Source organism: Spiroplasma endosymbiont of Nomada rufipes, from assembly GCF_964277355.1.
Taxonomy (GTDB): domain Bacteria; phylum Bacillota_I; class Bacilli_A; order Mycoplasmatales; family VBWQ01; genus Spiroplasma_E.
This window is the reverse complement of the sequence record NZ_OZ195517.1, coordinates 288,356-346,026: the sequence shown is the minus strand read 5'-3', so window position 1 is coordinate 346,026 and position 57,671 is coordinate 288,356. Positions and strand designations below refer to the sequence as shown.

At 23.8% G+C, this 57,671-nt stretch carries 64 protein-coding genes, 2 rRNA genes, 1 other RNA gene and 1 pseudogene (2 of these 68 running past the window's edge); 23 read left to right on the top strand and 45 right to left on the bottom strand.

Going from position 1 to position 57,671, the window contains the following annotated elements:
* A protein-coding gene (locus tag ACICQF_RS01885; RefSeq protein ID WP_395473483.1) for an IS30 family transposase crosses the window boundary here: on the top strand, window positions 1-695 show its 3' portion. Its footprint begins 256 nt before the window's first position; the window shows 695 of its 951 coding nt (coding positions 257-951); the start codon falls outside the window, past its left edge; its stop codon occupies window positions 693-695.
* A gap of 82 nt (window positions 696-777) precedes the next feature.
* Here the strand turns inward: ACICQF_RS01885 and thiI are convergent, their stop codons facing one another.
* The 7 genes from thiI to ACICQF_RS01850 all read right to left on the bottom strand — a co-directional run bounded on the left by thiI (window position 778) and on the right by ACICQF_RS01850 (window position 7,238).
* Window positions 778-1,950 carry a tRNA uracil 4-sulfurtransferase ThiI gene (gene thiI, locus ACICQF_RS01880; RefSeq protein WP_395473482.1) on the bottom strand — a complete coding sequence of 391 codons (1,173 nt, stop codon included), beginning with the start codon at window positions 1,948-1,950 and terminating at the stop codon, window positions 778-780.
* Between the two features lie 23 nt (window positions 1,951-1,973).
* Complete coding sequence (locus ACICQF_RS01875) at window positions 1,974-3,668, bottom strand: hypothetical protein (RefSeq protein WP_395473481.1); 1,695 nt, start codon at window positions 3,666-3,668, stop codon at window positions 1,974-1,976.
* A gap of 44 nt (window positions 3,669-3,712) precedes the next feature.
* Window positions 3,713-4,486 carry a type III pantothenate kinase gene (locus ACICQF_RS01870; RefSeq protein ID WP_395473480.1) on the bottom strand — a complete coding sequence of 258 codons (774 nt, stop codon included), beginning with the start codon at window positions 4,484-4,486 and terminating at the stop codon, window positions 3,713-3,715.
* Window positions 4,487-4,488: 2 nt separating this feature from the next.
* Window positions 4,489-5,163 (bottom strand): diadenylate cyclase, encoded by a 675-nt coding sequence (locus tag ACICQF_RS01865; protein WP_252320291.1) that lies wholly within the window; start codon window positions 5,161-5,163, stop codon window positions 4,489-4,491.
* Between the two features lie 285 nt (window positions 5,164-5,448).
* Window positions 5,449-5,898 carry a hypothetical protein gene (locus ACICQF_RS01860; RefSeq protein ID WP_395473479.1) on the bottom strand — a complete coding sequence of 150 codons (450 nt, stop codon included), beginning with the start codon at window positions 5,896-5,898 and terminating at the stop codon, window positions 5,449-5,451.
* A gap of 189 nt (window positions 5,899-6,087) precedes the next feature.
* On the bottom strand, window positions 6,088-6,666 hold the full coding sequence (gmk, locus tag ACICQF_RS01855; RefSeq protein ID WP_395473478.1) for a guanylate kinase: 579 nt from the start codon (window positions 6,664-6,666) through the stop codon (window positions 6,088-6,090).
* 14 nt (window positions 6,667-6,680) lie between these two features.
* Window positions 6,681-7,238 (bottom strand): RsmD family RNA methyltransferase, encoded by a 558-nt coding sequence (locus tag ACICQF_RS01850; protein ID WP_338957664.1) that lies wholly within the window; start codon window positions 7,236-7,238, stop codon window positions 6,681-6,683.
* A 101-nt stretch (window positions 7,239-7,339) separates the two neighbouring features.
* Here ACICQF_RS01850 and def point away from each other — a divergent pair, with 101 nt between their 5' ends.
* On the top strand, window positions 7,340-7,930 hold the full coding sequence (gene def / locus ACICQF_RS01845; protein ID WP_338980486.1) for a peptide deformylase: 591 nt from the start codon (window positions 7,340-7,342) through the stop codon (window positions 7,928-7,930).
* A 160-nt stretch (window positions 7,931-8,090) separates the two neighbouring features.
* Complete coding sequence (locus ACICQF_RS01840) at window positions 8,091-9,803, top strand: ribonuclease J (protein ID WP_395473477.1); 1,713 nt, start codon at window positions 8,091-8,093, stop codon at window positions 9,801-9,803.
* Window positions 9,804-9,875: 72 nt separating this feature from the next.
* Here ACICQF_RS01840 and ACICQF_RS01835 read toward each other — a convergent pair whose 3' ends face one another.
* The 3 genes from ACICQF_RS01835 to ACICQF_RS01825 form a co-directional block, all read right to left on the bottom strand.
* Window positions 9,876-10,724, bottom strand: a complete 849-nt coding sequence (locus ACICQF_RS01835) for a hypothetical protein (RefSeq protein WP_395473476.1) — start codon at window positions 10,722-10,724, stop codon at window positions 9,876-9,878.
* 148 nt (window positions 10,725-10,872) lie between these two features.
* On the bottom strand, window positions 10,873-11,172 hold the full coding sequence (locus ACICQF_RS01830) for a hypothetical protein (protein ID WP_338957670.1): 300 nt from the start codon (window positions 11,170-11,172) through the stop codon (window positions 10,873-10,875).
* A gap of 191 nt (window positions 11,173-11,363) precedes the next feature.
* The gene (locus tag ACICQF_RS01825) at window positions 11,364-12,314 is read right to left on the bottom strand and encodes an IS30 family transposase (RefSeq protein ID WP_395473475.1); all 951 of its coding nucleotides are present in this window, start codon (window positions 12,312-12,314) and stop codon (window positions 11,364-11,366) included.
* Between the two features lie 40 nt (window positions 12,315-12,354).
* Here ACICQF_RS01825 and ACICQF_RS01820 point away from each other — a divergent pair, with 40 nt between their 5' ends.
* The 10 genes from ACICQF_RS01820 to ACICQF_RS01775 all read left to right on the top strand — a co-directional run bounded on the left by ACICQF_RS01820 (window position 12,355) and on the right by ACICQF_RS01775 (window position 19,363).
* On the top strand, window positions 12,355-12,504 hold the full coding sequence (locus ACICQF_RS01820; protein WP_395473474.1) for a hypothetical protein: 150 nt from the start codon (window positions 12,355-12,357) through the stop codon (window positions 12,502-12,504).
* A 266-nt stretch (window positions 12,505-12,770) separates the two neighbouring features.
* Window positions 12,771-13,367, top strand: coding sequence for a hypothetical protein (locus tag ACICQF_RS01815; RefSeq protein WP_395473473.1), 597 nt, complete (start codon window positions 12,771-12,773; stop codon window positions 13,365-13,367).
* A 72-nt stretch (window positions 13,368-13,439) separates the two neighbouring features.
* Complete coding sequence (locus ACICQF_RS01810; RefSeq protein WP_395473472.1) at window positions 13,440-13,976, top strand: hypothetical protein; 537 nt, start codon at window positions 13,440-13,442, stop codon at window positions 13,974-13,976.
* A gap of 244 nt (window positions 13,977-14,220) precedes the next feature.
* On the top strand, window positions 14,221-15,474 hold the full coding sequence (locus tag ACICQF_RS01805; RefSeq protein WP_395473471.1) for a hypothetical protein: 1,254 nt from the start codon (window positions 14,221-14,223) through the stop codon (window positions 15,472-15,474).
* 596 nt (window positions 15,475-16,070) lie between these two features.
* On the top strand, window positions 16,071-16,193 hold the full coding sequence (locus tag ACICQF_RS01800; RefSeq protein WP_338973864.1) for a hypothetical protein: 123 nt from the start codon (window positions 16,071-16,073) through the stop codon (window positions 16,191-16,193).
* Between the two features lie 18 nt (window positions 16,194-16,211).
* Window positions 16,212-16,454: a hypothetical protein gene (locus ACICQF_RS01795; RefSeq protein WP_395473470.1), complete on the top strand. Its 243-nt coding sequence runs from the start codon at window positions 16,212-16,214 to the stop codon at window positions 16,452-16,454.
* Window positions 16,455-16,640: 186 nt separating this feature from the next.
* The gene (locus ACICQF_RS01790; protein ID WP_395473469.1) at window positions 16,641-17,453 is read left to right on the top strand and encodes a hypothetical protein; all 813 of its coding nucleotides are present in this window, start codon (window positions 16,641-16,643) and stop codon (window positions 17,451-17,453) included.
* Window positions 17,404-17,910: a hypothetical protein gene (locus ACICQF_RS01785; protein ID WP_395473468.1), complete on the top strand. Its 507-nt coding sequence runs from the start codon at window positions 17,404-17,406 to the stop codon at window positions 17,908-17,910. Before ACICQF_RS01790 ends, ACICQF_RS01785 begins: the two co-directional genes overlap by 50 nt.
* Window positions 17,911-18,170: 260 nt before the next feature.
* Window positions 18,171-18,557 (top strand): hypothetical protein, encoded by a 387-nt coding sequence (locus ACICQF_RS01780; protein ID WP_395473467.1) that lies wholly within the window; start codon window positions 18,171-18,173, stop codon window positions 18,555-18,557.
* A gap of 209 nt (window positions 18,558-18,766) precedes the next feature.
* Complete coding sequence (locus tag ACICQF_RS01775) at window positions 18,767-19,363, top strand: hypothetical protein (protein WP_395473466.1); 597 nt, start codon at window positions 18,767-18,769, stop codon at window positions 19,361-19,363.
* 139 nt (window positions 19,364-19,502) lie between these two features.
* Here the strand turns inward: ACICQF_RS01775 and ACICQF_RS01770 are convergent, their stop codons facing one another.
* The 3 genes from ACICQF_RS01770 to ACICQF_RS01760 form a co-directional block, all read right to left on the bottom strand.
* Window positions 19,503-19,664 carry a hypothetical protein gene (locus ACICQF_RS01770; protein WP_395473465.1) on the bottom strand — a complete coding sequence of 54 codons (162 nt, stop codon included), beginning with the start codon at window positions 19,662-19,664 and terminating at the stop codon, window positions 19,503-19,505.
* Between the two features lie 201 nt (window positions 19,665-19,865).
* Entirely contained in the window at window positions 19,866-20,123 is a 258-nt protein-coding gene (locus ACICQF_RS01765; RefSeq protein ID WP_395473464.1) for a hypothetical protein, read from the bottom strand.
* A gap of 146 nt (window positions 20,124-20,269) precedes the next feature.
* A complete protein-coding gene (locus ACICQF_RS01760; RefSeq protein ID WP_395473463.1) occupies window positions 20,270-21,976 on the bottom strand; it encodes a hypothetical protein in 1,707 nt (568 codons plus the stop codon).
* 66 nt (window positions 21,977-22,042) lie between these two features.
* On the opposite strand from ACICQF_RS01760, the gene ACICQF_RS01755 reads away from it, so the two are divergent.
* Window positions 22,043-22,495, top strand: a complete 453-nt coding sequence (locus tag ACICQF_RS01755) for a UPF0236 family transposase-like protein (RefSeq protein WP_395473462.1) — start codon at window positions 22,043-22,045, stop codon at window positions 22,493-22,495.
* A 101-nt stretch (window positions 22,496-22,596) separates the two neighbouring features.
* A complete protein-coding gene (locus tag ACICQF_RS01750; protein ID WP_395473461.1) occupies window positions 22,597-22,851 on the top strand; it encodes a hypothetical protein in 255 nt (84 codons plus the stop codon).
* On the opposite strand, the gene ACICQF_RS01745 is transcribed toward ACICQF_RS01750, so the two are convergent.
* Window positions 22,824-23,354 (bottom strand): hypothetical protein, encoded by a 531-nt coding sequence (locus ACICQF_RS01745; protein WP_395473460.1) that lies wholly within the window; start codon window positions 23,352-23,354, stop codon window positions 22,824-22,826. The two genes, ACICQF_RS01750 and ACICQF_RS01745, sit on opposite strands and share 28 nt — an antisense overlap.
* A gap of 483 nt (window positions 23,355-23,837) precedes the next feature.
* Between ACICQF_RS01745 and ACICQF_RS01740 the strand changes: the two genes are divergently transcribed.
* A complete protein-coding gene (locus ACICQF_RS01740) occupies window positions 23,838-25,082 on the top strand; it encodes an ISNCY family transposase (protein ID WP_395473459.1) in 1,245 nt (414 codons plus the stop codon).
* A 668-nt stretch (window positions 25,083-25,750) separates the two neighbouring features.
* Here ACICQF_RS01740 and ACICQF_RS01735 read toward each other — a convergent pair.
* From ACICQF_RS01735 to ACICQF_RS01645, 19 genes and pseudogenes are all read right to left on the bottom strand, one after another.
* Entirely contained in the window at window positions 25,751-26,611 is an 861-nt protein-coding gene (locus ACICQF_RS01735; RefSeq protein WP_395473458.1) for a hypothetical protein, read from the bottom strand.
* A gap of 347 nt (window positions 26,612-26,958) precedes the next feature.
* On the bottom strand, window positions 26,959-27,510 hold the full coding sequence (locus ACICQF_RS01730; RefSeq protein ID WP_395473457.1) for a hypothetical protein: 552 nt from the start codon (window positions 27,508-27,510) through the stop codon (window positions 26,959-26,961).
* A 152-nt stretch (window positions 27,511-27,662) separates the two neighbouring features.
* A complete protein-coding gene (locus tag ACICQF_RS01725) occupies window positions 27,663-28,469 on the bottom strand; it encodes an SDR family NAD(P)-dependent oxidoreductase (protein ID WP_395473456.1) in 807 nt (268 codons plus the stop codon).
* Window positions 28,470-28,492: 23 nt separating this feature from the next.
* Window positions 28,493-29,134 carry a CDP-diacylglycerol--glycerol-3-phosphate 3-phosphatidyltransferase gene (gene pgsA / locus ACICQF_RS01720; RefSeq protein WP_395473455.1) on the bottom strand — a complete coding sequence of 214 codons (642 nt, stop codon included), beginning with the start codon at window positions 29,132-29,134 and terminating at the stop codon, window positions 28,493-28,495.
* 210 nt (window positions 29,135-29,344) lie between these two features.
* A complete protein-coding gene (locus tag ACICQF_RS01715; protein WP_395473454.1) occupies window positions 29,345-31,228 on the bottom strand; it encodes a VirD4-like conjugal transfer protein, CD1115 family in 1,884 nt (627 codons plus the stop codon).
* Window positions 31,229-31,273: 45 nt separating this feature from the next.
* The gene (locus tag ACICQF_RS01710; RefSeq protein ID WP_338959541.1) at window positions 31,274-31,402 is read right to left on the bottom strand and encodes a hypothetical protein; all 129 of its coding nucleotides are present in this window, start codon (window positions 31,400-31,402) and stop codon (window positions 31,274-31,276) included.
* 34 nt (window positions 31,403-31,436) lie between these two features.
* Window positions 31,437-32,795, bottom strand: a complete 1,359-nt coding sequence (locus ACICQF_RS01705; RefSeq protein ID WP_395473453.1) for an Mbov_0396 family ICE element transmembrane protein — start codon at window positions 32,793-32,795, stop codon at window positions 31,437-31,439.
* A 58-nt stretch (window positions 32,796-32,853) separates the two neighbouring features.
* Entirely contained in the window at window positions 32,854-33,153 is a 300-nt protein-coding gene (locus ACICQF_RS01700) for a hypothetical protein (RefSeq protein WP_174480067.1), read from the bottom strand.
* 340 nt (window positions 33,154-33,493) lie between these two features.
* Window positions 33,494-34,444: an IS30 family transposase gene (locus ACICQF_RS01695; protein ID WP_395473452.1), complete on the bottom strand. Its 951-nt coding sequence runs from the start codon at window positions 34,442-34,444 to the stop codon at window positions 33,494-33,496.
* A gap of 158 nt (window positions 34,445-34,602) precedes the next feature.
* Window positions 34,603-37,290 (bottom strand): Mbov_0397 family ICE element conjugal transfer ATPase, encoded by a 2,688-nt coding sequence (locus tag ACICQF_RS01690; RefSeq protein ID WP_395473451.1) that lies wholly within the window; start codon window positions 37,288-37,290, stop codon window positions 34,603-34,605.
* A complete protein-coding gene (locus ACICQF_RS01685; RefSeq protein ID WP_174480064.1) occupies window positions 37,271-37,522 on the bottom strand; it encodes a hypothetical protein in 252 nt (83 codons plus the stop codon). The genes ACICQF_RS01690 and ACICQF_RS01685 overlap by 20 nt, the downstream gene beginning before the upstream one ends.
* A gap of 331 nt (window positions 37,523-37,853) precedes the next feature.
* Window positions 37,854-39,209: a signal recognition particle protein gene (gene ffh, locus ACICQF_RS01680; RefSeq protein WP_395473450.1), complete on the bottom strand. Its 1,356-nt coding sequence runs from the start codon at window positions 39,207-39,209 to the stop codon at window positions 37,854-37,856.
* 165 nt (window positions 39,210-39,374) lie between these two features.
* Window positions 39,375-40,949 carry a ribonuclease Y gene (gene rny / locus ACICQF_RS01675; RefSeq protein ID WP_395473449.1) on the bottom strand — a complete coding sequence of 525 codons (1,575 nt, stop codon included), beginning with the start codon at window positions 40,947-40,949 and terminating at the stop codon, window positions 39,375-39,377.
* A 154-nt stretch (window positions 40,950-41,103) separates the two neighbouring features.
* Complete coding sequence (locus tag ACICQF_RS01670; RefSeq protein WP_395473689.1) at window positions 41,104-41,253, bottom strand: hypothetical protein; 150 nt, start codon at window positions 41,251-41,253, stop codon at window positions 41,104-41,106.
* A gap of 33 nt (window positions 41,254-41,286) precedes the next feature.
* A pseudogene (gene recA / locus ACICQF_RS01665) lies at window positions 41,287-42,087 on the bottom strand (recombinase RecA); the annotation flags it as partial.
* Between the two features lie 100 nt (window positions 42,088-42,187).
* Window positions 42,188-42,457 carry a CinA family protein gene (locus ACICQF_RS01660; RefSeq protein WP_395473448.1) on the bottom strand — a complete coding sequence of 90 codons (270 nt, stop codon included), beginning with the start codon at window positions 42,455-42,457 and terminating at the stop codon, window positions 42,188-42,190.
* Window positions 42,450-42,602, bottom strand: a complete 153-nt coding sequence (locus ACICQF_RS01655) for a CinA family protein (protein WP_395473447.1) — start codon at window positions 42,600-42,602, stop codon at window positions 42,450-42,452. Before ACICQF_RS01655 ends, ACICQF_RS01660 begins: the two co-directional genes overlap by 8 nt.
* Window positions 42,603-42,651: 49 nt before the next feature.
* Window positions 42,652-43,000: RNase P RNA component class B (gene rnpB, locus ACICQF_RS01650), an RNA gene on the bottom strand.
* A gap of 30 nt (window positions 43,001-43,030) precedes the next feature.
* Window positions 43,031-43,348: a DivIVA domain-containing protein gene (locus ACICQF_RS01645; RefSeq protein WP_395473446.1), complete on the bottom strand. Its 318-nt coding sequence runs from the start codon at window positions 43,346-43,348 to the stop codon at window positions 43,031-43,033.
* A 76-nt stretch (window positions 43,349-43,424) separates the two neighbouring features.
* On the opposite strand from ACICQF_RS01645, the gene ACICQF_RS01640 reads away from it, so the two are divergent.
* Complete coding sequence (locus ACICQF_RS01640) at window positions 43,425-43,886, top strand: Holliday junction resolvase RecU (protein ID WP_395473445.1); 462 nt, start codon at window positions 43,425-43,427, stop codon at window positions 43,884-43,886.
* Here ACICQF_RS01640 and ACICQF_RS01635 read toward each other — a convergent pair.
* Complete coding sequence (locus tag ACICQF_RS01635; protein WP_252320859.1) at window positions 43,883-44,197, bottom strand: HU family DNA-binding protein; 315 nt, start codon at window positions 44,195-44,197, stop codon at window positions 43,883-43,885. The two genes, ACICQF_RS01640 and ACICQF_RS01635, sit on opposite strands and share 4 nt — an antisense overlap.
* Before the next feature lie 384 nt (window positions 44,198-44,581).
* On the opposite strand from ACICQF_RS01635, the gene ACICQF_RS01630 reads away from it, so the two are divergent.
* The gene (locus tag ACICQF_RS01630) at window positions 44,582-45,532 is read left to right on the top strand and encodes an IS30 family transposase (RefSeq protein ID WP_395473444.1); all 951 of its coding nucleotides are present in this window, start codon (window positions 44,582-44,584) and stop codon (window positions 45,530-45,532) included.
* A gap of 12 nt (window positions 45,533-45,544) precedes the next feature.
* Here the strand turns inward: ACICQF_RS01630 and ACICQF_RS01625 are convergent, their stop codons facing one another.
* A complete protein-coding gene (locus tag ACICQF_RS01625) occupies window positions 45,545-45,679 on the bottom strand; it encodes a hypothetical protein (RefSeq protein WP_395473443.1) in 135 nt (44 codons plus the stop codon).
* On the opposite strand from ACICQF_RS01625, the gene ACICQF_RS01620 reads away from it, so the two are divergent.
* Window positions 45,633-46,064 carry a PLP-dependent transferase gene (locus ACICQF_RS01620; RefSeq protein WP_395473688.1) on the top strand — a complete coding sequence of 144 codons (432 nt, stop codon included), beginning with the start codon at window positions 45,633-45,635 and terminating at the stop codon, window positions 46,062-46,064. The genes ACICQF_RS01625 and ACICQF_RS01620 overlap by 47 nt on opposite strands.
* Window positions 46,065-46,074: 10 nt before the next feature.
* Here the strand turns inward: ACICQF_RS01620 and ACICQF_RS01615 are convergent, their stop codons facing one another.
* Both ACICQF_RS01615 and ACICQF_RS01610 read right to left on the bottom strand, forming a co-directional pair.
* Window positions 46,075-47,022 carry a type I phosphomannose isomerase catalytic subunit gene (locus tag ACICQF_RS01615; protein ID WP_395473442.1) on the bottom strand — a complete coding sequence of 316 codons (948 nt, stop codon included), beginning with the start codon at window positions 47,020-47,022 and terminating at the stop codon, window positions 46,075-46,077.
* 33 nt (window positions 47,023-47,055) lie between these two features.
* Window positions 47,056-49,161, bottom strand: coding sequence for a PTS fructose transporter subunit IIABC (locus ACICQF_RS01610; RefSeq protein WP_395473441.1), 2,106 nt, complete (start codon window positions 49,159-49,161; stop codon window positions 47,056-47,058).
* Between the two features lie 206 nt (window positions 49,162-49,367).
* Here ACICQF_RS01610 and ACICQF_RS01605 point away from each other — a divergent pair, with 206 nt between their 5' ends.
* Window positions 49,368-50,318 (top strand): IS30 family transposase, encoded by a 951-nt coding sequence (locus ACICQF_RS01605; protein WP_395473440.1) that lies wholly within the window; start codon window positions 49,368-49,370, stop codon window positions 50,316-50,318.
* Here the strand turns inward: ACICQF_RS01605 and ACICQF_RS01600 are convergent.
* From ACICQF_RS01600 to tsaB, 3 genes are read right to left on the bottom strand one after another with little or no spacing between them, the layout of a single operon-like run.
* Window positions 50,315-50,803, bottom strand: a complete 489-nt coding sequence (locus tag ACICQF_RS01600) for a MurR/RpiR family transcriptional regulator (RefSeq protein ID WP_395473439.1) — start codon at window positions 50,801-50,803, stop codon at window positions 50,315-50,317. The genes ACICQF_RS01605 and ACICQF_RS01600 overlap by 4 nt on opposite strands.
* Window positions 50,727-51,161 (bottom strand): hypothetical protein, encoded by a 435-nt coding sequence (locus ACICQF_RS01595; protein ID WP_395473438.1) that lies wholly within the window; start codon window positions 51,159-51,161, stop codon window positions 50,727-50,729. The genes ACICQF_RS01600 and ACICQF_RS01595 overlap by 77 nt, the downstream gene beginning before the upstream one ends.
* A gap of 60 nt (window positions 51,162-51,221) precedes the next feature.
* On the bottom strand, window positions 51,222-51,803 hold the full coding sequence (gene tsaB / locus ACICQF_RS01590; RefSeq protein WP_395473437.1) for a tRNA (adenosine(37)-N6)-threonylcarbamoyltransferase complex dimerization subunit type 1 TsaB: 582 nt from the start codon (window positions 51,801-51,803) through the stop codon (window positions 51,222-51,224).
* A gap of 212 nt (window positions 51,804-52,015) precedes the next feature.
* Here tsaB and ACICQF_RS01585 point away from each other — a divergent pair, with 212 nt between their 5' ends.
* Window positions 52,016-52,729: a hypothetical protein gene (locus ACICQF_RS01585; protein WP_395473436.1), complete on the top strand. Its 714-nt coding sequence runs from the start codon at window positions 52,016-52,018 to the stop codon at window positions 52,727-52,729.
* A 429-nt stretch (window positions 52,730-53,158) separates the two neighbouring features.
* Here ACICQF_RS01585 and ACICQF_RS01580 read toward each other — a convergent pair whose 3' ends face one another.
* Both ACICQF_RS01580 and ACICQF_RS01575 read right to left on the bottom strand, forming a co-directional pair.
* The gene (locus ACICQF_RS01580) at window positions 53,159-54,784 is read right to left on the bottom strand and encodes a hypothetical protein (RefSeq protein ID WP_395473435.1); all 1,626 of its coding nucleotides are present in this window, start codon (window positions 54,782-54,784) and stop codon (window positions 53,159-53,161) included.
* A 698-nt stretch (window positions 54,785-55,482) separates the two neighbouring features.
* Window positions 55,483-56,181 carry an IS30 family transposase gene (locus tag ACICQF_RS01575; protein ID WP_395473434.1) on the bottom strand — a complete coding sequence of 233 codons (699 nt, stop codon included), beginning with the start codon at window positions 56,179-56,181 and terminating at the stop codon, window positions 55,483-55,485.
* Window positions 56,182-56,221: 40 nt separating this feature from the next.
* On the opposite strand from ACICQF_RS01575, the gene ACICQF_RS01570 reads away from it, so the two are divergent.
* Together ACICQF_RS01570 and ACICQF_RS01565 are read left to right on the top strand one after the other, a co-directional pair.
* Window positions 56,222-56,350: a hypothetical protein gene (locus ACICQF_RS01570; RefSeq protein WP_395473433.1), complete on the top strand. Its 129-nt coding sequence runs from the start codon at window positions 56,222-56,224 to the stop codon at window positions 56,348-56,350.
* Window positions 56,322-56,795 carry a hypothetical protein gene (locus tag ACICQF_RS01565; protein ID WP_395473432.1) on the top strand — a complete coding sequence of 158 codons (474 nt, stop codon included), beginning with the start codon at window positions 56,322-56,324 and terminating at the stop codon, window positions 56,793-56,795. Before ACICQF_RS01570 ends, ACICQF_RS01565 begins: the two co-directional genes overlap by 29 nt.
* 63 nt (window positions 56,796-56,858) lie before the next feature.
* Here ACICQF_RS01565 and ACICQF_RS01560 read toward each other — a convergent pair whose 3' ends face one another.
* From ACICQF_RS01560 to ACICQF_RS01550, 3 genes are all read right to left on the bottom strand, one after another.
* Window positions 56,859-57,347 (bottom strand): hypothetical protein, encoded by a 489-nt coding sequence (locus tag ACICQF_RS01560; protein ID WP_339039644.1) that lies wholly within the window; start codon window positions 57,345-57,347, stop codon window positions 56,859-56,861.
* A 102-nt stretch (window positions 57,348-57,449) separates the two neighbouring features.
* A 5S ribosomal RNA gene (rrf, locus tag ACICQF_RS01555) occupies window positions 57,450-57,556 on the bottom strand.
* 82 nt (window positions 57,557-57,638) lie between these two features.
* A 23S ribosomal RNA gene (locus ACICQF_RS01550) occupies window positions 57,639-57,671 on the bottom strand (it continues 2,905 nt past the right edge of the window).

The window sequence follows — 57,671 nt, the reverse complement described above, 5'->3', positions numbered from 1 at the left end:
TACTATTAGGTTGATCACCTGAACAAATTTATGGCAGAATTAAAAATTTTCATAAAGAGTGAGTTATTAGTTTTAAAACAATTTATACTTGAATTTATTTTGGAATGCTTGATAAAGTTACTAGTAAAAATTTAAGAAGAAAAGGTAAAAAACGAAAATCTAAAGAAAATCGTGGCAAGTTTAATGGTAAATCAATTAAAGAACGAGATATAAATGTTAATGATCGTATAACACTTGGTCATTGAGAAGGAGATACTATAGTATCATCATGAGGTAAAAGCAAATCATGTTTAATAACTTTAGTTGAAAGAGTATCACGATTTACTTTAGCAATATTAGTTAAAAACAGAACTACTAAAGTTATTAATAAAAATGTCAGTTATTATTTATCAATTCTTCCTAAAAACATTGTTAAAACTATTACTTTTGATCGTGGCAAAGAATTTTCAAATTGACAACAACTTGAAAAAAATTTAGATGTAAAAATTTATTTTGCCAATCCATATTCACCTTGACAAAGAGGTACTAATGAAAATAATAATGGTTTAATTAGAGAAAAATTTCCTAAAAAATTTATTTTTTCAAAAACTAATAAAAATGAAGTTCATAAATTTATATTGTCTTTAAATCAAAGACCGAGAAAAATATTAAATTATCTTTCACCAATCGAATATTTGGATAGAAAAATAATTTAGTTGCACTTACCTTTACAATTTAGCATATTTAAAGTAAATAAACTGTAATTTATTAAAACTATTAAATTATTAATAAATTTATTTATATTTTTTCAATATCTTTAAAACTATTTATTAAAATTTGTTCTCAATCAATTATTTGCTTTAAATCATTTTCTAAAAGTTCACATTCTTTAATCTTTGGTTGTGTAACAGGGTTTTTGGGAACAAATAATGAACAACAATCAGCGAATGGTAAAATTGATGTTTCATAAGTACCAATTTTTTTAGCAAGATTAATAATATCAACTTTATCTTCGGCAATTAAACTACGCAAAATTGGTAAATTGCTAACAATATTAATAGCATTAATACTTGCTAATGTTTGTGAAGCAACCTGACCAATCGCTTCACCGGTTGCTAATGCTTGAATTTTATATTTTTCTGCAAATAAACTAGCAATTCTAATAAACATTCTACGCATTAAAGTAATACGATAACTTTCTTTCTTAATATGACTTAATTCATTTTGCAAGTTAGTAAAATTGCAAATATATAAATTTTTACTACCAGCATTATAAGGTGCTAAAATTTGAACTAAAGTTTCTACTTTTTTTAATGCTGTTGGTAAAGTAAAAGGTGGAGTAGCAAAATGTAAATATTGAACTTGTAATCCTCGTTTCATTAATTTATATGCTGCTACAGGGGAATCGATACCACCGCTCAATAATAATAACACTTTCCCTGAACTACCTACTGGAAATCCACCAGCACCAATAATTTTATTTGCAAATAAATAAATATCATCCTTATTAACTTTGATATTTATTTTTAAATCAGGATTAGTAACATTAACTTTTAAATCTGTTTTTTTTAAAATTATAGAAGCTATAATTTTAACTATTTGTTCTGAATTTAATGAAAAACTCTTATCACTACGACTAACAAAAAGTTTAAATGTTTTAAAATTTGTTAGATCTTGACTTAAAATTAATGATATTACTTTTTCTGATAATATTTCCATATTTTTAGCAATTCTAAAAGCAGGTGATAATGAACTAATACCAAATATTTTCACCAAAATATTAATAACATCATTCATTACGTCAAGAGATAAATTAGTTAGTTCCATCCGATCATGAAAATGAATAATATTTATTTGTTTATAATCACTAAGAGCATACTTAATATTTATTTTTAATTGTTTAATAAAATCAATCCGATTTTTACTTTTAGTTGTTAATTCACCATAACGAATAATAATAATTGGTACCATTTAAATTTCCTCTTTTTTAAAATTTATTCCATTAATTCCAATAATAATGTTAATGCTTTTTGATTATGATTATTAGTGATATTATTTTCAATTTCATTAAATTTACTATTAAGTTGCTGATTAATTGAACGATGACGATTAGCATAAACAAGAGTTAAATGTGATAATTTATGAATAGTAATTTCCATTTTTAATTCAGTATAAAGATGAAAAATTTTATTTTGTAAATCATTAAATTTACTAAAAGAAGAATTATCATAATTTCCATTTTTAAAATTTAAAATAGTATCATTTATTAAATATTGTAAATCACTAAACTTTTCTTTATAAATTTCATTTAAATAATAAAAATTAATATTATTTAAAATATTATCAATTTGTAACATCATTGAATTGATTTTATCAACATAAGTTTTAAATTTAATTTTTGCTTTATTTTGTTCATTCAACAATTTATTATACTCTTTTAAACTATTAAAAACAACAATACTATTTTCAAATAACGCCGCTAATAACATCACTAATGTTTCATAACTAGTATTTTTTATTGATTTTTGATGTTCTATGATTAATAAATTATCAAAATCATTAACAGTAGCAAGTTGTTTATTAATAATAGTTTCTAAGTTAGTTATTTTGCTATTTTCTATCATTTTAGAATTAATTTTATTTGAAAGAGCAATTTCATTTTTAATAGTTTCAAATATTTCATTGAAATTAAAACTCATAACTAAAAATTTTTCATAATTTTGTTTAAAAATATTATAAAATATTTGTTCTTTATCAATTTTATTACTAAAAGTGGCAATTAATTTTAATATTTCTTGAGTTTTAACCTTAGCTTTTTTGTATTGTAAATTATTAATTTGTTTATTAATAAAACTTAACTTTTCATCAACGTTTGCTACTAATTGTTCGTATTGTAAAAGTAAAGTATTATTTATTTTTATCATTTGATATTTATTTTTTAAGGCCGCCATTTTTTGTTTAATTTCATATGTTATAATATAACGAAGTGTTGGTAAATTATCTAAAATTTCTGCCAATGTTACAACAGCAATCGCAATCTCACTTAAAATAGTAATAATTTGACTAACATTAATAGCATTAATATTTGTTTCTAATTCTTTAAACATATCATTAATTATTTTAATAACTTCATCTAATTGTTCTCGATTAAGATCATTTTGTAAATTAATCTTGATCATTTGATCTTGTAAATAATTAAAATTTTGTTTAAAAAATAATTGATATTCTCGTAATAATTGATCAATACTAATAAAATAATCTATTTCAATTGTTAATAACTGCAATTGATTTTTTAAATTATTACTTTTATTATGCATTCTATACATTAATTTATATCTTTTTCATAATTCTTTATTATTTTGTAATTTTAAAATTTGAATATATTTTTTAAAAACATTATTTAAATCTTTTTTTAAAAAAAGATTATAACGACTAATTCAAATCCCTAAAATAGAACTATATTGTTCATTTGCTTGTACCATTTGATTAATACGATTTAATCTTTCTTTAATATTAATATTTTGAATATATTGCAAATTTTTATAAACCATAAATTGTTTATTTTTATATGAACTAAAAATTACTAATAAACTTGTTAAAACGATAATAGTAAAAATTAATAAACTAATAATAGTTATTATAATAATTTGTGCACTAGTTAATTTATAAATTTTTATTAACATCAACATAGTTTTATTCTCCTTTCCTTATATTTTAAATATATTAAAAGATATTAATCTTTTATTTTATTATTAATTCTAAAATATTTAATAATATCAACTAAACCTAAAAATAACATTTGTGGTTCATAAATATAAGAAAAATCAAAATAAGATTTTAAAATTGGTACACTACCTCCTGTTAAAATTACAAGTAAACTAATATTTGTTTCATTTTGAATTCTAGCAACTATACTATTAATCATTGCACTAAAACCATAACCATAACCAATTGATAAAGCATGATTAGTATTTTTACCTAACATTGATTGATAATGTTGCATTTCAAAATCAACAAGTAAAGCAGCATTATCAATCAATGCATCTTTACTTGTACTAAATCCAGGTCCAATAATAACACCAACCAAAACATCATTAACAACAACACTATAAGTAGTAGCAGTTCCCAAACTAACAACTATCGCATTGTGATACTTAGTATAAGCAGCATATGATAATGCTATCAAATCACTACCTAATTGACGATTTTCTAAATTAAGTTTTAAAGGTAAAGAACTTAGTAAATTAAAATCAACAATTAACGGTTTTAAATTATATGTAAAAACAATTAATTTTTCTATTATTATTAAAAAATTTGGAACAACACAACTAATAACAGCTTCTTCAAAATGTAATTTTTTATTTAATTTAAATGCTTTTTTCAATTGAACAATTGCAGTTTTACTTTTGGTTTCTATTACTGCTCATTGTTCAATAATTTCACTATCATTAATCATAGCAATCTTAATTAATGTATTACCAATATCTACTAATAACAAACTTTTCATTATTATACTTGTTGAACCATTTCTTTAGTTGAAGCTAATTCATCATATAGTGTACGAACAAGATTATTTAAGTTTTCAACTTGTAAAAACTTACCACTACGAGCTATTGAAACAGAACCATTAGTTTCACTAACAATAACTGATACTGCATCGGTTTGCTCTGATATTCCAATAGCAGCACGATGACGTGAACCAAATTGACTAGATATTTTTTTATTAGTTAGTGGAAAATAAGTAGAGGCACATTCAATACGACCTAAACGAATAATAACTGCACCATCATGCAATGGTGAACCTTTAATAAAAATAGATTGTAATAGTTGTGAAGTTACTTCACCATCAATTTTTACTCCCAAATCAGTATATTCATTTAATGAAACATTCCTTTCAATAGTAATTAGTGCTCCAATTTTTTCTTCTGCTAATTTAATCACTGCTTCTGCTAAAACACTTGCTAACATTCTTTTTTCTGAAGTTGCTAGTAGTTTCATATGAGATTTATTTCTTGTTGTTCATCAAACTTTTTTACCACGAATAAAGGTATTCATAACTATTAAAATAAGAATTGTCATTAATAAAGAAATGGTTATTCCAAATAAAACCGCTATTTCAGCAATAACTGTTCCAATATCTGCTGAAATTACAGTCGAAATAATATTTAACGGTAATACACTCATATTAAATACCACCATTCCTTTATTTTTTGATTCCACTACTTTAATTATAAAGTAAAAAAATTATTTTTGATATTATTAGTATAACAACTTATCATAATTTACAAAATACTCCTTTTAAATTTATTTTTAAAAGGAGTACTAATATTTTTGATAATTTTAGATTTTATCTTATATAAGTTTATAAAATTATTATTTGTTAATTATCTTTATTAACTATAAATTTGGTACAGTGTTATGAACATAATTTTTATTTACTACGGATAATGTTGATAAATTCTTATTTACTTATGCTTTTATTAAAAAATCATTATCACTATCTTTACTATTTTCTCTTGAAGATAATTTAGTTTGTAATTTTTCAATTAATTTTAGTGAATTTGATAGTTTTTCCTGTAATCATACTGATGCTACTGATATATCTGTGATTGTTACTGTTGCTGGTTCTGTTTTTAATTTTTCTAATTTTTCTGATGCATTTGATAATTGTTCTTCTAATTTTTTTAAAGATTCTACTAATTCTTTTAATGTTTCATCTTCTCATACTTTTTCTTTTAATGTTTGTAATACTTTTAATCCTGTTAATACTTTTGTTTCTAATGTTTTTACTTGATTTTCTATCTTATCTTTTGCTTTATTTTTTCTCTTACTGGTTTTGATTGATTCTTTTCCTCCAGATATTACTTTTCCTAACCCGACTAATGTTTTTAGCGAGATTGCAATTGATTTAGCGTCCATATTTTATTCACCTTTTCTAATTAAATAAAAAAATCTATTACTTTAAAATTAAAGAAATAGGATTTAAAATAAACTTGATATTAAGTTTATAAAATTATTGTATTATAGTTTTCTATACTATTATATTTTTATACAAATTAACATCGTTAAATGTTTTTAATATTTAATTCTAAACTATCAAATCAAAAACTAATTAATATTATTTTTAATAATATCTGTTATTTCTTTAACAGCAATATCTAAGTCATCGTTAATAACAATATAATCATATTCATGTTGAACTTTAAATTCTTCTTTTGCTTTATTTAACCTTTTCTCAATAATTGCTTCTGACTCACTAGCACGCATACGAATTCTTTGTTCTAATTCTTGATAAGAAGGAGGCATAATAAAAATACTCATAATATCATTGCGATGTTCATAATTTTTTAAAACTTGACTAGCACCATCAACCTCAATTTCCAAAATAACGTTATAACCTTGATTTTGCAAATTTAAAACATAACTCTTACTAGTACCATAGTAATTACCAATAAAATTTGTATATTCTAAAAAATCATTACCTTTAACATGATTTAAAAAAGTTGATACATCAACAAAAAAATAATTAATGCCATCTTGTTCTTTATTACGTGGTTTTCTTGTTGTAATCGAAACTGAATATGCTAAATTTAATGATTTATCAGCAAATAATTTAGCAATAATTGCACCCTTACCAACACCACTTGGTCCAGAAAGAATAATTAATTTTCCTTTTTTTTGTGCCATTTACATTCTACTTTCTACTTTTCATAAAATTGAATTATTTTAATATATATTTTACCGTATTTTTTATTAGATACTACTTTAAAATGGAAATTTAATTGTAAATTTTCAAGTGGTACATTTGTTTCTAAAACAATTAAAGCATTATTAGCAAGTAAATTATTTTTATAAAAGAAATCAATAATTCACTGTTGACAAGTAATATTTGCAAACGGTGGATCAATAAAAACAATATCACACTGTTGTACTAGTGTTTTACTAAAAATTTGATAATCCAAATTACTTAATTTAACTTGTTCTTGTAAATTACAAGCAAAACAATTTTGATTAATAATATTACAAGCAGCTTTATTAATATCATTTGCAAAAGCAAATTTTGCCCCTCGTGATAAACTTTCAAGAATTAAATTACCACTTCCAGCAAATAAATCAACAACAATTTTATCTTCAAAACTACAATAATTTAACATAATATTAAAAATATTTTCTTTAATTCGATTTAATGTTGGCCGTGTTGATAAACCATCTAAAGTAATTATTTTTTTTCCTTTTAATTTTCCAGCAATAATTTTCATGTTTTCTCCAAAATTTAGTTTATAATAACTTTATCATTAAATTTGATAAAAGCAAATTAGTTTAATTTATTATTTATTACAAACTGATGAAAGGATCTGCAATGTTAAAAAAATTACAAAACGAAGTACCATCAGCATCTTGAATTACTGAAGATACAAAACCTAGTTTATTAAAACCTTGTGCTGATGTTATTTTACCATTAACACCTAAAGATGAAAATATTATGAAACGTATGATTGATTGAGTAAAAGCATCACAAGATAAAGAATTTAATGCTAACAACATTTTAACCGAAGCTATTGGTATTGCTGCACCACAAATTGGAGAAAATATAAAAATGTATTATATTTTATTACCAATTCCTGATAAAAATGAAAAGATTATTTACTATGAACATGCATTAATAAATCCAAAAATCATTGGTAAAAGCGAACAAATAGCTTATTTAAAAAAAGGTGAAGGTTGTTTAAGTGTAACTAATCACCCTCATGAAGGTTTAGTTCCACGTAGTTATAAAATCAACGTTACAGGTTATGACTATTTAAAAAAGAAAAAAGTAACTTTAACTGTTAGAGGTTATGAAGCAATTGTTTTTCAACATGAGCAAGACCATTTAGAAGGAAAACTCTTTTATCATCACATTAATAAGGATAATCCTTGACTTAATGATGATAAATGGATTATGATATAAAGTAGAATGATAAACTTAAGTTTTTAAATTGTTTTATTATAGTTAAATATAATATACCAAATAAGTAATAAGTAAAAACATGATTAAATTCATTACATTTTTTTATGTTATGTTTTATGTTATTTCCTTATAATTTTAAAATGAATAAAGGAGAAAAAATATGAGTGATACACCCACAAAAAATACTATGCCAGTTAAAAAGTTCGTCACGAAAATCTTTGCGCTTGGTGGGCTAGAAGAAGTTGGAAAAAATACTTATGTAATTGAACAAGATAATGAAATTATTATTATTGATGCTGGAGTAAAATTTGCTGATGCTTCTATGCCAGGAATTGAAGCAGTAATTCCTGATTATAGTTACCTAAAAGAAAATAAACATAAAATTAAAGGAATATTTATTACTCATGGTCATGAAGATCATATTGGTGGTATACCATACTTATTAAAAGAAATTAGTGATATTCCAGCTATTTATGCTCCTAACTTAGCAGCAGCTTTAATTCGTCATAAAATTAAGGACAAAGGAATAAAATCAAAAATAAAAATAAATATTGTTGATGGTAATAGTAAAATTAAAACTAACAGATTTATTATTAGTTTTTTTGCTGTTAATCATTCAATTCCTGATGCATATGGAATTTGCGTAGAAAATTCAAATGGAACTGTTGTAACAACAGGTGATTATAAATTCGATTGAACACCTTTAGGTCATAAAGCAGATATTGATAAAATGGCACAAATGGGTCAAAAAGGAGTAACATTATTTTTAGCAGATTCAACGAATGCTGAAGTACCCGGTTATACAATGACAGAAATGCTTGTTGTTAAAAGAATTAGTGAAATATTTGCTAAAGCGAAGGGCAGAATTTTAATTTCTACTTTTGCTTCTAATGTACACCGTTTACAACAAATTATTGAAGTTGCAACAAAACATAATAGAAAAGTTATTGTTGTTGGAAGAAGTTTAGAAAGAATAGTTAATGTTATTCGTCAAATGGGACATTTAAAAGTTCGTGATAGTTCATTTATTAAAGCAGAAGAAGCTAAAAAATATGATAATAATCAAATTGTTATTATTTGTACGGGTTCCCAAGGTGAACCAATGGCAGCATTATCAAGAATTGCTAATCGCGAACATCGTCAAATAAAAATTATACCCGGTGATACAATAATATTCTCTTCATCAGCAATTCCCGGTAACCGTGCTGACGTTGAAAGAGTAGTTAATAAACTAACACGACTTAGTGCGATTGTTGAAGAAAATTCACCATTAAATTGATTGCATACTTCTGGTCATGCTTCACAAGAAGAACAAAAATTAATGTTAAATTTAATTAAACCATCATACTTTATGCCAATGCATGGTGATTATCGAATGTTAAAAGTTCATAAAGAAACAGCTGTATCAATTGGAATCCCTGAAGAAAATATATTTATTTGTGCTAACGGTGATCCAATTATTATGGATAATGGTAAATGTTCTTTAAGCGATAAACGCATTGCTGCTGATCATATTTATGTTGATGGTGGTAAAGATATGTCAGGAGTAACAACTGCTGCAGTAATCCGTGATAGACAAATTCTTTCTAAAGATGGTTTAATTGCAATTGTTGTTTCTATTGATTCACAAAATAATAAATTATTAGCACCACCAACGTTTATTTCTCGCGGTTCTTTCTATGTTCGTGATGCAGCACCTTTAGTATCTGAAGCAATATCATTACTAACAAAAGCTATTAATGAAGTATTAAAAAGCGAAAGACCTACTTTTGCTACAATAAAAAATGCTATCAAATCAACATTAGCACCTTATATATTTAAAAAGAAAAGAAGAAACCCTTTAATTATTCCTGTTATATTAAATAAAAAATAGTTTTAAAAACTATTTTTTATTTTTTTTGATATATTTTATTAAACATAATTAGCATTGAATATGATGTTATTATTAAGGGTTAACTATTAATTCTTCTCCTACAAGAATCATAACTTCACCGATTTTAAATCTAACTGTAATTTTATCATTGGCCATAAAATTACCTGTTGATTTATCATTTTTTGCTACTAATAATTTTAGTGATCCTTTATTTAATAATTTTTGGATTCCAAAGATTGTTTTAACATTATCTTTAGAATTATCTAACATTGAAGTCAAATCACTCTTAATTTGAAATTTACTTACTGATTGACCTACTTTAAATTCACTTTGAAAATTACTATTAAAATCTGTTTTTTTAATTGGAAAAATATCATGACCAACTACTCCGTTTGTACTTGTTTTTATAACTACTTTATATTTATCAGTTTTTGTAACACCATTTGTAAACATTATATTATATGAACCTTTTACAATGTAAAAATCATTTTTGTCTGTTACTGGATTTAAATCAACATTAATATTTGAAATAATAGTAGTTACATTATTTAATTCTGTTTCATTAAAAATAGCATCTTCTAATTTTGTGCCACTATCAATTTTAATATTTAAGGCATTTTTTAAAAATTGAAAACTTTCTTCATCTTTAGCTTTTTTATCATTTTTAATCAAATTTATTACCTTAATATTAGTTGGATTGATTTTTCAGGTTACTTGTGATTTATCATTTTCATCAATATTAATAGTAGGCATTAATAATCCTTCACCATTAGCATTAGTCAATTTTAAACCTTGTGAAACTTTTGCATTTAATAAATTTTCTTCGAAATCTTGATTATCACATGCAATAACTGAGCTTGTGCTAACTGTAGTTAAAGTAACTGCTGACATTAATCTTAATACCGATTTTATAATATTCATATTTTTCTCCTTAATCTTTAAATCTTTTTTACTATACCTATTATATACAATTTTTGTTATATTACATTAATTATTATTTTATTATGATTTGAGTGTTTACTTAATTAATTGTATAAATTTAATCTGTATAATTAAATGAAAATTACATTTATATTTGTAAAGTTTGTTTATTATTAATTGTTAAAAAATTATTATCATCTTCAATTAAATTTATGTTATTTTTAAAATAATCAAAAGCATCAATAGCAACTTCATCAACATCATAATAATAATTTATAATGTTAAATCTATTTTTATTAGCATTTTTATCTTTTTTATCTAAAGGTTTAATAAAACAAGATTTTTTTCTTGATAATAAATCAATATTTTTTTCTAAAAATATTCTATCTTCTTCATTTATTTGAACTTTTGATTTAATTGCTAAAGCATTTTCTTTTTTTAGTAACATACAAGCATGATTTCATGCTGAATTCCCCGAACTATCTTTATAATCAATATCAACTGATCATTTTGTTACTAAATAAGTTACTAATTTTTATCAATCATTTAATACTGCTATATGCAATAATGAATAATTTTCCTCTTCAAATTTTAGACTATTAATAAATTCTTTTTGCTAAATTGTAAAGGTAAGTGCAACTAAATTATTTTTCTATCCAAATATTCGATTGGTGAAAGATAATTTAATATTTTTCTCGGTCTTTGATTTAAAGACAATATAAATTTATGAACTTCATTTTTATTAGTTTTTGAAAAAATAAATTTTTTAGGAAATTTTTCTCTAATTAAACCATTAGTATTTTCATTAGTACCTCTTTGTCAAGGTGAATATGGATTGGCAAAATAAATTTTTACATCTAAATTTTTTTCAAGTTGTTGTCAATTTGAAAATTCTTTGCCACGATCAAAAGTAATATTTTTAACAATGTTTTTAGGAAGAATTGATAAATAATAACTGACATTTTTATTAATAACTTTAGTAGTTCTGTTTTTAACTAATATTGCTAAAGTAAATCGTGATACTTTTTCAACTAAAGTTATTAAACATGATTTGCTTTTACCTCGTGATGATACTATAGTATCTCCTTCTCAATGACCAAGTGTTATACGATCATTAACATTTATATCTCGTTCTTTAATTGATTTATCATTAAACTTGCCACGATTTTCTTTAGATTTTCGTTTTTTACCTTTTCTTCTTAAATTTTTACTAGTAACTTTATCAAGCATTCCAAAATAAATTCAAGTATAAATTGTTTTAAAACTAATAACTCATTGTTTATGAAAATTTTTAATTCTGCCATAAATTTGTTCAGGTGATCAACCTAATAGTAATTTTTGTTGTACATATTTTACTAAATTCTTATTTTTAAACTTATGAAAACTAATATGTGATTGTTTTCGATTTTCAGCTTTATTTTGTGCAATTAATGAAAAATAATGATTATTATCTTTATTTCTATTAATTTCTCGAATAATAGTACTAATACTTCGATTAAGATTTTTAGCTATTTCACTAATTTTAAATTTAAATTTCAATTGATTCTCAATATAAATCCTTTCATCTATGCCAAGATGTTTATAACTCATATAACAACTCCTTACTTTTTTCTAAACTAAATTTAGCATTATGAAATTTTTATATGAGAATTTTTTGCAATTTTATTTACTTGCACTTACAAGTATAATTCAGCCTGGTGGATTAAGTGAAAGTATAGCACTTGGATTAGGTGCAAGTGATTTAGTTGCTAGTATTAGTGCTGTTGGTGTAGAATTTTAACTGATTTTACTATTAATCAAGTTTATGATTATTTAAAAGGAAATGTAACAAAATTAAATACTTTCTTTAACATACTTCCTGTATTTGCTGGACTTAATAAAATTAGTCGTGGTTATCGCACTACTAAATTTATTAAGTTAGCACAAAAAACTAAAACATTAGAACAAGTTGGTGTTAAAGAAGCAAAAAACTTACAAGAAATTATTAGTCAAGTAAGTGGAAAAGAAATTTTAACAGATAAAATTATTGGTAATAAACGTTATTTAATGAATTATAGTTTTACTCCTAATCGTGAAACAGTATTACGAGATTTAGGTTATGTTGCTGAAAGACAATATAAAAATAATTTTCAAAGACTAGAAACAGAAAAATTAATGGAACACTTATTATTACAAAATACATTAATAAAACTAAGTCCACAATTAACTCCTAAATTTAAAATTAAAGATATCGAAAAAGCAAATAACTTTTTAAAAAAATTTAATACTGATTTAAAAAAAGTACTATCTATGAATCAACATGATTGATTAAATTTAGTTCATACAATACATACAGAAAATAGATATGGAAAAATTTTAATTTTAGATTTACAAAAAATTCGTGCTAATGCTATTAAATTTAATTTTAAAAATAGTATTATTCATCAACTTGTTTTAAAAGCAAATCAAACTTTTAAATATTTTGATATTAGATTTTATTTAAAAAAGGCTTTTAATAAATTTTGAAAAGATACACCATATTTTGAAAAAATACGACAAAGTATATATAAATTACAAGAAAAATTTGAAAATTTAGAAAAACAAGCATTTGAAAAAATTAATAAATTAAAAGAAAAAGCAACTGACTTATTTACTATTGCATAAAAACGAGCAATTAAACACGCACAATTAATTCCATTAAATTCACCAGTATTTATAGGTTGTAAAGTTCAACCTTTGTCATTAGATAAATGTGCAATTACTATTTATCATCGCAATCCTAAATATAAACCAATTACAATTGTTGATAGTATTCTTAAAGCAAAAACTTTTGTTACTCAAATACATCCATTTCATTGATATCGTTGATATAGTGGTTGATACATTGGTTATGGTGTTAATCGTAATAAATGATTAAAAGCAATAGCATTTGCTCCACCAGTTGTTCAACAAATAGATAGTTTTAAAGTATATAGAGAAATATTTAGAACTATTAGAACTTATCATAAAGTAGTAAATGTTATTAATAATCCTATTGAAAATATTAACAAATCATTTAAAAATGTTGGTTTGAAGTTTTCAGTAAATACTTTATTTGGTACTGGATTATTACATCATTTAGAAAAATTTGCATATAGTCAAGTTTTAACAAAAAGTAAGAAAAAATTAAAAAAAGGTAAAAATAAAATACAAAAAGAAATTGAGCATATAACACATAGAAAAACTAAAACAAAAACTAAACATTATAAAAAAACATTTTTTAAGGCATGATAAAATATGATTAATAAACTTTGAACTAGTGTTATTCTAGAAAATTATAATAACTGATATCCATTAACTGGAAAAAATTATAGAAACACCACAGCAATATATACAGACATGACCTAATGTTGATGATTGATTTAAAACATTTGCTATTCGTGCTCAAAATGATATTAATGCTTATCTTGATTTTATTTTATCTAAATTTCCTTTTGATAGTTTTAAAGATGAATTAATTAAAGAAACATTAAGAGATATGGTTTATGTTATGGTTGAACATTGAGTATTTAATCGTACACCAATTGAATTTAATGTTGATGCTACTATTCAATTTAATAATGGTACTCAATTTAGTGGAAATAGTACTCCTACAATTAATGTTTGAGATTTAGCACCTAGTAGAATGAAAATATGAGCAAGATTAACAGAATTAAAACAAATATTTTCAAGTTATAATGATGATGAAATAGATGTTGAAAAAATTGACTTAAAAGCATTTTATACTAGAAATCAAGTTGATGAATTAATAAAAGAACAAAAAGAATTTACATTATTAAAACAAATTAAATTATATGATGATTTAGTTGATGATAATGAAAATGAAATGTATAGAGGTCCTGTTAGTAAATTTATTAATAAAGGTTATGTTGCAACTGATTATGATAAAGAAACTGAAACAATTATTTTAGATTGACCTGATGAAATTGGTACATTACCACCCGAAGCATTACAAAATAATCCACAAATTGGTGATTATACACATGCACCAACTTGTGATTTTTCTGCTAAACAACAAAAACGAATTACTACTAATGAAAATACTATTAAATTATCAGAAACTAAAGTTGATAATAATATCAAATTATTAGAAAATAAAATTGAGATTAATAAACAAAATATTGATGATATTAAAAATAACTGATTTAATATTGAAACTAGTCCATTATGAAAAGAAATATCAAATGAACTTTCAACTGATAATTTAAATAAAGAAATATTAGTAATATGAGGTTATATTTATGAAAGTGATATTTATAAATATAAATATACTAGAAAATCTATATTTAAATTAGATAAAGAATCTGCAATAAAATCATATACTCTATTAGATACTTTTTATTCAGATGAAATTAATAATATTAGATTATATTTAACTTGCAGTAATTATAAAATTCGTGCAAGTGCTACACCTGGAACATATTACTCAGGATTTATTTCTAAAATATATCAATATATTGGAAAAGGTACACCAACTGAATTTATAGCAGAAGAAAATACTGAACGTGATTACTATACAAAAATAGAAACTAATAATTTATTAGATAAAAAGCAAAATAAATTAACTGCTGGTGAAAATATTAAGATTGATGAAAAAACTAATACTATTAGTGCTACTGGTGGTAAAGTAGATTTATCAGATTATTATAAAAAAGAAGAAGTAGATAAAAAATTAGAAGATACAAAAGCACAATTTCCGATTGCATTTCAATTAAATGCTGTTGGTCAATAAATTCCTAATTTAGAAACTACTAATAAAACTGTTACTGGTGCTATTAATGAATTAAAACAAAAAAATAAAAGATAAAAAATTTTCAAATGATTATTTTAAATATAATACTGAAACAAATGAAGTTTCATTAAATGATGAAGAAAATTCATTACTTTGTAAGGATTTATTAGAAAATAATGAATATAAAATATTAAAAACTCAAAATAAAAAATTATTACAAGCAATTAATGAAATATTAGAAAAACAACCACAACCCAGTCCAAGTGGTTCAAATTGAAAAGAAGTAGGAGAAGTTATAACAGATAAAAATAATAATAATCAAAATTATATAAAATATATATTTAAAGATAAAACACATTATAGAATATATATAAGTTATGGTGATTATACAACTAAAGAAAATAATAAAAATTATAGTTGACAAATAATTAATTTTTATTATCAATTAGATACAAGCGTTGTAAAAAGTAGTTTATGAATAGCAAATAATAACAATAACCAACAAACTGAAATTAATATTTATAACAATAGAATAATGTGGGGTATGGGTAGAGATTATATTTTTAAAAGATTAGAAGAATTACAGGAATAATATTATGATTTTTAAAATTATAAAAATTATTTTAGGTTTAATTGGAGTTTTATTATCTTCTGCTGTTGCTGGTTTAATTATATTTATTATTGTAAAAATTGTATTAAAAATTAATCAAATATTTTAAAGAAAGGTGGTGAATATTATGTTAAGTAGATTTTTTAGAAAAGATAAAAGTAATATTAGTGATAATCAAAATGAAAAAGTAAAATTTTTAACAAATAAAAATAAAAGTACTCATGCTTCAATTTTAAATTATTTTGGTTTTAATGATTTTAATCATGAAACTTATTTCACTGATTTTGTAGCAGAAAATAATGCTAATTTATATAATGCTCCATTAGATATTAATAATGAAACTATTAAAAAATACTTAATTCAGCAATAATTTTATAGAAAAAATTGAAATTATATTTTTAAATTAAGTAAATTAGGAATTAGTGGTTATTTAATTTATATTGCTAATGATGATTTATATTTTCAAGTAGTAGATATACAACAAAGAGTTTATGATATTACTGGTAAATTAATTCAATGTACTATTTTTTATGATAGTTATGAACAAAATGCACAAATGGTAAGATTATTTGAAATTTATACATTAAATAATGAACAAGTAACAATTAACCGTGCAATTTATAGTATTAGTGATAATAAAAAACAATTTCCATTACCTTTTAAATCATACATTAATAATCCAAATTTAGAGCAAGAACAAACACTAAATATTAATTATATTCCAATAGCAATTATGCGAAATAAAGCAAATGAATTAGCAGATTGTAATAAAGTAATGGATAAAATTAAAGCATTAGATGTTATTTATGAACAAATTGTTTTAGATACAATTTTAAATTCACCTAAATTTATATTTAGTCAAACTTATGGTAATGTTCAATCAGCATTAGAAGATGCAGTAATAACTTTGGTTACTAAAAACTACATATTTAAAAGTGGCGGAGATAATAATGAACAAAATGAAAATATCAATATGACAAATAGCAATTTTAAAGGTAAAAATTTAACTGATATATACGATTGAAATGTTAATGAAATATTTAAACGTTGTGGTATTCATATACCAAGTCAAAAGAAATCCGCACAACAATCAGTTCCCGAAAGTACAGCAGTAAATATTTCAACCATTAATTATATTGAACAAAAATTATGACAATTTAATATTGATATTCTTAAATTTATTCAAATATTAGTACGTTTAGATAAAGATTTATTAAATAGTAAAACATTTAATATTAATGATGAACAAGAAATTAATAACTTAACAGTTAAATTAAAATTATTTAATCCAGAAAATAACCAATTAATAGGAGAAAACAATGGAAAAAAACAACAAACCACAAACGAAGTTTCCACAGAAACAAACTAAACTTAATCAAGCAGAAATAGAAAATGATTATTTAATTGATAATATTCCTTATGATTTTACTAATATGATGAGTGCTACTAGTGACCCTGATATTAATAGAGCATACGATGAATTTAAACTAAGAACTTTATATATTTATGAAATTGAACGTTTATTTAAAAATAATGAAAATAATAGTTTAAGATTTTCAGCAAACACTATTAAAATTGGTTTTATTGATATTGATAAAGTATTAAAAACTACTGCTGCTGAAACATCAGACTTTACTATGCAATTAAATCAAAGAGCAAGTACTAATATTAATGACAATACAATTGAATATAGTATGACTGATATTAAAAATTTAATTTTTCAAGAAATAAATTTACTAAATCAATTTAAGTTATATGCTGTTTCTATTAATGAACCATTAACTGAAAATAATATTGATAATTTATATATCATTAATAATTATTAACAACCTTATCAAAATCCTAAAACAAGAAGTACTAAAAGTATTATTATTATTAAAATTAAAGATTTTAAAACAAGAGATGGTTATCCAATTATTATTAAATTACAAAAACCATTAGATAAAGATACCAAAGTTACTGGTTTAAAAATTAAAGCACCTAGAAGCATGATTTTCGGTAATATAAAGGTACTTGGTGAAGTTGACAATATGGAGTATACCCTAAGTTATTTGTTAAAGATAAGATAGCATTTCCACTATTATCAATGCCTATTGAAACTCAACCAAAAGTTAGAATATTACAACAATGATTTAGTGAACAAATATTACCTTGAAATTTAGCAAAACAATTTATAGGACAAGAAAAATCAGTTTTAGATTTGATTAAAATTAGTAGTGGAACTGAAACAAGAAAAGAAGTTATTAAAAATGCAAGAGTAACCGATACTTGATTAGGTTGAGAATTAGGTTCTATTTGAACTGGTGATTGACCATTAAACGAAATACATTTAGAAGATAAAAAAGTTTTATCTTTTAGTAATGAAGGATGATATGTTTATCTTGCAACCAATAATAGATTTAAAGATATTGCAATTGAAATACAAGATGCACCAAAAAATGATAGTTTACGACAATTATTATTAAACTGTTAAGTTATACATATAATTATAATAGAAATTTTGAAGGTGCAGAATATGATGAAAAAACAGGAAAACCTAAAAATAAAATTGCAGAATTACGTGATACATTTTCAGGACAAAAACCAGATGAAATAATTACTAATTTATTTAAACAATGAGAGTTAGATTATCCAAATTATATAAATTTGCAACAAGTTAAAATATTTAAACAAGTATTTATTATGTTATCAAAATATATTTATTCATCTTTATCAATAAATAAAGGTTTAAATGATGATAATAAAATATTATTACCTTATTATTTTGAACTAAAATCAAGTCCAATAAAACCCAGTAAAAATGATATTTGACAATTTAAAGATGTAAAAGTTATATTAAAATCTGAATATTTTGATTTTTCAGATAAGAATAATATTAAATTAAAAAATAATGATATTAGTCAAAATGAATTATTTAAACTTGATGATAATCAATTTAATTGATTATCTATTACAAATGAATTAGAAAGTAATAATATTCCATCATTAGTTCCTGCTGATTGAACACTAGCAAATGGAGAATATGGTAAATATTTTACACGATTAATTATTAATAAAAATAAACTCGAGAATACTTTAAACTTATATGGTTCAAATAAGTCTCAATTATTTTCTAAATTAGAATTTTATGAAGAAATATTACAAATTGATAACAATAATGAATTTGATTTACAAATTAAAAAAGCAATTAATAATTTAAATCGTATTGAAATTAGCGGAATATTTGGTGCTGGTAATTATGATTTAATTTTAATAACTGATAAGCAATTAATAATTTAAATCGAATTGAAGTTAGCGGACTATTTGGTGCTGGTAATTATGATTTAATTTTAGTAACAAATAAACAAGAAATAAATTTAAATAATATTAATTTATTTGATAAATATAATGAAAATATTTCTTATATAAATTTAGAAATTTAATTATCAAAATATCCATCTGGATAAATACCATCTCATGATATATCTATTCTTTCAATAGTATTTCCGCTATTATAAAATTCTGTTTTTTCAGGTGTATCAGAAAAATAAATTTTAAATTCATTTTTTATATCGACTGAAATGCCATGAATATCAGACATTCATATTTTTGAACACCTCATTCAACTTGTTTATGTGGAGTTAAAAAATATTTAACTCCACTAACTTATGGGTAAGCACCCCCCATGATTAATCCTATTGTTCCGGTTGTAGCACCAGTTAGTGCTAATGCTAATGTTATTTTACTTAAATTTGTTTTTATTCATGTTTTCATAATAAATTTCTCCTTTTTTAAAATTTATTTAACTTTTTTTGGAATTATACTTTTTATTTTTTTCATTTTCTTGATCAATAAATTGTATTGTTACTACATCAATAAACTGTTCATATAATTCAGGATTTTCTTTTCATTCTTCTACTATTTCATCTGAAATTAATTGGTCATCAAGAAAATTTGAAAACTTAATATCATGTTCACTACAAAAAACAGTAGGCTCATTAGTAACAGATATTATGTCATTCTGACATTTTTTTATAAAACATTTAATTATTTTTTTCATAAACGCTCCTTTTTCCTTAATTTTACTTCTAAATTGTACTGATTTTTTATTATTTTTACAAGTATGCTTTTAAACGAAAAATAACGCCTAAATGCAAGGCGTTTATTTTGTGATACCTATACTATTAATGATATTAAACTTGTTTATTATATAGCAAATGTGAAGATACTTTTTTTCACAGTAGCATTATTTTTACCCCTAATTACATTTTTATATGGATATAGTGCATAAAATAATGCATCATAAGGGTCTTGATACATATTTCTGTCAGGAATGTTAGTTTTTGTTTCATCATAACGTAATTCTTCTAAACATTGAGTAGTTTTTGGTAAATCATCTTTATTAGCATAAAAGTTTCCATAACTCATAATATTTCTCATTCAAACTACTCTATTAGTTAATCCTGCTTCTTGATTTAAATTTGAAGCATGTTTAATAGCAGTTTGTGTTATTAAAATAGTATTATGTTCATCTATTAATTTTTGATTTAATCAATCCATGGCAGTTCGTGCTTTATCATCATAAAAATAAATTGCTTGTTCAAAATTTTCAAAATTATCCATTAATCCTAAAATTTCATTAATATAAGCATTAATTTTTTCATTTTCATTAATAAAATCATTTGGAGTAACTACTAATTCACAAATAATATAAGCATCATAATAACCAGTATTATTATATTCTTTAAAACCAACTACCATAAATACAGTATGGTCTTTTGGTCTCGTAGCTCAATCCACACCAACACTATAAAAATCAAATTTATACATATCTTTTTCTTGATTATAAAATTGTTTTAAATCATATGGTTGTCAATATTTTACTGTTTTTTGAAATGGAAAAATTGTTGCATCACTATCTAAAAATTCAAAACCATAAAAAACAGTATTAAATTCATCAGGATTACTTTTTTTCATTTCTAATAATGTTCTTTGTTGAATTTCAGGTAATTTTTTTCAAAATGGTTTAATAGTAAATCTTAAAATAAATAAGCCTAAACCACTAAACATGTCTTTATTTTCATAATAAACTTTGCCAATTTTTTTAAGATTTTTCGTTATTTCATCATTTAATGGCAAAAATGGAGTACAGTATTTTAAATAAAATGGATGATATTTATCATAAGGATTACATGTAAAAGTAATAAAGAAACTTTTATAAAAATAGCGAGTAATCTTTTTTCCAAAATTAGGACTATATATATTTTTATCAATAAAGGTTCAACTTCATTCTTTAATAGATTCTTTTGATACTTTAATACGATTACTTCTAAAAATAGAGTTTTGTAAACGTTCATATCGATATGTTAATTGCTTTTCTGTTAGTGTTTCTTTTTCTTCTGCCATAATAATTTCATCTGTTCTTGAACCTAAAAAACTTGAACCACCTGCTTCTTTTCCAAAAATTTTATTACCATTAGCATAACCAATAAAGTCAATTTGTTGATTATTAGGAAAAATAATACAACCACCATCCTTAGTAATTTTTCATTTAATACCATGTGGATTATTAGGTAATAAATTAATATTATATGTATCTAATAAAACTTGACAAACATTCATTAAAGCACCAATTGTCGTTTCACTATGAGTATTTTCATAGCGTCTTACTTCTTGAACACTACTATCACTAAAATTACAACATATAAATAAATCAAACGCTAAACAGTTTCAAGTTTTTCTTGTTCCACGTACAGTTGGAACAAAACGATAAAAACAATTGGTAGTGAAAAATTCTGCTCATTCTTCACCAACAAATTGTTTAAAAATATCTCAACTAAAACCATAATTATTATCACTAAAATTAAGATTATATTTTTTATTTAATTGTGCATAACTAGTGATAAAAGCCATATTTACTCCTTAATTAACATATATAAGTTAAAATTAAATTATTTAAAAAAGAAAGGAACATTAAAAATGCTTATATTACCATTCCCTAATCATTTTGATTGAGAAAAACACGATTTTAATCAAGATGAATTAAGTTTAAAACAAACAGAAGAATTGTTTGCAAAAATAGATGAGCAATTATGAAATGAGTGTAATAAATCTGTATATAAATCATATAGATTTAGAAAACGAAAATTAAAAGCAAAAAAAGGTTTACTAAATTATAAACGACGTATTTGTACTTATTATAACATAGAAAAACAAAAAACTGAATACGTGTCCTTATTAGATAACTATCTTGGTGTTAAAAAATATAGTAAGCTTGCACCAAACGTTATTAAACAAATTTTAAAATATTTTGCTGATGATAAAAAGTATCGTGATGTTTGTGATACTTTTATTGAGGATTTAATCAGTAATAGTACAGTTTGTAGAACATATCAAAATTTGAATTACCAAAAGTTAATATTCCTAAAATAGCATTACAACCAAATCAAACTTTATATATAAATATTGATGATGGTCATAGAAAATTTAAGTTTAATGAAAAACATAATACTAAGAATTGTAAAAAATGTTCTATGAGATTAATAGTATTTTGTACTGGTAAAAAGAAAAATGGAAAATTAATTAATAAAAGAGCTGCATGTCAAATAAGAGTATCAAAAACAGAAATTGGTGCTGAAAAAACTGCAAAATTAATTGAAAAATGCTGAATTATACTTGCACTTACAAGTATAATTCAGCATTTTAAAAGAAAGAGAAATTTAATATTAAGAATTTTTATATTTTTAATTGTTTTAAGAAATTATTCTTTCAAAGTATTGTCACTATAACTTACAATTTTATTATTTAAATTTAAATTTTTATTAATACCAATATTGGCAATTGTATTAAGACTTGATATTGGTAATGTTTTTACTCTAAAAGATAAATCATAAATTTCAGTTTCATTTAAGACACGAAGTTCTCCGTTGATTAAGTATTCATCACCAATTCTAAAGTTTTTAATTCAAGTTGCACGATTAAGATCAGCATAACTAATATCTTCCTCGCGAAAACTTAAAATAGAATTATTATTAGATTTTTTCAATTTAATAATAGATAAGTTATCACCTAATAAGCATAGGCTTTGCTCATGTTGTTCAATTGAATTTCTAATAATAGGAATTATTAAACATTTTTGATCAGGAGTTTGTGTTCAAATGATAACTGTTTCAAGTTTGCAACCATTACAATATTGATAATTACAATTTATATTTTCACATCTAGTTTCGTTAGTTGTTTTTGTTAATGGCACATTGGCAAAATAAATGCCACAATTTATAATATTCTGCATTTAATAAACCTCATTTTCTAAAGTTTTAATAATACTTTTACTATAAACAAACTTAATTACCATAAAAGAGTAAATTTGACCTTAAACTTAATACTTTTAAATTATAATGATATAAATTTTAAAATGTTTTTAATTATTAGTCTGTATAAATTTTGGTTTAAGGGTAAGTGGGAATATTAATTTATGAAATTGGAATAGATATTAAATTGAGTTTTTAAACTAAATTAAAGACTCATATCAATAAATTAAAATACAAAACCCTTACATGAAAATTACTCATATAAGGGCATAAAGCCAAATTTACAATTTTAAATTAATTAAACTGATGTTTTGTCCTAAAGTTTTAGGACAAATATAATAATAACAAATTTAAACCAAATTACAATAGAATCTCATACTGTTGTCATTATTTAGTGATAATTTCCTATTAGTTATCGAGCAAAAATTTCCCAAAAGTAAAGGTAAATATACTTGGTGATAAATATGGAAAGAAGCATGACTATGAAAGAAAAATATAAGTTTAATATTATAAATGACATTATTATTAATAAATTATCTAAACATCAAGCTAAGAATAAACTTAACCTAACTATTAGAAGAATTAACCAATTAATTCAAATTTTCAATAGAGAAGGTAAAGTTGGTTTTATTCATAAATCCCGAAATAAAATTTCTAATAAAACAACAAATTTTGAAATCAAAATTAAGATTATAAATTTATATAAAACCAAATATTATAATTTTAATTTTCAACATTTCCATGAGAAATTAAACAATGAAGAAAAAATTAAAATTTCATATAGTACACTTTATACTATATTAATTAAAGAAAAAATTACTTCACCAAAAAGACATAAAAATAAGAAAAATAACTTGCATCCTACAAGAAACCGAAGAACAAATTTTGGTGAATTAATTCAAATGGATGCAAGTAATCATCATTGATTTGGTAAGGATAAACCAAAAGCTTTTTTACATGCTGCAATTGATGATGCTACAGGCAATATTGTCGGACTATGATTTGATCATCAAGAAACATTAGATGGTTATTATAATGTTTTTTATCAAATTTTAACTAAATATGGCATACCAAAAACATTTTATACTGATAATAGAACAGTTTTTGGATATAAAAAACAAATCGATGCTGGCAAAATAAAAACGGAAAATGATACTTATACTCAATACCAAAAGTCTTGTAATGATTTAGGTGTTGAAATTATTAGAACTTCCATTCCACAAGCTAAGGGTAGAATCGAACGCTTATTTGGAACACTTCAAAGTCGCTTAATTAGTGAACTTAGACTTAATAAAATTAAAAATTTAGAAGAAGCTAATCAATTTCTTAAAATATATATAAGTATTTTTAATAAGCAATTTGCCTTACCTATTGATAATAATAAATCTGCTATGATTAAAGCTCCAAACCAAGAAGAAATAAATATTTATCTTTCAAGATTTTCTAAAAGAAAAACGGATAGTGGTTCAACTATAACATATTATGGTAAAAAGTATTTTCCTTATAAAAATAGCAAAGTTCAATACATACAACCTAGAACTGATGTAATTGTACTTAAATCGTTTATTAATGAGTTATATCTTAGTTATAATCATCAAATATATGAATTAAAAGAAATAGCACCAAAACCAATTATCAAAGAAGAGTTGATAAAAACTAAAAAGGTTTATATACCAAATAAAAACCATCCTTGAAGATATGGATACTAATAATACCAAATTAAAATTAGATAAAATTCTTTTTATAAAAGATTATTTTTGTGAATACTTATAAAGTATATAAAATTTTAAATCGTTTGTCGAGCAGCAAATTTTATGCCTTAAAATTGATTTTAAAGATATAAAAAAATAAAATTATACACCACCAATAGCACAAGCACCAGAAGCCATTGTTGTAATACCACCAACAACATTACCAATTATGGGAATAGTATTTAAAGCACCATTAACAATAGTTAATGTGTTTTCACAATTTAAATTTGATTTATTTTCTAGATTTAGAAGTCTGTTGTCAAGTTCATTAACTTGTTTTTTTAAAGTTTCAAAATCTGCTTTGATTCCTTGAATATTTTTGTTTAATTCATCTAACTTTAATTCATGTTCAATTAAAGTTGAAATATAACTTCAATCTCTTATATAACCTTTTATTATTTCTTTTTCTTGTCTTTTTCAATTATATAATGCTTGAGGATTAAATGTTTTAGAATTATTGATTGCTTGTGGTAAAGTAGAATTTCATTCATTTATATGTGCAAATCATTGTTTAACTTTTTAATCATTTGCTATAATATTTGAAATTTCATTAAATTTATCTTGTGTTACATAGGTAAAAGTTGGTTTTGTCAAACCATAAGAATAGGTACTAAAAGTACCAACAATTATTTTTTTTCAAAATAGCCAATAAAGTGTGAGTAATTAGATTTATCCAATAAATAAACTTCTGATAATTTAAAATTATGATATTTTTTCTTTATGGCACTTTTAATTTCGTTATCAACGTTATGATTAATTTTTCCTAAATTAATTTTTATATCTTTATTTCAATCTGGAAAATCATTTTCTAAATTATCAAGACGATTATTTGGATAATATTTCTCATCTTCTGTTATTATTCTTACTGATTCAAAATCAAATCAATTAAATGGTTTTTCATAAAGTACAATTTCTATACGTTCTTTTCTAGAACTATCTGTATATACTTTTTCAATTTTTGAAAAATTATCTCAAATTGTTTTACCTACTTGTTGTATTTCTTTTCATGTTCATGGAAAAATTGCAGTAATTGAAATATAATTAGAATTATATCGTTGCATCATATCCTCTTTAAATTTTTCGCCAAGTTCTCATGCAGGATTATCTTTTCAATAATGATAATCAGCTATTATTCCTTCAAAAGTTTTTGGTGTAAATGAACAAGTTACTTTACCTCAACTACCCCTTATTTCGTTTTTACCATTTAATGTTCTTTTTAATCGATTTCTGTGTTTTTCATGACGATGTTTATTCATATTTATTTTGCTATTTGTTGTTGGGTTGTTAATAATAAAATCTGTTTGATTATTACTTGTAAAATTTAATTGTTGATTTACTAAATCTAAACTAGTCGTATTTTTTCTAACTCAATTTTTAATATTTGAATTATCAATTGACTTACCATTAATACCTTGTATTTTATTATTTAAAAGTGGAGCAGTTAATACTCACAATTTAAATCAATAACTTGGACTAAAATATTTCATAATTTTGTTCTCCTTTGAAAGTAAATATAAAAATATTTACTTTCAAAACAAAGCAACTTTTATTTGTTAAATTTTACTTCTTTTTTATTTTTTTTTGATAAATATTTTTGGGAAATTTTCACTCGATATTGACATAGAATCTCATACTGTATATAATATATTTTGATTAATCATTATTATAAATTATTATTAATGCTTTAATTAATTTTATAATATAAATATTATTTATTTTATTATAATTATTTTATTTTAAAAAACAAAAAAATAAATAAAAGTAGTACTTAAGTACTACTTTTATAATATAATTTCTCTAATTAAGTTAAAAAAATAATATTTTAAACTATAAATTAAAATTCATGCAAATTTAACTTTAAACTAGTAGTAAAATAACCTCTCACAAACTGAGTATCTTTTTCATTATTTGCTGTAACCGTTTCAACACTAACAAATTTAAAAATAAATGCTTTTTGATTTCAATCATAATCGTAACTAACTGTTTGCTGAACTTTATTCATATTTCCTTCATGTGAAATACTATTATCAATAAACTTTGTATCACTAGATACAATAACTGAATTCTTACTTTGATCATTATAATAATAATCTTTTCTATTTATATGAAAATCGACATGACTTTTTATATCAGTTAATTCTATATATTTTAATTTTGAAGGATCACTAAAAAGAACAATAACATTTTTTTCAAAAGTTTTAACTGTAGTTTCTCCATTATCAGCAAAAATAGGGTATTCAACAATATCAATTGGTATTACATCATGTAAATTATCAACATTTATTAAATTGGAATTTTTTACATATGAATTTAATATCGAAGAAGTTGAAAATATTGATGCTGCTGATAATGCTATTGTTGTTAACATTGATAAATATTTTTTCATAAATAACACCTCTTTTTTAATAACTTCTTAAAATCTTAAGAAGTTGGATACATCATAAACCTTTCTTTTAAAGAAAACAATAAAAAAACATTTATAATAAATAAATGTTTTTTAATAATTTTTACGATTAAAATAAAAAATGAAATTCATTATTAGCGATTTTTTTGATAATTATATACTAACTTAAGTACTGTTTTTAAAGGTAATATTCTAATAATAGTTCTTGTAATTTTATTAGAAATTCCTGTAATAATAACACTTTTTCTTTTTGTTTTTAAGGCTGTTTGTAAAGACTTTTTAGCATAAGTTTCAGTATCTAAAACTGGTAATAATGAACTATAATGTTCTTTATTTCCTTTACCATTACTACTACGATTTCAAAATTCAGTTTTTAATGGACCTGGACAAATTGTAATTACTCTTACTTTACTTTTTGCTCTTTTTAATTCATAATTAACTGCAACACCTAAACTTCAAACATATGATTTAGAAGCATAATAACTAGCAAAAACAGGACCTGGACTAAAAGCTGCCATACTTCCAATATTAATAACACGACCATAATTATTTTTACTAAAACGTTGAACAAATAACTTTGTTAAAATATGTAAACAAGAAATATTTAAATTAATCATATTTAATTCTTGTTCTAACATACTATCTGCAAATGTTCCTCAAACACCATAACCAGCATTATTAATAACTACTGTTACATTTAATTCTTTTGATAACTCAAATAATTTATAAATATTTTTTAAATCAGATAAATCTAAATCATAATTTTTAACTTGTAAGTGTGGATACTTATCTGCTAATTCTAATATTTTTTTACTATCACGTGATAACCCTAATACGTGATAACCTTGTGCTAATAATGCTTGACAGTAATAATATCCCAATCCTTTAGACGCTCCTGTAACTACTGCTCACTGATTCAAAACAATTACTTTATTTATCATTTATATTAATACTCCTTTTATTTTTAGATATTAAACATTTTTTTACTATTTGAACTAATATAATTATAAGCACTAAAAATACTTAATACTGTAGCAACGTACATTGGTATCATTACTAATTGATTAATTAAACCATATTGATCATTATTACTATGACCATTAACACTACCATTTAAAAATCGTCAATTAATAAAAAATAAAATTGTAATTCCTAACATTTGTAATGCTGCCTTTATTCTACCATATTTATCAGCAGCCATTACTGTACCTTTAGTAGCCAAAATTTGACGAACTACATCAATAATAAAATCACGTAATACCAAAATAATTACCATTCAAACCGGAATTATAGTAGCACATGCCATTACAATTAAAACACCATTAGTTAAAAGTTTATCTGCAATTGAATCAAAAAATTTACCAAAAGTTGTTACCTGATTAAATTTTCTTGCTCATCATCCATCAATAAAATCACTAATGGCAGCAATAATAAATAAAATTGCTGCTATTAACCAACTAATCGGTAAACTATAACTATTAATATTAATACTTGTTATTCAAAGATGATAAAAATTATCATTATCTATTGGACTAATAATCATTAAACTAACAATAATTGGGACTAATATTAATCTTATTAAAGAAATAATATTGGGAACATTCATATTTAAAATCCTTTCATATAAGTTTATTTATAATATTTAACATTATTATGTACTTACCTTTTTTAGCATAATTTATAAAAAGTAAAACTTATATTTTTGATCTATTCATGAAATAAGTATATCGTTATTTTCTATATCTATCAATAATATACATTTATATATTAAAATAAATATTCTTTTATATACAATTTCTTAACTATTGTTTGTTTTTTATTTTTCTGATTTTTCTCTTTCGGCAGCAGCTTGTGGATTTTTTCTTTTCTCAATATAATAGAATAAACCAATATAACTTAAATAATAATCTTTATTAAAATCAATTAAACGTGAAGCATTTGTAACAGTTGCTTGTCCTGCCGGTTTACTTCCTCATTCATAAAACGGAATTAAACGTGTTTTTGCTGGATTATGTTTTGCTAAAAAAATAACAGCAGTATCAAAATCTAATTTCATTAACTCACTACCTGTAATTAATTTTTTACCTTGTAATGATGAATTAATATTATCAGCTTTTTTATCTTTATTACCAGAATGGCTATAATTAATAATTGTTTTTTCACCGAACATATCTGAATATTTATTAGCGGTTTGTAAATCCATAGTTTGCAAAAAAGTATGCAAAATACAGTTATTAAAAATAGTTTCTGCTGTTTCTTTACCATATTTTTGTGTTAATTGTTGTAAATCTTGCATAATCATCATGAAAAAAATATTACGACTTCGTGCAACAGTAATCATTTGTGCCATACTAGCAATCGTTGGTATATTACCAAACTCATCAAATAAAAAGTATAAAGGACGTGGTAATTTAATATCAGGTAAAGTACTTGCATAACGAATTGTATTTTTATATAACTGTGCAATAAACATTGATACAAAAGCATTACGTTCATTACTTTCATCAGGAACAACTAAGAAAACAGCACTTGGTTTTTTTACAATTTCATCTAAATTTATATCATTACTACAACTAATATTTCGCGTCACTGGATCAGTAAATAAACGTAATCCATTAGCAACCATTTGACTAATTGATCCCGCAGTTTCTTCAGCACCTTCTAATGCACCTAAACCAATTTGACGAGCTAAACTATGAGTTGGCATTTTTTTTAGAATTTCAACATATCGTTGACGATTAGTAGCAACAATAGCAGCATTTGACATACTAAAGTATTTTAAAGGAACATCAGGTTGATCTTCAAGTTGTTCTAGCATAAATAACATAATTGATTTAACAACTTGCATCGCTGATTGATTTCAAAATTTTTGTTTTGGATCTGATTCAGGAAATAAAGCTTCAATAATATCATTAATTCATGATAATGCCATTGATTCATAAGTAATTGATTCATTTAAAGGATTATTTTCTTTTTTTAAACGCATTGATTCTACATAAAAATCATATACTTTAACAAAAGGATTTCATGAATTAGATACTGATGTATCACGTAAATTAATAAGATAAACATCGTAACCATTATCTTTTAATATTTTAGAATGATTTTGAAATAATTCTCCTTTTGGGTCAGTAATAACCATTGATGGTTTAATTTTCGATTGGGCATTTAAATATATAGTTGGAATAACTAATTTTTGAGTTTTACCACTTCCTGTTCCCCCAATTACAATATTATGAGCATCAGACTTAATATTAAATTGGATACCACCAATTTTAGTCTTTGTTGTTTGAACAACAATACCGTAATCATTTTCAACAGTTTTTGATAAAGGAAAGGTATTAGCAATTTCAGTGGGTGTTAATCAAGCAGCAGATCCATACACTTTATTTTTTGAATCACGTAAAAAGCGACTTTTATTATGATTTTCACAATAAATTTTATATTTATGAATCATAAAGTAAGATAATAAAACTGAAAATTCAATAAGAAATAGAATTAAAAATATTAATCAATAATTAATAACATCCTGTATTAAAAATTTAAGTGTAAATGGTTGTTGATTATCTCCACTATGAGAAAACATGTTACGAACAAAGACTAAAGCATAAACTAATAAAGTATTTATTAATACTAAAAAGGGTATAACAATTATAATTACTGCTGGTAGTACTCATTTTTTTTGACGAATAAATTTCATTTTTATGTTCCTTTATTTTTTATATATTTTATAATAATTTATATTTTACCCATATTGGGAAATAACACCAGCAATACCTGATATTATTAATAATAAAATACCAATAGTTACATTACGTCTTCAATGATAACTTTTTTTCTTTTTAAATTCATTTTTTGTTTTTTTAAATTTCATGATTATTTCTCCAAGATTTTAATATTTTACTTTTTTATTCATCAGGATCTCCTCTTCTTGCATTCTTTCTAGTGTTATTTAAATTTACAAAATGTTCAACAAAAGCACCCTTAGCCATATTATTTAATCCAACAAAAGGGCTTTTTAAATTATTTTTTGTATCTTGTCATTTAGTACCTTGATCATGAGAATTTTGAAATTTACCAATTCCTTTAGCAACTCCTTTAGTACCTTTACCTAAATAACCTGTTATACCATTTTTTAATAGTCCATTTGCTTTCTTTTGACTACCATCATGATTTCTTCCATTTTTAGCACCACCAAATGCAATTTGTTTCCCAAGTTTTAATGCACCAGCACCACCTGCTGCAAGGCTAGCAAAAGTCCGAGCTTTACCCATAATATTTCCAGCAATAGCTGCTCCATTAGAATCAATAGCACTTTGTACACCTAAGTTTTGTGTTACTAAGTGATTAATAATTTTTTGAGTTCTTAAACAACTAATAGCACCAGCTGTACAAAATAACGTATATAAAACTTGTTTTTCAAGTCAACTAAAATTAGTATTATTAGTAATATCTAATATTGCCTTTGGTAATATTTGAAGAAAGATATAAATAGGTAACATCGTTCCTGGACCAATAATAAACTTACCTATTACCATTTCTTTTCAAACACCCAATCTTTTTCCTTGATCAACAGGCATCATAGAAGCAACAATTGGTGATATTGAAAATAAAAGTAATAAATCAATAATTCTTTCAACCAATGTCATTGATGCAACAAATAATACATATAAAGTAAATCACACCGCAATAATTTCAAGAATAAAGTTTCAATGTTTTAATTGAGAAATAGGTGGCATTGAATAAACACCAGGATCATGCTGAGCAGCATTAGCATCCGGAGCACCAATACCTCATAATAAATCAGCTAAACTAGCATTTTTTCCTAAAGCTGTAATTTGTAAAACTGCCAATAATCCTGTTATTAAATAATTTATAGTACTCATAAAAAATGGAATGAAAACAATTACTAAAAAAGCTAAAAATGTATTTTTTATAGCTTTACCTAATTTTTCTCTAATTGTATGTGTTTCAGTAAATTGAATAATAATTAATTGCATAATAAACATAATAAGTATTACGCCAATTGAAACAATTGCTAATGCTGAAAAAAATACTGGTAAATTTTTACTATTAAGTGGATCTTTAGTAAAATCTCCAAAAACTAAATTAGTTATCGCATCAGTTGTTAAATAATCAAATATGCCGCCATGACCATGATTAGGTGATCTCAATAAAATATCAATTAAATATAATGGTCCTTGAATGAAAATAAGTCAAGGTATAAATAATAAAGCTCCTAGTATAATATCTGTTAGTCAATCCATATTTTCATCTCTTTTCTCTTCATAACTTAATATTAAGTTAATATATAACTTTCTTTAGTTAGCTAGGAAGAATATTTGGATTACCACCAAAAGCTTGCACAAGAGCAATTATTATTGCTGATGCAGTAATGCCAATAATTGGTGCAATTAATGTATACATAAACGCTTTTTTAATCTCACTTCTACGTTGTGGATCATCACCAGCGGCCGCTAAATCTTTTGCCAATATAATTATTTTAAAAACACTAAATGCAATTAAAGCAGCAATTAGCAATCCTGCAACTGCCGAAACATAAGGTTTTGCTACATCAATGATTTTATTTATATCAGGTCCATCTGATAGATAATTAAAAATCATAAGTTTTTCCTCCTTAAATAATAAAAAAATAAAATTATTTACTAATCAAAATTGTTTATAAAGCATGAATTTATCTAATAATATAATAAGCCCTATTTTACTCCTTAAAGAGATAAATTAGGACTTACAGTCAAATTCATATGTTATAAATAATGTTGATACACTTTAATTATAGTTGGTTTTAAAATAAAGTAAATAAAAATTTTCAATTTTATCAACTTATTTTTTATTGTTTTATAAAATTTTTTATTTAAATAAAATCATATTAATAAAACTTATAAGTTTTATTAATATGAAAGTATCTTTATATTTAATTGCTAAATTGTAAAGGTAAGTGCAACTAAATTATTTTTCTATCCAAATATTCGATTGGTGAAAGATAATTTAATATTTTTCTCGGTCTTTGATTTAAAGACAATATAAATTTATGAACTTCATTTTTATTAGTTTTTGAAAAAATAAATTTTTTAGGAAATTTTTCTCTAATTAAAACATTAGTATTTTCATTAGTACCTCTTTGTCAAGGTGAATATGGATTGGCAAAATAAATTTTTACATCTAAATTTTTTTCAAGTTGTTGTCAATTTGAAAATTCTTTGCCATGATCAAAATTAATAGTTTTAACAATGTTTTTAGGAAGAATTGATAAATAATAACTGACATTTTTATTAATAACTTTAGTAGTTCTGTTTTTAACTAATATTGCTAAAGTAAATCGTGATACTCTTTCAACTAAAGTTATTAAACATGATTTGCTTTTGCCTCTTGATGATACTATAGTATCTCCTTCCCAATGACCAAGTGTTATACGATCATTAACATTTATATCTCGTTCTTTAATTGATTTACCATTAAACTTGCCACGATTTTCTTTAGATTTTCGTTTTTTACCTTTTCTTCTTAAATTTTTACTAGTAACTTTATCAAGAAAACCCAAATAAATTCAATTATAAATTGTTTTAAAACTAATAACTCATTGTTTATGAAAATTTTTAATTCTGCCATAAATTGGTTCAGGTGATCAACCTAATAGTAATTTTTGTTGTACATATTTTACTAAATTCTTATTTTTAAACTTATGAAAACTAATATGTGATTGTTTTCGATTTTCAGCTTTATTTTGTGCAATTAATGAAAAATAATGATTATTATCTTTATTTCTATTAATTTCTCGAATAATAGTACTAATACTTCGATTAAGATTTTTAGCTATTTCACTAATTTTAAATTTAAATTTCAATTGATTCTCAATATAAATCCTTTCATCTATGCCAAGATGTTTATAATTCATATAAAAACTCCTGACTTTTTTCTAAACTAAATTTAGCATTATGAAATTTTCATATGAGAATTTTTTGCAATTTTATTTACTTGCACTTACAAGTATAATTCAGCAATTTAAAATAAATTAACAATTATTGATGAAATCGATAATGTATAAAAAATATACTAATTTTCAATTTCTTTATTTTTTATATTTTTAATTGCTTGTGTTTCAGCATCACTAACATTAATATTTAAACACATACGATATAAACTAGAAATAGCAAAAAGACATTCACCAACTTTAGCACGAGCAATAAAATCAGTTTCATTAGCAGAAATGCCACCATATGAAGAATACAATTCATTTAATGCCGCTAAATCATGAGGTTGTAAGTTTAATACTTTTAAATATTGACTTGAGTTAATAATAGCAGTAGTATATTTTTTAATTTCTTCAGAACCAAGAAAATCGTTAATATTTTGTGTAATAATATTTATCATACCTGTATACTTACGAATTCTCTTAACAATTTGATACATAAATAATAATGCTGCTGGAAATTCTTTATCAATAAGTAAATGGGCTTCATCAATAGTAATTGAAATTCATTGTTGTTTATTATTAATTTCATTATCATTTTTATTTTTTCGTACTTCATTTTCAATATATTTCAAAATTAAAAACATTTGAGCGTTAACTAAACGTTTATTCCCTGATTGCGTTAAAGTATATAAATCATAAACTTGTAATAAACTACTGCTATTAATATTAGTATGAGCATTTCATAAATTAGCATCAGTACCACCAGTTGCAAATCTTGATAATATAATTAGTAAATTTTTTAATTCATTTTTACTTCTAATCTCTTCTTCTTTAACCATATCAGATTCAATAATATCATATAAATCTTGAAAAATTGGAAATTGATTTGGTTTTAATAAATGAATTTTTGTTCGAGAAGTAATACCAAATTTTTCATACATTAAATTTACATAAATCATTAATAAACTTGATTCATTTCTCGTTAATCCACCAGTAGCAACGTTTAAAAATTGTTCTAAGAATTGCATATGTGGTGCTAAAATATCACGAGTATTATTATCATTAGTATTATCATCACTCAGTGCCAATGTAATTTGAAATGGATTAATATTGCCAGAAGAACCGTCACCAACATCAATTCAACTTCCATCATGATAATTACATAAATCGCGATATTCACGTTCAGGATCAATAACAATTACTTTATGACCAAGCATAATTTGATAATTTACTTCTTTTTTAGAAGTATAAGATTTTCCTGAACCACTAGTACCAATAATTAATTGATTATGATTTTTACGAGTACTACTTTTAGTTCTTTGATCAAAAAATACTTTATTACCACTTTCATTAAATCCAAGAAACAGTCCTTGTTTATCATTTAATTCTTGATTTAAAAAAGGAAAACTAGCACCTATTGTTAAACATGGCATTTCGTGACCTGTTTCTTTAAATCAATCAGCACTATCTGGCATTACTGATAAAAAAGCTTCTAATTGACGATAATATAATTTATCAAACTTCATATTATTGTTTTTTATTTCGTATTCGGCAGTACTAATATTTTGCTTAAGTTGCTTACGATCAGCACCATTAATTAATAAATACATATTAGTATTAAATATTTTTTCACCACCACCAGCAATTTGATCTAATAATTCATTTAATGATTGATAATGATAATCATAATCTCTTCGTTCTGATAATGATTTTGTCATAAAATTTAAAGTTGCTAAATTTTGCATAGCTTTATTCAATTGTTTTTTAGCACTTTCTTCACTGATACTATTAAAAGTAAAGATTAAACTAGTATTCGGAATATTTACTAAATTTGCTAATCAGACTGCTGAAACTTCAAATGGATAATCATATATGTTATAAACAGTTTGAAAACAATTAGCAAATTCTAAATTATTCTTATGAACTAATAATTCTTTAATCGCTAAATCATTAGTTAAATCTTTACTTTTAACAGTTTCTTCTTTTTTTGTAGTAAACATTTCTTCTAACGAAGTATTTTCATTAGAATTTATTAATTTACTATAAACAACCATCATTTCAAAACAATTAATATCACTAGCTTTAACACCACTACGACTGATATAATTTTTAAAAGCATTTACTTCTTCTTTTAATTTTTCTTGATTTGATGAATAAAAAAATAAGTAAAAAAATGGTTGCGTCATTTCATTTTGATTTTGAATTTCATTATTAGCATTAATTGCTGATATCATTTGAAATTTTCTTGCTAATTTTGCTTTTTCACTAATATTTTCTAAATCAATTTTTTCGAGTTGTTCTTTATAAAAATTAGTTTGTGCAGTTATATCTAAAGGCATATCAATCTTTATTAAAGACATAGAAATATTAATAATTTTAAAAGCTGCAGCTAAATCTTTAATTTTATTTGAGGCTTCTTCATTAGATAATAATGTAATATTAAAACCCTCCAATAATAAAGCTCTAGTATAATTTGTATTTTTCACATTTAATTGCATCACATTCTTACTAATAATTTTTTTAAATGGTACTAATATTTGTGAATTTTTTTCAGATTTATAATAACGATTTTTACTATGAAATTTAAATCATAATAAAATAATTTCTCATCCTTTTTTTCTTGGCTGTCAATAAAAAGTAAGCGGAATAGTAGCACAACCAACTAAAATAACAGCTAATATTTTAAAAATAATATCAATTTGCAATAATAAAATAATAATTGAAGCAAATCCAACTACCATTAAAATAATTAATAAATCAATTAAACCAACACTTCTCCAAATTTGTAATTTTACAAATTTAATAGTTTTAGGAATTAAAAATTTCATTTATCTTTTCTTTTGAAATTTCATTAGAATTTAGCGCTGAATTTGGTTTACTGTTTATTTTCTCTATCTTTATACTATTAACACGCTTCTTAAAGCCACAACGGCTGCAATTAACTTGAATATTTATTCCTTCTAAGTAATCAGCTATCAAAATTACTCTACCACATCGATAGCAAGCAAAAGAATTTTGTGGCTTTTGAGCTAATCGAACAGATGTATACGTATCTTTCATAATCATTGTCTCCTAACTGAATTTAATTTGTTTACTAAACACAATTCAAAGTTATCTTGTTCCCTAAATATTATTAAGCAACTGAAAAAGAAAAAATAAATTTTTGCTATATTTTTAATTTAAAATAACCCACTATTTAAACACTATTTTCTTTTTAAAATCTAGTTTTACTTTAAAAAATAAATTAAATTTTTAAAAGCAAAGAAGAAAATTTAAAAAAATTTTAATAAAATAATATCTATAAAAACTCAAGAAATCAAAGTTTTATACATTTCTTGAATTAAATAAATTTTAACAAATTAACAAAAAATAACAAATTTTTTTTATTTTTCTAACTTTTTATTAACTTATCTAATCCTGGAATATTTGGCATTTCTCCTTTTTTAATCTGACCAGCAATTTGATCCATAACTTTTTTAGTTTTTTCAAATTGGTTTAGCACTTTATTTAATTCTTTTTCTGAACGACCTGAGCCTTTTAATACTCTTGCTTTTCTAGTTGGATAACGTAAAATTTGTGGCTTTTCACGTTCTTGAGCAGTTGTTGAAGCAATAATATATTCTGCTATTTTTAAATCAGTTTCAGCATCACTAATTTTAGCATCACTAATTTTAGCAGACATACCAGGAATCATTTTTACAAGTGAGCCCAATTTACCAATTTTTTGAATTTGCTTCATTTGATTAACAAGGTCATTCAAATCAAATTGACCTAACATCATTCTATTCATAGTTTCTTCAACATCACGAGTTGAAACTATACTTTCGGCCTTCTCCATTAATGTAGTAAGATCACCCATTCCTAAAATACGTTCTGCCATTCTTTCTGGATAAAAAACCTCTAAATCAGTTACCTTTTCACCCATTCCTAAGAACTTAACAGGAATCTTTGTTAAATAAGAAATTGAAAGAGCTGAACCACCCTTAGCAGTACCATCTAATTTAGTGATTATACTTCCAGTAATAGGAATAGTATTATTAAACTCAATAGCAACATTAATTATATCTTGTCCTGCCATACCATCACAAACAAGTAAAACTTCTTTTGGTGAAGTAATTTTTCTTATTTCTGCTAGTTCTTGCATTAATTTTTCATCAATGTGTAATCTTCCAGCTGTATCAATTAATATTACATCAAACTTATTTTTATTAGCATATATTTGAGCATTTTTAACAATATTAGTAGGAGTTTCATTTTTTTGGGAAAAAACTTCAATATTCAATTGTTTTCCTAAAACTTTTAATTGTTCAACAGCAGCTGGACGATAAATATCTCCTGCAACTAGTAAACATTTTTTTTGATATTTATCTGTTAACAACTTTGCTAGTTTAGATATTGTTGTTGTTTTACCAGAACCTTGTAAACCAACTATCATAATAACAGTAGGATTAGTAGATAAATCTAATTCAACATTCTTAGTACCCATAATCTTTGTTAATTCATCATGAATAATTTTAATTAACATTTCTTTTTGATCTAAGCCTTCTTTAATAAATTCACCTTTTGCTTTATTAATAATTTCATTAGTTAAAGTTTTAACCACTCTAAAATTAACGTCAGCCTCTAACAAAATTAATCTAAATTCTTTAATTGTTGCTTCCATATTTTCCATGGTTAAAGTTTTTTTACTTAAATTTTTTTCTAATGTTTTTTGTACTTTTTTTGACATAATGTCAGCAAAACTCATATTTATATTCTCCTCTATTTTTAAGACTATATTATTTTAACACTAAAATAATAATGAAAAAATAAATTAAACATAAAAAAATAAATATTTGAATTAACAAATTATATATTTTATAAAGTTAAAAAGAGAACCTAAGGGTTCTCTAAAAAATAATTAATTAATTTTTTAATTAATTAATTCTGTTGCTCTTACTTCACGAATAACAGTAATATGAATATCGCCTGGTATTGTAATCATTTGTTCTAATTTTTGTTTTAAGTTTCTTGCTAATATATGAGCATCAAAATCATTAATAACTTTAGGATCCACAATAACTCTAATTTGTCTTCCAGCCTGAACAGCATATGCTTTTTCTACGCCTTTAACAGATTTACACAAATCTTCAATTTCTTTAATTCTAGTTATAAATTCTTCTAATGAATTATTTCTTGAACCAGGTCTAGCTGCTGATAATGTATCAGCAGCTGAAACTAAAGAAGAATAAACATTATCTTTTGCAACATCACCATGATGAGAATGAATAGCATTAATAATAATATCACTTTCACCATTTTTTTTTGCTAAAATAACACCATTATAAACATGTGAACCTTCTAATTCATAATCAGCAGCTTTACCAATATCATGTAATAAACCAGCACGTTTTGCAATATTAACATCTAAACCCAATTCAGCTGCCATTGCTCCTGCAAGTTTGGCAACTTCAAAGGAATGCAATAAAACATTTTGACCATAACTTGTACGATATTTTAATCTTCCAATATAAGATACTAACTCTGGTTCAAAACCAGTTAATTTTAACTCATCAATAATTTTTTTACCATCAACTTTAAAACCTTCATTTAATTCCTGCTCATGAAATCTCAAGATTTCTTCAATTCTAATTGGATGAATTCTTCCATCTTTAACTAAATCTTCTAAAGCTCTAGTTGCAATTTCTCTTCTGATCGGATTAAATGAAGAAATTTGAATTGTTTCTGGCGTATCATCAATGATAATATCTACACCTGCTGTTAACTCAAAAGATTTAATATTTCTACCCTCTTTACCAATAATTCTGCCTTTCATTTCTTCATTAGGTAACTTAACATATGATACTGACTTATCAACAATAAAATTACTTGCATAACGTTCTATTGCTTCACTAACAATATTATTGGCTAACTCTTTAGATTGAAGTTTAATATTATATTCATGATTTTTAATAATTTTATTAAATTCTAATGATAATTTTTCTTTTAATTTACTAAACAATTCATCTTTTGCTTCATTTCGACTCATACCAGAAATTTTTTCTAATTCCATAATAATTTGATCAATTTTTTGATGATATTCTAATTTAACATTTTTTACAATTTCACGTTGATGATAAAGATTTTGTGTTTGTGTTTCAATTATTTCTTCACGTTCACTTAATTTGCGTTCTCTTTTATTTAAAAGTTTCTCATATTCTAAATTTTGTTCTTTACGATATTCAATCTCTAAATACAAATCTTTTTTCATTTTACTTATTTCAATTTTTGCATCGGCTCTTGAGGATTGAATTAATTTTTGAGATTCTTTTTCTCTCTTTAAAATATTAGTAAAACTTTGTTGTTCTTTAATTTTTAAATACATTTTTCTAATTAGAAATCCAGCAATTATCCCTACTATCATTGCTAGAAAAATTGATATACCTACTCACATTTCAAACTGTTGACTACTTATATTTGATAATATAGCTAACATATTTTTTTCCATTTATATTTTTCTCCTTGCTGCAAAACACCTACAAGAAAAAGAATCCTTACACTCAAAAACTTAAATAAAATTAAAATTTTATATTTTTTCTTCTTTAATATCTACACACAAATAAGTAGGATAATAATCCTACATTAATTTTAGCATGTTTTTTTTAAAACTTGATTCGTTCCTTAATTTGTTCTAAAAGAAAAGTATTTGTTTCTAAACTTTCTTTTGCTTTTATTTTTCCTTGTCCTAATTTTACATCTTCATAAGTGTATCAGCCACCAGATTTATTAATAACTTCTTTCTCAACAGCAATTGTAATGATTTCACTAATTTTTGAAAATCCTTCTTCAAAACAAAAATCAAGACTTGCTGTTTTAAATGGTGGTGCTACTTTATTTTTTACAACTTTTATTTTTATTTTATGACCAATTATTTGATTACTTTTGATTAATTGTTCACCTTTACGTACTTCTAGTCTAATTGTACTATAAAAACGTAATACTTTTCCTCCGGGTGTTATTTCAGGATTACCATATATAATACCAACTTTTTCTCGAATTTGATTAATAAATAAAACAATACAATTAGTTTTTGCGATACTTCCACTAATTTTTCGTAATGCTTTAGACATTAATCGCGCTTGAGCACCAATTGTTTGATCATTAATATCACCATCAAGTTCAATTTGTGGAACTAATGCTGCTACTGAATCAACAACAATCATATCTAAAGCTTCTGATTTAACAAGAATATCTAGTATTTCTAATGCTTATTCTCCTGAATCTGGTTGTGTAATTAATAAACGACTAATATCAACACCTAATTTTTGACTATACTGACGAACTAATGCATGTTCAGCATCTATAAATGCTATTCTACCATTTTGTTTTTGAACTTCTGCTAAAGCCATTAATGCTAATGTAGTTTTACCTGCCGATTCTGGTCCATAAACTTCAATAATACGACCTTTTGGAAAACCTTTAACACCTAAAATATCATCTAATAATATACTTCCTGAACTAATAACTTCAATATCGCCAATACTAATATCACTTAGTAACATAATAGCACCTTTGCCAAATTCTTTTTCAATTTGCTTAATGGTCTTTTCTAATAATTGCTCTTTTTCTTTAATGTTTATTTCCATAAAATCACCCTACAAAATATTAATAACTCTGTAAGATAATTCCTTTTTAAAATTTAAAAACTTAATAAAATTTTTTTTAAAATAACTACTGCTTTTGCTACTATAGTTGATCTAATTTCGTTTCTATATTACCTGAAATATTTAACACTTCACATCAAACATTATCATTGATAACAATACCTACATATACTAAACCAACCGGTTTATTTTCTAGAGCATTAGGTCCTGCATTTCCAGTAAAACTAATAGCAATATTTGTTTTTAAAATTTTTTGTGTATTTAAAGCCATTTCTATAGCACATTGTTTACTTATTACACCATATTTTTCAATGATTTTTTTTAATTTTAACAATATTGATTTTTTATTCATTAGTATACGTTATAAAACCACCAATAAAATATTTAGAAGCACCAGCAATACTAGTAATCTCTTGAGCAAAAAGTCCACCAGTAATACTTTCACAACAACTAATTCTAAAATTAAATTTATCTAATAAAACTAAAAGTTCAGTCATTTTTAAACCTTCAATCAAATAATTTACAATACAAAAAAAGAATAAAAAAAATCATAAGCCACGTTCTGTTCTTGCTTCTTGCAAGTGCTAACCATTTATCTACTATTGTAAACAATAGTTCGGTTTATTATTCATTTCTAATAAACCAATGCCCCTACCTAAATTTGGGTTTCTCGCTTGTGGGGTTTATCTCGTTCCAGCTTTTAAGTTTCCTTAAAACTCGTCTCTATGACACTTTTATAGACTAGAACCTTATTTAATAAAAAACTTAGGTTTTTGTCAGCCGTCAGAATTACTGCTTAGAGTTATTGTTTTCTCTAACACAAACATTACTTTCATCACAGAAAGTGCGAGCGTGGACTTTCCTCTACATACTAATGCAGCGATTAGCTCATTTTTTATTCTTTTAGAAAAAAATTATAACATATTTATTCTTCATGTACAATACTTTCTAATTTGCTTAACCTCGTAATAATATCAACATTTTCTACACCTTTTTCTTCTAATTTTTGTTTTTCTTGTTTTAAAAATAAAATTTGTGTTTTTAAAACATCAATTTCTTTAAGTAACTTGTAATTATTATTTTCTAAAATTGTATTTTGCTTTTTTAGTTTATTTACAAATTCTTCTAGTATTTCATAATTAGTAGCTACTAAATCAAGAAATAAATCTACTTCTTTAGAATCATAGCCTTTATAATCAACAGTAAATTCTTTATCTATAATATCCTTTTTACAAATATTCATACTTATACCTCCTTTAATTAAAAGGAAAACTATTCCAAAGTTAGTAATATTCTATATGTAAGGGGGAATTAAAATAATGTTTTATGCTAACCGTGGAATGTTTCTTGAAACTATAATTAATTATACTATTGAAATTATAAATAATGAAAAACAAGCACTAATTTTTAAACAAAATCCATCAATTTTATATCAAAACAATAAAATTTTTAAAGAAAAAAGTAATGTTGATTATCATGGAGTTTATCATGGTAAATATTTGTGTTTTGAAGCAAAAAGTACTAAGTCTTTAACATTACCATGAAATAATTTTAAAAAACATCAACTTGAATACTTAGAAAATGCTTTTTATCTTAATGCTATTAGTTTTGTTATTATTTATTTTTCAGAACATAATGCCTTTGTTTTAGTTTTTTGAGAAAAATTAAAATTTTTAAAAGTTCAAAAAAAAGCACTGACATATAAAAAAGTAGAACAAAATGGATATAAATTAGAAATTATATATCCATTTTATCTTGATTTTTTAAAATTTTTAATTTAAGAAGCTAAAGTTTCTGTTTGTTGATTAGTATGTTTTTTAAATTCAGAACTCGCTTTAAATTTAGGTGCTTTAGAAGCACTAATTACAATAGATTCACCAGTTTGGGGATTACGACCTGTTCTTGCTTCACGAATAATAGTTTCAAATATTCCAAATTTTGGTATATTAATTTTACCACCATTTGCAACTTCAACTTTTATCTCTTCAAAAAATAAATCAATAATATTAGTCGCTAAGGCAATTGTGACGTCAGACTTTTGCGCCACTATCTTAATAATTTCTGTCTTTGTTTTAGAATTACTTTTTGCCATAAAATTTCCTCCTAATGTTTTAAGAATTATAATTATAATGTCTATTATAGATATTATTATAACTACGTTATCTTCAAACCAATTTAAAAATGTTACTGGTCTGTAATCAAATTATATAGTAACATTTTATAAAGTGAACCATAAAATGTATTTTTTTTCTAAAAAAATGATAAAATTATTTGAACAATATTTTTTTTACACTTATAAAGCTTAAAAAATAAAAATAAAATTTAATTTTCAATACTGATAATAAAATATTAAATAAATATTTAATTAAAATGCTGAATTATACTTGTAAGTGCAAGTAAATAAAATTGCAAAAAATTCTCATATAAAAATTTCATAATGCTAAATTTAATTTAGAAAAAAGTAAGGAGTTTTTATATGAGTTATAAACATCTTGGCATAGATGAAAGGATTTATATTGAGAATCAATTGAAATTTAAATTTAAAATTAGTGAAATAGCTAAAAATCTTAATCGAAGTATTAGTACTATTATTCGAGAAATGAATAGAAATAAAGATAATAATCATTATTTTTCATTAACTGCACAAAATAAAGCTGAAAATCGAAAACAATCACATATTAGTTTTCATAAGTTTAAAAATAAGAATTTAGTAAAATATGTACAACAAAAATTACTATTAGGTTGATGACCTGAACAAATTTATGGCAGAATTAAAAATTTTCATAAACAATGAGTTATTAGTTTTAAAACAATTTATACTTGAATTTATTTTGGAATGCTTGATAAAGTTACTAGTAAAAATTTAAGAAGAAAAGGTAAAAAACGAAAATCTCAAGAGAATCGTGGCAAGTTTAATGGTAAATCAATTAAAGAACGAGATATAAATGTTAATGATCGTATAACACTTGGTCATTGAGAAGGAGATACTATAGTATCATCACGAGGTAAAAGCAAATCATGTTTAATAACTTTAGTTGAAAGAGTATCACGATTTACTTTAGCAATATTAGTTAAAAACAGAACTACTAAAGTTATTAATAAAAATGTCAGTTATTATTTATCAATTCTTCCTAAAAACATTGTTAAAACTATTACTTTTGATCGTGGCAAAGAATTTTCAAATTGACAACAACTTGAAAAAAATTTAGATGTAAAAATTTATTTTGCCAATCCATATTCACCTTGACAAAGATGTACTAATGAAAATACTAATGGTTTAATTAGAGAAAAATTTCCTAAAAAATTTATTTTTTCAAAAACTAATAAAAATGAAGTTCATAAATTTATATTGTCTTTAAATCAAAGACCGAGAAAAATATTAAATTATCTTTCACCAATCGAATATTTGGATAGAAAAATAATTTAGTTGCACTTACCTTTACAATTTAGCAATAAATAAAATTCGTTTTGAAGGATTAAAAGATTTAACAGGAGCTGTATTATCACCTCATGATGCCTTTCTTGTTTTAAGAGGACTATCAACTTTAGAATTACGATTATGAAGAGCTTGCAAAAATGCAAGAATAATTGCAGCAAGATTAAAAGAACATCCTAAGATTAAAAAAGTATTTTATCCTGGACTAACTAATTCAGCAACAGAACAAGTACTTTATGAACAACAAATGAAATTACCAGGAGTAATGATTAGTTTCGAATTAAAATGTGGATATGATGGAGGAATCAAACTATTAAATAATTTAAAATTAATAATTTTGGCAGTTTCTTTAGGTGGAATTGAGTCATTGATTGAACATCCTGCTTCAATGACACATTCTACTTATAATGCACAAGAATTAGCAGATGCAAATATTTCAGAAGGTCTTGTTCGTCTTTCAATTGGTATTGAATATGTTGAAGATTTGTGAAATGATTTGGAACAAGCATTAAAAAAACTATAATAATTATTTATTAGCAATATGCAACCATCAACAACATATTACCACTTAAACAAAAATCAGTATAACCATTTGGTAAAATAAATGAGTCACCTTTTTTAATACTAGTATCATCAATTATACCATTACCATCCAATACTGAGATTTGCAATCATCTAGTATTAGGATAACTATAATGGTTAATTCCCTCATTAATTAATTTAATTAACTTAAAAAACTTGTTATCAACTAAATAATTATCATGACCATTAGCTTCACTACTATTTAAATCAGGAGCTAAAACAATAGTTGATGCTTCTTTCAAATGCAAATTTCGTAAATTACCAAGTTCATCTTTACGATCATAATCATATAAACGATATGTAATATCTGATGATTGTTGTAATTCAAAAACCATAGTATGTGCCAATAAACCATGAATTTTTAGAGAAGGAACATAAATAAATTGATCTTTTTTAATTGGTATATATTTTAATAGTTTATGTCATTGTTCTTTTGCCAATCATTGATTAAACTGATCTTTGGTTTTAGCATTATGACCCAAAATAACTCTACCTTTGGGTAAACATTCTAATATATACCAACATTCAGTTTTTCCTAAACATTGATGATTTTTTTCTGCGAATTTATCATCAGGGTGAATTTGAACGCTTAAACTATCATTTGCGTCTAAAATTTTTGTTAACAATGGATATTCTTTATTAATCACACTACCTGAACTATCAAGATTAGCAAATAAACTAGGTTGCTGTTTAAACAATTCTGCTAAACTGAATCCTTTATACTCGCCATTTAAAACATAACTCATTCCATTGGGATGAGCACTAACTAATCATGCTTCACCAATTGGTGTATTTTTAGGTAAATCAAAATTAAATTTGTGTGCTAATTTTTGACTACCTCACAATTTGCGAATAAAAGCAGGTTTTAAAAAAATTATTTGTGATGTGCTATTATTCATATTCACTCTCCTAAACTTTGATTATTTGTTCAATTAAACTTTATTTTTACTATTTTTAGATTTAGTTTTTTTACTATTAAATATTTTCATGATTCTTTCATTCATTAATTTAAAAACCTTAATATTACGTGATTGAATAATTAATAATCCACCATATACTAAACAAGTAACAATACTTCCAACAATAATGGCTAAAAAAAATAAAAGAATACTTACCCAAATCACATAATTAACTGAACTAACTGCACCTAAGATAGCAACAATAGGACCACCATGACCAGCAGCATCAGTTAATAAGAAAGCACCAGCAATACTACCAGCAACAGCACTACCAATAATATTACTAATAATAGCACGTTTTGGATCTCTTACTGCAAAAGGAATCGCACCTTCAGAAATACCAATACACCCCATTAACATTGCTGTTAAACCTAATGTACGTTCACTTTCATTAAAGAATTTACGAAAAATCAAAGTTGTTAAACCCATTCCAAGTGGTGCAACAGGAATAGCTGCAGCTACTGCTCCCATAAATAATTGTGAACTAGGATCAGCAGTTATAGTTGTTGAGGCTGCTAAAAAAGCAACTTTGTTAATTGGACCACCCATATCAAATCCAATCATGGCTCCTAGCAAAATTCCAATTGCTGCCATTGCTTCACGTGGCATGTGGGTTAACCTATTTTGAAATTGTTCCATTATTCAACCAATTGGAGCTCCAATTGCATAAATAAAAGTGAAACTAATTAAAAATGTTACTACAATAGGAATAAAGAAAATTGGCATAATTGGAGCAATAGTCTTTGGTACTTTTCAAGTAATAATTCATCTTACTAAATATCCAACACTTGGACCAATTAATAATGCTCCTAAAAATCCAGCAGAAACCTTTGGCTCTAAACCAGCAATTGGATAAACTAATCCTGCTGTATTAGCAACATATGCACTTACCATTGCCGGAACCAAGGCAGCACGTCCTGCAATTGAATTAGCGATAAAACCAGCTAAAATTGGAATCATTAATGTAAAAGCAATACTTCCAGCTTGATTCATAAAATAAAGAAAATGATTATGTGGTAACTTGGAAATATCAAAGTCAACACCATAAACTGCTTTAGCAATACCAATTGATAATGCTAACATAATTCCACCAAAAACAACAAATGGAACCATATAGCCAACACCAGCCATAATATGTTTCATAATTCCCTGTTTATCAGTAGTAAATAAATCATTTGATTTATTTTCTTTTTCCGCTTTTTGTCCCGATTCTGACTTGTTTATTTCATAAGGTTTTGCGTTAGCAAAAGCATCATTAACAATACTTTCAGGATTTTTAATAACTTTGCTAATTTCTACTTTATATAATGGTTTATTATTAAAACGTTCTAATTTTAAATCTGCAACACCGGCCGATACTGCAATAATAACTAAATCAGCGTTGGCAATATCAGTTGCTGTAAAAGCACCTTTAATACCAATACTACCATGAGTTTCAACTTTAATATTATAACCTAAATTTTTTGCAGCAATTTCTAATTTATCTTGTGCAATATAAGTATGTGCTACCCCAACTGGACAAGCAGTAATTGCTATAATATTTTTAGTTTTTTTTGAAGAACCTTTCAGATCTTCACTAATAGTTTTACTACTAGTTTCAACATTAGATTTATTATTAATATTTAGTGATTGAATAATTACTTTTTTATCTTTTGAATTAAATAATATTGATTGAAATTCCGGTTTTGTTAATCTTTGTGCCACTTTTGATAAAATTTCCAAGTGCTCATTACCAGCACTTTTTAGTGGCACAATTAAAGCAATAATTGCTTTAACGGGTTGTTCATCTAGTGCTTTCCAAGGAATTGGCTGTTTAAAACGCATAATAAAAATTCCTGATTTAACAATATCTTCATTACGAGCATGTGGCACAGCAACACCACCACCAAAACCAGTAGTTCCTTCTCCTTCTCTTTGTAGAAAACTATTAACTACTGATTTTTCACTAATATTTTTTTTCAAAAAACCTAATTTTTTAGCAGAAGTTGCTATTTCTTGAAAAGCTTCTGCTTGTGTTTTACAATCAGATTCAAGAAAAACGTGTTCTACTGTCAAAATATCATCTTGTTTAGACAACATACTTCATCTCCTTACTTAATAAATATTCATGACATAATATTAAATTATTATTTTAAAAAAAACAGTTTTTTTATTTAAAAAATTAATTAAATTTTTTAATTAGCTGAATTATACTTGTAAGTGCAAGTAAATAAAATTGCAAAAAATTCTCATATAAAAATTTCATAATGCTAAATTTAGTTTAGAAAAAAGTAAGGAGTTTTTATATGAGTTATAAACATCTTGGCATAGATGAAAGGATTTATATTGAGAATCAATTGAAATTTAAATTTAAAATTAGTGAAATAGCTAAAAATCTTAATCGAAGTATTAGTACTATTATTCGAGAAATTAATAGAAATAAAGATAATAATCATTATTTTTCATTAATTGCACAAAATAAAGCTGAAAATCGAAAACAATCACATATTAGTTTTCATAAGTTTAAAAATAAGAATTTAGTAAAATATGTACAACAAAAATTACTATTAGGTTGATCACCTGAACAAATTTATGGCAGAATTAAAAATTTTCATAAAGAGTGAGTTATTAGTTTTAAAACAATTTATACTTGAATTTATTTTGGAATGCTTGATAAAGTTACTAGTAAAAATTTAAGAAGAAAAGGTAAAAAACGAAAATCTAAAGAAAATCGTGGCAAGTTTAATGGTAAATCAATTAAAGAACGAGATATAAATGTTAATGATCGTATAACACTTGGTCATTGAGAAGGAGATACTATAGTATCATCACGAGGTAAAAGCAAATCATGTTTAATAACTTTAGTTGAAAGAGTATCACGATTTACTTTAGCAATATTAGTTAAAAACAGAACTACTAAAGTTATTAATAAAAATGTCAGTTATTATTTATCAATTCTTCCTAAAAACATTGTTAAAACTAGTACTTTTGATCGTGGCAAAGAATTTTCAAATTGACAACAACTTGAAAAAAATTTAGATGTAAAAATTTATTTTGCCAATCCATATTCACCTTGACAAAGAGCTACTAATGAAAATACTAATGGTTTAATTAGAGAAAAATTTCATAAAAAATTTATTTTTTCAAAAACTAATAAAAATGAAGTTCATAAATTTATATTGTCTTTAAACCAAAGACCAAGAAAAATACTAAATTATCTTTCACCAATCGAATATTTGGATAGAAAAATAATTTAGTTGCACTTACCTTTACAATTTAGCATTACTTTATTAGTTTTAATTCTATTTTCTAAATATCAATCTTTATGCTTTGATTTTAATAAATATGTTGTTACTAAATCATTAAAATAAGTAATAGCAAATAATGGAGAAATAAATATTTCTTGTGCTTCATAAAGTCCTGAAGAAACAATATTAAATGTTCAATCAGCATAAGTCACTAATTCAGTTTTATCTTGTGATGTAACAACTGCAATTTTAGCATTATTCTTTTTAGCAAGTTTAGCTGTTTCAACAATAGTAGCGGTTTTACCTGATAATGAAAAAAGAATTATTACATCTTCTGGAATAATTAAAGAAGCATGCATTAAAATACTATCATCATCTTTATTTAAACAGATTGATCGTAAACAAAACCGATATAATTTATTTGATAAATCCTCCGCACCTAAACCAGAATGACCAATGCCTGCTAAATAAATACAAAGCTTTAAGATTATCATCTATTCAATTAATAAATCTTTGTAATTCCTCATAATTAATCATTGAATCATTTAAATCCATTAGTTTTTTATAATGTTCTTTTAAAACACTACGATCACCAAAAAACTCACGATTTAAAGCTTTGAAAGTAGTTTCTTGCGCAGCTAAACTAATGATAAATTCACGATAACCTTTAAATCCCAATTTCTTAATTAAATTATAAACAACACTATAACCAACAGTATTTTCTTTAGCCAAAGAACTAATAGTAACTTGATCCATTTTTTGACTATTCTTATTAATATAGTTAATAAGAACTTTTTCTTTTTTTTGTGAAATTATTTTCTTCCTTTGATACTCTAGATCAAAAATTATCATTGATAAGCATGTAAAAACTCCTTTTTAAACTAATGTAAAATATTTAAATATTATTATTTTTTAATTATGTGATGAAAATGGATCATTAATATAATATGGTTGCAAATCTTCCATGTTTTTTACTTCGATAAAATATGGTGACAACTTTTGAAAATTTTCCACAATATTACACTTTTCTAAATTTTCAATTATTTTATAATCTAGTAAATCACTAATAATACCAATTTTAGCATTTTCATCTACTAATTGCGGCTGAATAATTATTTTTCCATTATCACATACTGCCAAATAACTTTTATTATTGTATGCTGACAAAACACTTATTGATTTTATTAATCCTGCCTGTAATAATAAACTATTAATAGTAAAAACCGTTAAAAAACTATTCAAAACTTTAAGTGTTTTGACAAAAGTAATTGCTACTCTAATTCCAGTATAACTGCCAGGACCATTTACAATAACTACTTTTGAAATATCTTTTAATTTTATTTTACATTTTACAAGTAAATTAGTAATAGTTGGAATTGCCAATTCTGTTTGTTTTTGTCAAGCAATAAATGATGAACTTGCTAAAATTTTATTAGCTTGCAAAATCACCACTGTTAATTTGTTATTTGTTGTATCTAAATATAATTGATACATAACATCACCTTATTATTTCATTTAGTTGCTATTAATAATTTTCTAATATCTTACATACTTATTATAATATCATGTATAATGTAATTAAAATAGAAAAAATATAGAATTGTGAGTTGATCCATATGGGAATAGGAAAAAATATAGGATTTAAAAGTAAATTTTCTGATTTTTTACTTTGATCTGGACTAATTATTGCTGTTATAGGTCTAATAATGCAATTTGCAATAGTTTTAATTGAGTATAAACCAATAACAGTTGGAACACCTAATCCTCATAATTTATGAACTCCAGATGGCCCATGAGTTGGTATTTGAACAATGATTTCTACCTTTACTATTCAGTCAAATTTTTTAGTTTTTCTTTTCTTTTGTTTTGTATTAACAAATCGTTTTCATGACAATCGCGCACAATTTGTTTTTGGGCGCTTTTCATTAGCAATTACTGTTTATATTACCGTAACTCTTATCGTATTTTTTGCTGTATTATTTAAACCAATGATAAATAATTTAGATAGTAGTAATAGTATTAGCATATTAAATTTTATAAATACATTTTTATTACATTTAATAGTACCAGTGATAGTGATTTTATATTTTATGTTTTCTGCTGGTAAATACTACTGAAAACTTGGAAAACAAACATATCTTTGAATACCAATTATTTCTATTTACATATTTGTATATTTAGGTTATGCACTTGCTAAAGGAAATTTTGTTGGTTTTTTAAGAAAAGGAACAACAGAAATTGATTATTCATTTCCATATCCATTTTTAGATTTTCATAAAAGTTTAACTACTTTCTTTATTTATATCTTTGCAATTTTAATCTTATACATAATTTTGATGTTATTTTTTACTCTTTATAATAATATCCTTTATAAAAAAAATAATAAACCAATAGCGGCTTTAAGAGATACAAATTTTTAATGTAAAATAATTTATAAATAAAGTGTACTAGTTTATAAAATAGTACACTTTATTACTATTATTTATTATTTAAAAAATATTGAAAAATAATTGTAGGGAGGAATATATATTTGTGAAAAGTAAAAATTTGAAATTGTATTATTTTTTTTAAATATTATTTTGTTATTTTTTACCTCCTTTTTCTTAATATATTTTATTTTAAAATTATATAAAAAATCCTTGTATAGCATATATAGTATACAAGGACTTAAAGTCAAATATAAAATTAAAACCGGCATTACTTAAATATTTTCTAAACATTTATAACTGCCATTTTTATTGTAACTCACTAAAAAGAAAAAACAAGTAATAACATTTTTTACACTTATCATTTTATATTTTTATATAAAATATTGTTTTTTAACAAGTACTACTTAAAAATAATAAACTTTATTTTAAATATTTCTTTTTACGAATAATAACAACAACTATTGGAATTATAGTTAAAAAACTAATAATGAAGCCACAAATGATAATAATATTTCAATTATTAACTAACATCTTAGTTGTTAATGATATATTAACATCTCAGGGACGATCTGAATTATTACTTTGTAAATAATTAACATAATTTTGTTTAGTAATATCACCTTGATATTGAATAAATCATGATAAAAACTCACCAGCAGCATTATTTTTTAAATATTCAATTTTAATACTATTATTAGTAGCACTAGTTAAATATTGTTGAAAACCCGCTAATAAATTATTAGTTTTTTCAAAAAAATCAGTACAATTTGGAAAATTAGGTATTTTTGTATTGCTTCTATAAACAGTAATATATTGTTCAGAAGCAGCTTGACGTTGTAAGTCAGATGTATCTAAACCTATACAATAAACTTGAAAATTACTTCCTTGATTAAGAGTTAAATTATCACCATCTTTAATAGGTGTTCCCAAATCATTTTTTGCTTTTTGTAAAGTTTGTGAATCAACTTTTCATTTTAGTCAATGTTGTTGTGAATCACTAATATTTACTTTAGCTTTCTCAATGGCTTTATTCATAACTATTAATGTATTTTTATTATCTTGTGAATTATTTTGAACTAAATATTGAGGTACAATTACAGGATTTTCTTTAACTTTTTCATCACTAATAGTACTAAATTGAATATTTGAACTATTATTTGTTAACTTAATAGTTTTACTATAACCACTATCTTTAACACTAACATTAAAACTAGTTGATTTTAAATGATCATCTGGTTTATGATTTAATATTGCATAACTAATTGAATCATTATCAACAACTTCATCCTTTTTATCATTTATTAATAATTGTTCATTCTTATCATTTTTATTTTTTGCTAAAATAGCTAACATTGGTTGATTAGTATCATTGGTATTACCATTATTAAGTGGTAAAATTGCTAACCGATCTTGAACACTTTTATGACTATTTAAAAAATCATCGCTCGGTTTAATCATATAAGGAATACTAAAATAATTATTAAAATCTGCCCTAGGATTTACCGTTGCAAAAATACCATTGTTAATCTGCGCTGGTAAACTATTATCATGGTAACCAACATAAACATAGCCAAAACTAACAATATCATTAAAACTTTGTTTAGCAACACTACGACCAATAACTTTATCAGTAAAATATTTAATACCATTATCTGGCAAGATATTATTAGCTTTGTTTTCAATTTGTTCCTTAAATTTCTTATTAACATCTTTACTAATATCATCATTTGGATTATTATTAACCTTATTAATAAGGTCTGATCAATCATTAAATTGTTCTGTTATTACTTCTTTATGCAATCTAATAAAATCTTCATAATTATTATTAATTGAATTTCAAGTATTAGCTTCACTAATTAAATTTTTATTTTTTTCCTTAACAGTAATATGAAACCCAGAAAGTTTGTTACTCTCATTAACAGTACTAATATTAGATTGATGATTAGTAACTATCATTAAACTACTAGTAAGAGATAATGCCAAAGCCAAACTTATTGTTTTAAAACTTTTAGTTTTAAAAAAACTAAAAGATAAGAAATTTGTCATTATGATTACTCCTTTTTTACCTATTATTTGTGTTTATAATTATAATATTAAATTAAGCATATTTAATTAAATACTTAAAATCTTAGTTTTAATAAAATAAAACTAAGGATATATAATCAATTATTAAACTTTTTGTTAAATCAACATATATAATTTTAATACTTATATAATTACTTATATATTCATTAAAATTATAAGGATAAAAATTATATCCTTAACATTAATAATAAACTTTATTAGCAAAAAATCAAGATTAAATAATTAATAAGTTAATTTTTTTTAACTTATTAGGTGTTTTAAATAATCAGTTAGTAAATATTAATAGTGACAAGGAAAAACTTGATATACTAAATAAGTAGCATATTCAATCATAATTAAAAATTAAATTTCCTATCAAAAATTTAATTAAATTTAATTCTAATGCTAAATTGTAAAGGTAAGTGCAACTAAATTATTTTTCTATCAAAATATTCGATTGGTGAAAGATAATTTAATATTTTTCTCGGTCTTTGATTTAAAGACAATATAAATTTATGAACTGCATTTTTATTAGTTTTTGAAAAAATAAATTTTTTAGGAAATTTTTCTCTAATTAAACCATTAGTATTTTCATTAGTACCTCTTTGTCAAGGTGAATATGGATTGGCAAAATAAATTTTTACATCTAAATTTTTTTCAAGTTGTTGTAAATTTGAAAATTATTTGACACGATCAAAAGTAATAGTTTTAACAATGTTTTTAGGAAGAATTGATAAATAATAACTGACATTTTTATTAATAACTTTAGTAGTTCTGTTTTTAACTAATATTGCTAAAGTAAATCGTGATACTCTTTCAATTAAAGTTATTAAACATGATTTGCTTTTACCTCGTGATGATACTATAGTATCTCCTTCTCAATGACCAAGTGTTATACGATCATTAACATTTATATCTCGTTCTTTAATTGATTTACCATTAAACTTGCCACGATTTTCTTTAGATTTTCGTTTTTTACCTTTTCTTCTTAAATTTTTACTAGTAACTTTATCAAGCATTCCAAAATAAATTCAAGTATAAATTGTTTTAAAACTAATAACTCACTCTTTATGAAAATTTTTAATTCTGCCATAAATTTGTTCAGGTGATCAACCTAATAGTAATTTTTGTTGTACATATTTTACTAAATTCTTATTTTTAAACTTATGAAAACTAATATGTGATTGTTTTCGATTTTCAGCTTTATTTTGTGCAATTAATGAAAAATAATGATTATTATCTTTATTTCTATTAATTTCTCGAATAATAGTACTAATACTTCGATTAAGATTTTTAGCTATTTCACTAATTTTAAATTTAAATTTCAATTGATTCTCAATATAAATCATTTCATCTATGCCAAGATGTTTATAACTCATACAAAAAATCCTTACTTTTTTCTAAACTAAATTTAGCATTATGAAATTTTTATATGAGAATTTTTTGCAATTTTATTTACTTGTACTTACAAGTATAATTCAGCATTTTATTAAGCATTACTATTTATATTACAATTACAATGTTAGTATTTTGAATAGGTATCATTAGTAATAGCCAAGAAAGAAGTAAATATGGAAATGATATTTATTTATGATTTAAAACAATAATTCTAAATCTAATTATGCCAATTGTTATGATTTTAAATTTTGCTTTATCATGTGGACGTGATTTTTATTCACTAAAAAATCATCATAAACTTTATATGTGATTTATCTTATTTTATCCTTGTTTTTATGTAGTAATGGTAATGGTTCGTGGTGTACTACGTGTTAAACAAGGAGAAAATATTAATACTTGTTATCCTTACTTTTTTTTCAACTACCAAAAATATGGTGTAGGAGTATTAGTTACTGCTATTATTTTTCTGTTAATTATTAGTATTGGTTTACAATACCTTTATTTATGAATTAATAATATACAATATAAAAAAAAGCATGATGATGATAAACCAAATTTTCCAATCATTACTTATCCTTATGGTTTTAAATTATAAAAAAATAAAATAAGGCTTTTAATTTCTAAAGCCTTATTTATATAATTTATTAAATATTTTTAATTATTCATTTACCATAGAAACTACTTCTTCTGGTTTATTAGTAACTGGAAGATATTTACCAATAATTAATAATACACCTGAAGCAATATTAAGTCCTAAAAAAATAATATTAATACCACTAATAAAATTAAAATGTGATGAAAACATAGCTATTAAAGAAAAACCTGCTAAAACTAAAGTTACAATTCCAACAGCTAAACCACTATTAGCATTTCCTTTTAAAACATTATTGCACATGATAATTATTGCAATTGAAAATCCAATAGCAATTAAAAGTCCAAAAATCAATCCAACAATAAATATTGTACTAACTCCTGATGTTAATGAAGTGTGATCATATTTTGTAAAACTGTTAAAAATGACACTACTTGCTGTAGCTAAAATAATTGTAATAATTACACTTCAAATAATACTTATAATATTTGTTATGAATCCAATTTTAGCTCCAATGTATAATTTTTTATCTAATTTCTTTTCAACCTTATCCATTTTTTCTCCTTTTTTCTTAAAATCTTTTTTACATTTTAATATTCTCAATCTTAACATAAAAAAAATTTAAATTTTAAATTAAATATTAACACAATAAAAAAAATTTGGCATCGTGCTATTTTCCCATTGCTGGTATTTTCGCCGCTGGAGTGCTTAACTGCTGTGTTCGAGATGGGAACAGGTGTGACCACTCCGCCATGGACACCAAATAGTTTAGCAATTGCTCCCTAAAAACTAGAAACAGACATCTTTAAATTTGATTACTTTTGATTTGCAATAGAGAATATATTCTTCAATAAATCCTCGATCTATTAGTATCAGTAA